At 69.2% G+C, this 45,380-nt stretch carries 41 protein-coding genes and 1 pseudogene; 32 read left to right on the top strand and 10 right to left on the bottom strand.

The annotated features are described in order from the left end of the window. Positions 1-322: 322 nt before the first annotated feature. From ACFV0T_RS36965 to ACFV0T_RS36945, 5 genes are all read left to right on the top strand, one after another. Positions 323-2,176: a diacylglycerol kinase family protein gene (locus ACFV0T_RS36965; RefSeq protein WP_385789111.1), complete on the top strand. Its 1,854-nt coding sequence runs from the start codon at positions 323-325 to the stop codon at positions 2,174-2,176. After that, a complete protein-coding gene (locus tag ACFV0T_RS36960; protein ID WP_385789109.1) occupies positions 2,177-3,130 on the top strand; it encodes a YihY/virulence factor BrkB family protein in 954 nt (317 codons plus the stop codon). Then, positions 3,131-3,943, top strand: coding sequence for a phosphatase PAP2 family protein (locus tag ACFV0T_RS36955; RefSeq protein WP_385789107.1), 813 nt, complete (start codon positions 3,131-3,133; stop codon positions 3,941-3,943). It abuts the gene before it with no gap. Positions 3,944-4,172: 229 nt separating this feature from the next. Continuing rightward, positions 4,173-4,718, top strand: a complete 546-nt coding sequence (locus ACFV0T_RS36950) for a TetR/AcrR family transcriptional regulator (protein ID WP_385789106.1) — start codon at positions 4,173-4,175, stop codon at positions 4,716-4,718. A gap of 196 nt (positions 4,719-4,914) precedes the next feature. Beyond that, entirely contained in the window at positions 4,915-6,126 is a 1,212-nt protein-coding gene (locus ACFV0T_RS36945) for an AI-2E family transporter (protein WP_385789104.1), read from the top strand. A 53-nt stretch (positions 6,127-6,179) separates the two neighbouring features. On the opposite strand, the gene ACFV0T_RS36940 is transcribed toward ACFV0T_RS36945, so the two are convergent. Both ACFV0T_RS36940 and ACFV0T_RS36935 read right to left on the bottom strand, forming a co-directional pair. Further along, complete coding sequence (locus ACFV0T_RS36940; protein WP_385789102.1) at positions 6,180-6,581, bottom strand: hypothetical protein; 402 nt, start codon at positions 6,579-6,581, stop codon at positions 6,180-6,182. Positions 6,582-6,718: 137 nt separating this feature from the next. Next, positions 6,719-7,807 (bottom strand): glutamate--cysteine ligase, encoded by a 1,089-nt coding sequence (locus ACFV0T_RS36935; protein ID WP_385789100.1) that lies wholly within the window; start codon positions 7,805-7,807, stop codon positions 6,719-6,721. A gap of 415 nt (positions 7,808-8,222) precedes the next feature. On the opposite strand from ACFV0T_RS36935, the gene ACFV0T_RS36930 reads away from it, so the two are divergent. Beyond that, the gene (locus ACFV0T_RS36930) at positions 8,223-8,939 is read left to right on the top strand and encodes a hypothetical protein (protein WP_385789098.1); all 717 of its coding nucleotides are present in this window, start codon (positions 8,223-8,225) and stop codon (positions 8,937-8,939) included. A 230-nt stretch (positions 8,940-9,169) separates the two neighbouring features. Further along, complete coding sequence (locus ACFV0T_RS36925) at positions 9,170-11,287, top strand: FUSC family protein (RefSeq protein ID WP_385789096.1); 2,118 nt, start codon at positions 9,170-9,172, stop codon at positions 11,285-11,287. A gap of 33 nt (positions 11,288-11,320) precedes the next feature. On the opposite strand, the gene ACFV0T_RS36920 is transcribed toward ACFV0T_RS36925, so the two are convergent. Then, positions 11,321-13,273: a glycoside hydrolase family 15 protein gene (locus ACFV0T_RS36920; protein ID WP_385789094.1), complete on the bottom strand. Its 1,953-nt coding sequence runs from the start codon at positions 13,271-13,273 to the stop codon at positions 11,321-11,323. A gap of 497 nt (positions 13,274-13,770) precedes the next feature. Between ACFV0T_RS36920 and ACFV0T_RS36915 the strand changes: the two genes are divergently transcribed. Next, positions 13,771-14,346 (top strand): CGNR zinc finger domain-containing protein, encoded by a 576-nt coding sequence (locus tag ACFV0T_RS36915; RefSeq protein WP_385789092.1) that lies wholly within the window; start codon positions 13,771-13,773, stop codon positions 14,344-14,346. A 170-nt stretch (positions 14,347-14,516) separates the two neighbouring features. Here ACFV0T_RS36915 and ACFV0T_RS36910 read toward each other — a convergent pair whose 3' ends face one another. Next, positions 14,517-15,272: a hypothetical protein gene (locus ACFV0T_RS36910; protein ID WP_385789090.1), complete on the bottom strand. Its 756-nt coding sequence runs from the start codon at positions 15,270-15,272 to the stop codon at positions 14,517-14,519. A 285-nt stretch (positions 15,273-15,557) separates the two neighbouring features. On the opposite strand from ACFV0T_RS36910, the gene ACFV0T_RS36905 reads away from it, so the two are divergent. Then, positions 15,558-16,301: a hypothetical protein gene (locus ACFV0T_RS36905; protein WP_385789088.1), complete on the top strand. Its 744-nt coding sequence runs from the start codon at positions 15,558-15,560 to the stop codon at positions 16,299-16,301. A 217-nt stretch (positions 16,302-16,518) separates the two neighbouring features. Then, positions 16,519-17,259, top strand: a complete 741-nt coding sequence (locus tag ACFV0T_RS36900; RefSeq protein WP_385789086.1) for a VOC family protein — start codon at positions 16,519-16,521, stop codon at positions 17,257-17,259. A gap of 186 nt (positions 17,260-17,445) precedes the next feature. Here ACFV0T_RS36900 and ACFV0T_RS36895 read toward each other — a convergent pair whose 3' ends face one another. Beyond that, positions 17,446-19,128 (bottom strand): FAD-binding oxidoreductase, encoded by a 1,683-nt coding sequence (locus ACFV0T_RS36895; protein ID WP_385789084.1) that lies wholly within the window; start codon positions 19,126-19,128, stop codon positions 17,446-17,448. Here ACFV0T_RS36895 and ACFV0T_RS36890 point away from each other — a divergent pair. The 4 genes from ACFV0T_RS36890 (at position 19,127) to ACFV0T_RS36875 (ending at position 23,048) form a co-directional block, all read left to right on the top strand. After that, on the top strand, positions 19,127-19,753 hold the full coding sequence (locus tag ACFV0T_RS36890; RefSeq protein WP_385789082.1) for a TetR/AcrR family transcriptional regulator: 627 nt from the start codon (positions 19,127-19,129) through the stop codon (positions 19,751-19,753). The genes ACFV0T_RS36895 and ACFV0T_RS36890 overlap by 2 nt on opposite strands. Positions 19,754-20,374: 621 nt before the next feature. Then, positions 20,375-21,451: a fatty acid desaturase family protein gene (locus ACFV0T_RS36885; protein WP_385789081.1), complete on the top strand. Its 1,077-nt coding sequence runs from the start codon at positions 20,375-20,377 to the stop codon at positions 21,449-21,451. A 665-nt stretch (positions 21,452-22,116) separates the two neighbouring features. Beyond that, positions 22,117-22,455: an SCO0607 family lipoprotein gene (locus ACFV0T_RS36880; RefSeq protein WP_385789079.1), complete on the top strand. Its 339-nt coding sequence runs from the start codon at positions 22,117-22,119 to the stop codon at positions 22,453-22,455. Positions 22,456-22,541: 86 nt separating this feature from the next. Further along, the gene (locus ACFV0T_RS36875) at positions 22,542-23,048 is read left to right on the top strand and encodes a DUF6193 family natural product biosynthesis protein (RefSeq protein ID WP_385789078.1); all 507 of its coding nucleotides are present in this window, start codon (positions 22,542-22,544) and stop codon (positions 23,046-23,048) included. A gap of 281 nt (positions 23,049-23,329) precedes the next feature. Here ACFV0T_RS36875 and ACFV0T_RS36870 read toward each other — a convergent pair. Beyond that, positions 23,330-23,479, bottom strand: a pseudogene (locus ACFV0T_RS36870) (sodium-independent anion transporter); the annotation flags it as partial. Between the two features lie 375 nt (positions 23,480-23,854). Between ACFV0T_RS36870 and ACFV0T_RS36865 the strand changes: the two are divergent. The 5 genes from ACFV0T_RS36865 (at position 23,855) to ACFV0T_RS36845 (ending at position 29,254) form a co-directional block, all read left to right on the top strand. Next, positions 23,855-24,247, top strand: coding sequence for a MerR family transcriptional regulator (locus ACFV0T_RS36865; protein WP_385789076.1), 393 nt, complete (start codon positions 23,855-23,857; stop codon positions 24,245-24,247). A gap of 254 nt (positions 24,248-24,501) precedes the next feature. Beyond that, positions 24,502-25,161 carry a 3,4-dihydroxy-2-butanone-4-phosphate synthase gene (ribB, locus tag ACFV0T_RS36860; RefSeq protein ID WP_385789074.1) on the top strand — a complete coding sequence of 220 codons (660 nt, stop codon included), beginning with the start codon at positions 24,502-24,504 and terminating at the stop codon, positions 25,159-25,161. Positions 25,162-25,166: 5 nt separating this feature from the next. Next, positions 25,167-25,895, top strand: a complete 729-nt coding sequence (locus ACFV0T_RS36855; RefSeq protein ID WP_385789073.1) for an HAD family hydrolase — start codon at positions 25,167-25,169, stop codon at positions 25,893-25,895. Between the two features lie 267 nt (positions 25,896-26,162). Beyond that, entirely contained in the window at positions 26,163-28,709 is a 2,547-nt protein-coding gene (locus tag ACFV0T_RS36850) for an amino acid permease (protein WP_385789071.1), read from the top strand. Between the two features lie 128 nt (positions 28,710-28,837). Further along, a complete protein-coding gene (locus tag ACFV0T_RS36845) occupies positions 28,838-29,254 on the top strand; it encodes an ester cyclase (protein ID WP_385789069.1) in 417 nt (138 codons plus the stop codon). 146 nt (positions 29,255-29,400) lie between these two features. On the opposite strand, the gene ACFV0T_RS36840 is transcribed toward ACFV0T_RS36845, so the two are convergent. Further along, positions 29,401-29,712, bottom strand: a complete 312-nt coding sequence (locus tag ACFV0T_RS36840; protein ID WP_385789068.1) for a helix-turn-helix transcriptional regulator — start codon at positions 29,710-29,712, stop codon at positions 29,401-29,403. A gap of 128 nt (positions 29,713-29,840) precedes the next feature. Between ACFV0T_RS36840 and ACFV0T_RS36835 the strand changes: the two genes are divergently transcribed. Further along, on the top strand, positions 29,841-30,623 hold the full coding sequence (locus ACFV0T_RS36835; RefSeq protein WP_385789067.1) for an ANTAR domain-containing protein: 783 nt from the start codon (positions 29,841-29,843) through the stop codon (positions 30,621-30,623). A 50-nt stretch (positions 30,624-30,673) separates the two neighbouring features. Here the strand turns inward: ACFV0T_RS36835 and ACFV0T_RS36830 are convergent, their stop codons facing one another. The 3 genes from ACFV0T_RS36830 to ACFV0T_RS36820 form a co-directional block, all read right to left on the bottom strand. Then, a complete protein-coding gene (locus ACFV0T_RS36830; RefSeq protein WP_385789065.1) occupies positions 30,674-30,937 on the bottom strand; it encodes a hypothetical protein in 264 nt (87 codons plus the stop codon). A gap of 397 nt (positions 30,938-31,334) precedes the next feature. Beyond that, positions 31,335-32,009, bottom strand: coding sequence for an endonuclease (locus ACFV0T_RS36825; protein ID WP_385789063.1), 675 nt, complete (start codon positions 32,007-32,009; stop codon positions 31,335-31,337). Positions 32,010-32,124: 115 nt separating this feature from the next. Beyond that, positions 32,125-32,526 (bottom strand): PPOX class F420-dependent oxidoreductase, encoded by a 402-nt coding sequence (locus tag ACFV0T_RS36820; protein ID WP_385789061.1) that lies wholly within the window; start codon positions 32,524-32,526, stop codon positions 32,125-32,127. A gap of 569 nt (positions 32,527-33,095) precedes the next feature. On the opposite strand from ACFV0T_RS36820, the gene ACFV0T_RS36815 reads away from it, so the two are divergent. From ACFV0T_RS36815 to ACFV0T_RS36760, 12 genes are all read left to right on the top strand, one after another. Then, a complete protein-coding gene (locus tag ACFV0T_RS36815) occupies positions 33,096-33,365 on the top strand; it encodes a hypothetical protein (RefSeq protein WP_385789059.1) in 270 nt (89 codons plus the stop codon). 38 nt (positions 33,366-33,403) lie between these two features. Then, positions 33,404-34,171, top strand: coding sequence for a crotonase/enoyl-CoA hydratase family protein (locus tag ACFV0T_RS36810; RefSeq protein ID WP_385789058.1), 768 nt, complete (start codon positions 33,404-33,406; stop codon positions 34,169-34,171). Position 34,172: 1 nt separating this feature from the next. After that, positions 34,173-34,919: an acetoacetate decarboxylase gene (locus ACFV0T_RS36805; protein ID WP_385789056.1), complete on the top strand. Its 747-nt coding sequence runs from the start codon at positions 34,173-34,175 to the stop codon at positions 34,917-34,919. Continuing rightward, positions 34,916-35,866, top strand: coding sequence for a 3-hydroxyacyl-CoA dehydrogenase NAD-binding domain-containing protein (locus ACFV0T_RS36800; RefSeq protein ID WP_385789054.1), 951 nt, complete (start codon positions 34,916-34,918; stop codon positions 35,864-35,866). The genes ACFV0T_RS36805 and ACFV0T_RS36800 overlap by 4 nt, the downstream gene beginning before the upstream one ends. Before the next feature lies 1 nt (position 35,867). Continuing rightward, positions 35,868-37,082 (top strand): acyl-CoA dehydrogenase family protein, encoded by a 1,215-nt coding sequence (locus ACFV0T_RS36795; protein WP_385789052.1) that lies wholly within the window; start codon positions 35,868-35,870, stop codon positions 37,080-37,082. 4 nt (positions 37,083-37,086) lie between these two features. Continuing rightward, positions 37,087-38,316: a CaiB/BaiF CoA transferase family protein gene (locus ACFV0T_RS36790; protein WP_385789050.1), complete on the top strand. Its 1,230-nt coding sequence runs from the start codon at positions 37,087-37,089 to the stop codon at positions 38,314-38,316. A 449-nt stretch (positions 38,317-38,765) separates the two neighbouring features. Further along, complete coding sequence (locus tag ACFV0T_RS36785; RefSeq protein WP_385789048.1) at positions 38,766-39,437, top strand: enoyl-CoA hydratase-related protein; 672 nt, start codon at positions 38,766-38,768, stop codon at positions 39,435-39,437. Between the two features lie 203 nt (positions 39,438-39,640). Continuing rightward, positions 39,641-40,249: a DJ-1/PfpI family protein gene (locus ACFV0T_RS36780; protein WP_385789046.1), complete on the top strand. Its 609-nt coding sequence runs from the start codon at positions 39,641-39,643 to the stop codon at positions 40,247-40,249. A 123-nt stretch (positions 40,250-40,372) separates the two neighbouring features. Next, a complete protein-coding gene (locus ACFV0T_RS36775) occupies positions 40,373-41,275 on the top strand; it encodes a LysR family transcriptional regulator (RefSeq protein WP_385789113.1) in 903 nt (300 codons plus the stop codon). Between the two features lie 268 nt (positions 41,276-41,543). Next, the gene (locus ACFV0T_RS36770) at positions 41,544-42,704 is read left to right on the top strand and encodes a CaiB/BaiF CoA transferase family protein (RefSeq protein ID WP_385789045.1); all 1,161 of its coding nucleotides are present in this window, start codon (positions 41,544-41,546) and stop codon (positions 42,702-42,704) included. A gap of 25 nt (positions 42,705-42,729) precedes the next feature. After that, on the top strand, positions 42,730-43,497 hold the full coding sequence (locus ACFV0T_RS36765; protein WP_385789043.1) for a crotonase/enoyl-CoA hydratase family protein: 768 nt from the start codon (positions 42,730-42,732) through the stop codon (positions 43,495-43,497). Positions 43,498-43,627: 130 nt separating this feature from the next. Continuing rightward, positions 43,628-45,301 (top strand): esterase-like activity of phytase family protein, encoded by a 1,674-nt coding sequence (locus ACFV0T_RS36760; protein ID WP_385789042.1) that lies wholly within the window; start codon positions 43,628-43,630, stop codon positions 45,299-45,301. Positions 45,302-45,380: the final 79 nt, after the last annotated feature.

Here is a 45,380-nt window from a genome sequence, read left to right as displayed (position 1 = left end):
GATCCGGGATCCGGGATCCGGGATCCGGGATCCGGGATCCGGGATCCGGGATCCGGGATCCGGGATCCGGGATCCGGGATCCGGGATCCGGGATCGCAGCCGCGCCTCGATCGACCCCGAAGTCGCCGCGCCTTCGTCCTCGTCCTCGTCCTCGTCCCGCGGGCAACGTCCACCGGCGCCGCCGTTCTCCGGACGGCTCCGGACACGCCCGAACGCCCAGCCCTGGCAGGACTGAGAGTGCGCAGTCGGGGCAAACGTCGGTCGACATGGAGGAAGAATCCGGCCGAGACGCGTAGGCGATGCGCTGACTGTGGGAGCCACGATGCCGACCGCCGTACCCGAACCAACCGCTCAGCAGTCCGGCCGATCTACCGGCGCGCCTCGTGAAGGACGTTCGTACGCGCTGCCCCTGGGTCTGGGACGGACATCGGCGCGCATCGGTGCACTGACGTTGTGTCAGGCCGCGCTCATGGTCGGGGCGGGGCTGCTCATCACCGGTCCGGCACACCGGATGTGGCCACTGACCGTGGAGGACCGGGTCAACGAGGGTTTCGAACATGTCCGCACGCCCGCCCTCACCGCACTGTCCTCCGTCGGGTCGGAGGCCGGCAACACGCTGACGGTGGTCGTCCTGGCCCTGCTGGCGTGCGGGGGCCTGGTGCTGATACCCCGGCTGCCGATGTGGCGGCAGGCTTCCTTCCTCGCCCTCGCCGTCTCCCTTCAGGCACTCGTCTTCCTCGTCATCACCACCGCAGTCGACCGACATCGCCCTGACGTCGACCGGCTGGACGCCTCGCCTCCCACCTCCAGCTACACATCCGGTCACGTCGGGGCGGCCACAGCGTTGTACGCCGGGCTGGCCGTCGTCCTGCTTCCTCGGCTGAGCGGAGCGTGGCGCAAGGGTGTCGGCGTAGTGCTGCTCATCATCCCGCTCCTGGTGGGTGTCTCCCGGCTGTACCGCGGCATGCACCACCCGACCGACGTGTTGGGCGGCCTGGCCAACGGCAGCCTCTCCCTGCTGATCGTGGGCCGTGCCCTGCTCGTCGAGAAGACAGTGACCGCGCCCCCGTCCTCCGGCGTCGCCCAGCGTGTCACGGACTCCTCTGGGCGCACCTCGTACGTCCCGGGCGCCACCACAGTGATCCTCAACCCCACGGTCACGGCGGAGCACGAGCGCGAAGCGCTGCGGCAGGTCCTCGAGCTCCACGGCCATGACGGGGCCGAGTTCATCGAGACGACGGCGGACGACCCCGGCGCCGGACAGGCCGCCCGCGCAGTGGCCGAGGGTGCCCGGCTGGTCGTGGTCTGCGGCGGAGACGGCACCGTACGGAATGTCGCCGCCACCCTGGCCGCGAGCGGGATCCCGCTCGCGATCGTGCCCTGCGGGACAGGGAATCTGCTCGCCCGCAACCTCGGCCTGCCGCTGGTACCGGCCGACGCGCTGGACGCGGCGCTCCGCGGCAGCCCGCGCCCCGTCGACCTTGGACGCGTCGTGGGCGACAACCTCGCCCCCACGTACTTCACGGCCATGGCGGGGGCCGGACTGGACGCCGCGATGATGGAACACACCGACGACCGGGCCAAGTCGGCCCTGGGCTGGCCTGCGTACGTACTGGCCGGCATCGGCGTCCTGCGCACGCCCCGGGTACAGGTGACGATCCGCCTCGACGACGGACCGCTCCTGCGCCGAACCGCGCGCATGGTGCTCGTGGGCAATGTCGGCACGGTTCAGGGCGGCGTGACACTCCTGCCGGCCGCACGCCCCGACGACGGGGTTCTCGACCTGATGGTCCTCGACCCGCGCGGCCCCGCCGGATGGATCCGAGCCCTGGGCGCGGTACTGAGGGGCGGGCGAAAGGCGGCGCGGGCAAAGACCGTCGGCCGGACCGTCGCCGCCACCACCGCCGCCAACTCCGCCAGCACGACAGCCGCCGCGAGTAGCGGCGACCCCAACGCCAACCGCAACCGCAACGGCAACGGCAACGGCAACGGCAACGGCAACGGCAACAAAGCGAGTGGGCCGGTGGAGTCCTTCGTCTTCCGGCGAGCCGAAGTGACCTTCGACGCTCCGCAGCCCCGGGAACTCGACGGCGACACTGTGTCGCGCGGCCTGCGGCTGACCGCCGAGGTCGCACCCGGCGCGCTGACCGTCATGCTTCCCGACCGGGAGCGCTGAATGGGAACCGCCACCAACGTGCCCGTGACCCGTGACATGCTGGGCGACGAGTTGTCCGCGGACGAGGCACTGGCATCACTGCGTCGCTACGGCCGCTGGCCGCTTGTGCGCGACTCCTTCATTCGCTTCCGGTACGCCGACGGCTTCAGTCACTCCCGCGCTCTCGCCCTGCAAACGGTGCTTTCGGTCATCCCCATGGCCATCGCGTTCGTGGGACTGTCCGCCTCCCTGCACACCGAGGACATCGGCAGACTCGCGGAACTGACGATCCATCGGATCGTCGCGGGACCCAGCGCCGACGTGGTCGACGACGCGTTGCGCCGCAGCCGTCACGGCGGGGGCGACGGAGCCCAGGTCGCCCTCTGGTTCGGTCTGGGCTTCTCCCTGGTCAACATCACCACCGCCATGTGCCAGATCGAGCGGGGCGCCAATCGCATCTACGGCAACGAACGCGACCGGCCCTTCCACCGGAAGTACCTTCGCGGCCTCGTCATGTCTGTCAGCGCCGGGCTGCCACTCGGTCTCGGCTTCGTCGTGATGGTCGCGGGCAAGGATCTCGCCGCCGCGGCCGGCGTCGTCTATCACCTCCACGGGGTACCGCAGACCGCCTGGAGCATTCTGCGCTGGCCCTTCGGATTCCTGCTGGCGCTCATCTCGGCCAGCGCCATTTTCCGCAGGTCACCGCGCCGCAAACAGCCCGGTTACACCTGGCTCGCCTTCGGCGCGGCGGTCTATCTGGTGCTGTGGACCCTGCTGACCTGGCTGTTCAGCCTCTACCTCGACATCAGCGGGTCGTTCGACACGGTGTACGGGCCGCTCAGCGCCTTCATGTCACTGCTGCTGTGGGCCTACCTGACCTCTATCGCCCTGTTCCTCGGGCTTTCCTTCGCCGCCCAGTTGGAGGCCTCCCGGGCGCTGCGCCCCGGCCCGGTCCACGACGACCCGGGAGTGTGAATGCCTGTGCCTGACTCCGCTCGGCGTCTGCGCGCCAGGCGGCCCGGCGCCGACCGCCGTTACGGAGTCCACCTCCTGGGCGCGGCCGCGGCCGCCGCGGCCGGCGCCGTACCCTTCGGGCTGCTGCTCGTCCTGGTCAAGAGCCGGTGGGAACCGCTGCGACGCCTGGACTCTGGTGCCGCGGGACGGCTGCACGCCATCGCCGTCGATCACCCGAGTTGGACCGAGACCCTGCGCTTCCTGTCCGACCGGGTGTGGGACCCGGTCACGCTGCGCACCGCGGTCGCACTGCTCACGGTCTGGTTGCTGTACCGCCGGGCCTGGCGCCTGGCGGCCTGGTCGGCTGTCACCGCCGTGGCCGGTGGACTGATCGGTTGGCTGGTCAAGGCAGTGACGGAGCGTGCCAGGCCGTCCCTGGAGGACCCGGTGGCGCACGCCCCTGGCTATTCCTTTCCGTCGGGGCACGCGATGACGGCCACCACGTCGTTCGCCATCCTGCTCCTGGTCCTGCTGCCACTGGTCCCGCGTGTCTGGCGTCCGCTGTGCTGGGCAGGCGCTGTCGTCTCGGTGGCGGGTGTCGGCTTCACCCGTGTCGCGCTGGGCGTTCATTGGTTCAGCGACGTCGTGGGCGGCTGGCTCCTCGGATGCGCCGTGGTCGCCCTGACCACCTGGGCGTTCGAGGCGTGGCGTGCGGACGCCGGACGGCGTCCGACCGGCGTCGGAGGCGGGCTGGAGCCTGAACTCGGCACGCGGCGGCCCGAAGCCGAGCTGTTCGCTCCGCGATCGCCCACCGGCCGTCGATCGCGCAGGTGATGGCGAGGTCACGGCGGGAGTGCGGAGCGTCAGGCAGCTGCGCGTGCGCCGAGGGGGCGGCGACGCAGGCTTGCGGCTTCCCGGGCGGGCGCCCCCTCCTGGGGTTGTGGAGGAGCACCCGTGGATGCCTTACCCTGCCGCTAAGCAGAATGGCTTTCCGGAACTATGTGGAGAGGCTTTCCGGTTACGCAACCGGAGGGACCATGAGGCAGGGCCGCCGCCTCGCCGTATGCGCGCGGACGCACAGCGCAACGTGGACGCGCTGATCGAGGCCGCAAGGACCGTCTTCGACACATCCGGCGTCGACGCACCGGCCAAGGAGATCGCCGACCTGGCCTCGGTCGGCGTCGGGACCCTCTACCGGCACTTCCCGCTGCGCTCAGACCTGGTCAAGGCGGTGGTGGCGGACGGGATCGAGGCCTGCGCCGCGGCCGGGCCGCGGCTCAGCGCCGTCCACGAGCCGAGCGAGGCGCTCGTGGAGTGGCTGCGCCGGTACACCGAGTTCCTGGGGACCAGACGAGGACTGGCCCCGGCCCTCCATTCGGGCGATCCCGCCTACGCGGCGCTGCCCGGTTACTTCCTGGAGAAGGTCGGTCCCGCTCTCACCTCGCTGCTCGACACCGCGGCAGCCGGCGGAGCCGTCCGCGACGACGTCAGCGCTCATGACCTGCTGTACGCCATCGCCAACCTGTGCATGCCCGTACCCGGCGAAGGACCCGAGTACAACCAGCGCATGGTCGCCCTACTCATCGACGGGCTGCGCACCCCGCATTGATGCGGTCGCTCACAGCGCTACTGATGTGTGGCCCATCAAGGTGATCCAGCGGCCTCGCCGTCCCGGCAGCGGACATGTCCGGCAGCGGCTGTTGTTGAATCTCACCCTGTGCTCGCAGGCGATGGCCGCGATGCCCACCCTTCCGGGCGGTGCACCCGTAGCGATAGTCCTTCCCTTCTGAGAAACAGGTGCGGCCGTGAGGTTCTGGAAATGGTGGGAGCACCTTCGCGCCAAGGTCGAGGAGGCGGACGCGCGTCACCGGTCGGCGACGGCGCACGACGACGACGCCCCGGAGACGGCATCGCCTTCAGAACGTGGCTATTCCGTCGCTAACAGACCCGAGCCCGCTGCGGCCGTCCCGTGGGGCGTGCGGGTCGCCGCGGAAGCCGGCTGGCGCCTCCTGGTCATCGCGGCCTCCCTGTGGGTGCTGGGACGGGCCATCAGCACGGTGCGTCTGGTCGTGCTGGCGTTCGTGGCCGCCCTCCTCATCACCGCGCTCCTGCAGCCCACCGTGGCCCGTCTGCACAAGCACCGGGTGCCGCTGGGACTGGCGACCGCCTCGACCGCGCTCTGCGGATTCGTCCTCCTCGGGCTCGTCGGGTGGTTCGTCGTCTGGCAGGTGATGGACAACCTGGACGACCTCTCCGGCCGACTGCAGGGCGGCGTCGAGGGGCTCAAACGATGGCTGCTGAACAGCCCCTTCCACATCACGGAAGCGCAGATCAACGACTTCACCCAGAAACTGAGCGACGGCATCGGCTTCAGCAGCGAACGGCTCACGTCCGTCGGCATCCATGGCGTCACCTTGCTCGTGGAGCTCGTCACCGGCGTTTTGCTGACCGTGTTCTGCACGCTGTTCCTGCTCTATGACGGATCCCGGGTCTGGAAATGGACCCTCAAATTCGTTCCGGCTCCCGCCCGCCCCGCACTCGCGGGCGCCGGTCCCGTGGCATGGCGCACCCTCACCTCGTATGTACACGGCACCGTCATCGTCGCCTTCATCGACGCCGTCTGCATCGGCCTGGGCATCTACCTCCTGGACGTGCCCCTCGCCCTCCCCCTCGCCGTCGTCATCTTCGCCGCCGCCTTCGTGCCCCTGGTCGGCGCGGTGGTCTCCGGAGCACTGGCCGTCGTCGTCGCCTTGCTGGCCCAAGGCGTGTTCACCGCGCTTCTGGTGCTGCTCGTCGTGCTAGCCGTACAGCAGCTCGAGGGCCACATCCTGCAGCCCTTCATCCTCGGACGTGCGGTACGGGTGCACCCGCTGGCGGTGATCCTCTCGGTGGCCGCGGGAGGCCTGGTGGCCGGCATCGGCGGCGCCGTCGTCGCGGTACCCCTGGTAGCGGTGGCCAACGCGGTGGTGAGCTATCTGCTCAGGCGGCATGGCCCTCAGCCGGGCGAGCCCGCGTAGGGCGTCCGCCGGGAACGGATCCCGATCACGGCCACCGCGACGTGAAAGAGCGCTCAGCCGGCGAGGGCGACGAGCCTTCGGTAGTCCAAGTGCTCTCTCCGCCTGGCCGTGACATGCACATGGACGTCTGTCAGGAACTCCTTGAGCGCCGTGTATCCGGCGGTGTAGGCCTCCTCCTGCCCTCCGGCGAGAGCGGGGATCCAGAAGATCACGAGCCGCACGTTCCTGCGTGTGCCTTCCGCGCTGGCGAAGGACAGTTCGTGGACGACCAGGCGCGGCTCGTCGGCGGGCAACGCCTGGATCAGCTCGTCATGGGTCAGATTGCCCTCGACCTCTAGGGCCAGGTCATCCGCGGTATCCCGATAACTGAGGATCACCGTGTTGATCCCCCGCGTCTCCTTCAGATGTTGGAGGGCACCAACGCCGTCTTCCGAAAGGCCGGTCGGAGTGTTCACGCAGACCTCGCTTTGCTCATGGCCGGGACCCGGTGTTCAACGACGCGGTCCCTGCCGAAGGCACGGCGGGTGCGTGCCTGTCGTGCGTGCCGCATCGAGCCGCTCGAACCCGCGTCGCCACGGTCGGCTCGCCGGGTTCAGCTCTGGGTGCGGCGCACACACTCGGTGACGACGCGCCGCAGGCTGCCGGTGCGCTCCAGCAGCCGCCGCTGCTCGCCGGCGCCGTTGCCACCGCGCAGCAGCTCCGCCACACCTTCCTCGACCCATGCCGCCTCCCCACTCCCGGTCAACGCCGCCCCGACGTGCTCCACCAGTGAGCGCAGCACGTCCGCGGCCGGCCTGGGCCGCATGGTCGCGGGGTCCAGCAGATCCTGCTCCAGGCCGGAACGGGCGGCCTGCCAGGCCGCGAGCCTGAGCAGGGACACGCTGTGGTCGGGCGGCGGCAGCCCGGCCCGCCAGTCCCGCGCGGCCGTCTCGACCAGCGCGCGGGCCAGCGAGGCGACGAGCACGGCGGTGTCCGCCCGTAGGCACACGTCCGCCACCCGGACCTCCACCGTCGGGTATCGCGCGGAAAGGCGTGCGTCGAAGTACACCATCGCCTCGTCCAGGATCACCCCGGTGGCCACCATGTCCGCCACCAGTCGGCGGTACCGCTCTTCCGAGCCGAACAGCTCTGTCGGCCCCGCCGACGGCCAGCGCCCCCACACCCGATTGCGGTAGCTGGCGTAACCGGTGTCCCGCCCCTGCCAGAAGGGCGAGTTGGCACTGAGCGCGCACAGCACCGCGAGCCACGGACGCAGCCGGTCGACCACGGCCACGCCCTCCTCGGGGGACTCCACCGACACATGTACGTGGCAGCCGCACACCAGCTGCTCCCGGGTTGCGATCCCGTAGTGTTCGGCCATCCACCGGTAGCGCTCGTTCACGCTGAGCGAGGGGCTCACCGGGAGGGGCGAGCTGGCGAGCGCCGCGACCGTGCACCCGATCTCACCGGCGTGTCGCGCCGCCTTCCTCCGGCAGCGCACGATCTCGGCCCCGAGGTCCGCCATCTCCGACTGCGGATGTGTGGCGAACTCCAGCATCTGCCCGAACAGCTCCTTCTCGAACACGTCCTGTCCGGGGTCCTCCTGGGCGGCCCGGGCGAGGACCGCGGACGCCAGGGCCTTCGGCCGCCCGGTCTCCGGGTCGACGAGAAGGAGTTCCTCCTCCACTCCGACGGTGCGCACCCGATGCCACTCTCCTGTCCGGTCCGCTCATCGCCGTCCCGGGGGTGTTCGTGGGCTCGCGCCCCTGGGTGCCGCCCGGGTACCCACGTCTGCGCAGCGGACACGGTGGGTCTGATGGCCACCAGGTCCTCGGGCCGCCGGGAGACGCTCCGCGGACGGAACCGCGTCGTGCGCGACACGCACCGCACCAGCGGTGCCCAGCGGGATGGCAGCAGCCCGAGGAAGAGCCGAACCCGCGTTGTCGCCCGACGAACCGGTGATTCGGTGATTTTGATCAAGCGGTGCGTGATGGTGGATCAAGCGGTGCGTGATGGTGGATGCGGAATGGTCCGGGTACGCACGCAGCCGGCGCCCTCATGCGATCACGTTACAATCCGTTGCCCCTCTACGCGCAGCACACGCAAGGACAACTCCCATGGCGAAGAGCCGCGTCGAAGCTCGAACGAGGCACCCCAGGCACGAGCGCCGCGGTGAAGCGCGGCTGCCTGGCGTGGTCGCCACAGTCATCGCCATCGCCTTGTACGTAGGCCTGCCGCAGCAACTCTTGGTCGCACCCCGCTATGTGATGCCCGCATTGGAACTACTGCTTCTGGTGCCGCTCGTCGCGATCAATCCCAAGCGGCTCACCCGGCAGACCACGGCCTTCCGGTTCCTCTCCTTGACTCTCGTCCTCATCATCGCGGCCAGCAACCTCACCGCCCTGGGCATCCTCGTTCACGAGCTGATCTACGCCGACGTGAAGGACGGCCGCTCCTTGCTCGTCGCCGCACTGCAGGTCTGGCTCACCAACATCATCGCCTTCGGCCTCGCCTACTGGGAACTGGACCGGGGCGGGCCCGTCGCCCGCACCCAAGCCCCCCGCGACGCTCTGCCCTTGGCGGACTTCCGCTTTTCGCAGGACGAGAACGACGACGCGGTGCAGGAAGTCGCCGACGGGTCCAGCGGCACCTCCGACTGGGTTCCGACCCTCGCGGACTACCTGTACATCTCCGTGACCAACTCGACAGCCTTCAGCCCGACCGACACCATGCCCCTGTCGACGCGTGCGAAGTTGTTGATGAGTGTCCAAAGCGTCGCCGCCCTCCTGACATCCCTTCTGGTGATCGCTCGCGCGGTGAGCATTCTTCACTGACCGACTGATCGACAGGCCGAATCGGGTGATGGCCAGTGAACTCCGCGCCCTGGCAAGGTCTCTTCCTCGACCAAGCCGCGACCATCGGCCCTGCGCTGGAACTCCACCCCTTTCCGGCGGTGCATCCGCTACGCGCATCGGACCCTGCACGGCACGAGTGGCAGTCGAGCCGGGGCTGGCAGACGATAAGAGTGCTGGTTCCGCGCCCTGCCGCCTAAGGAGTCCCGGACATGCGCTGGTGGTCGTCGCTGATCACGATCGGGCGGGACGGGCTGCGCATCCAACGGGCATTCGCCGCCCCGTCGGCGATCGTACGGGCCGTACTGGCCGTGCTGCTCGCCACGATCCTCGGCCTGCTGCTGGACGACCCCGTCGCCGGGGCCATGGCCAGCGTCGGTGCCTTCATCTGCGGAATCGGTACGCTGCTGAGCCCGCTGCGGCACCCTGTGGTGAACGCGCTCGGGATGGCCGCGGCCTTCAGCGCGATGGCGGTGCTGGGAGCCCTGGTGCACGGCACCACCTGGCTGTTCCTGCTGCTGCTCGCGGTCGCGGCGTTCGCCGCCGGGCTGTGGCGGACGCTGGGCGTCGCGCCCGGTATTCGGGCGTGCCTCGCGGTCATCGGGCTGATGATCACGGCTGATCTCGCTCCCGACGTGCACGGCGGCCTGGTGATCGCCGGATGGATCGCGGTCGGGAGCGGGCTCGTCGTGGTGGTGCACCTGCTCCCGCCGTACGGTCCGAGGTTCGCCTCCCAGCGCCGCACCCTGGCGGCCCTGTACCAGTCGCTCGCCAAGGCTGCGGACGCGGCCGGTCCCGCCACCCTGGGCGGGTCCGCTCCGTTCACCGCGGCCCGGCAGGCCCTGGACGTACTGCCGCAGTTCAGCCGACCGGCGGCGGCGGCCATGTTCGGACTGCTGGGCGAGGCCGAGCGCATCCGCCGCGCGCTGCACACCGTGCGGCTGACGGTACCCGCGACGTCGGCGGCCGGGGACCAGGAGGCACTGGCCGCCGCCGCTCAGGCGCTGGGCAGCATCTCCCGCACGGTGGCCTCCGGCCGAGAGCACCGCGCTCCCGACGAGGTCCGCGCCCTCCTGGAGTCGTGGGCGGCCGCCTCGCCCGTACGCGGCCCGCGCGACCTGGTCGCGCGGCTGCAATCCGCCGAGCAGCTGGCCCTGCGCTCGACCGACGACCGCCTCGGCGACGTACTGGAACCCCACACCGAGGTGCCGGGCCTGTACGCGGGCACCCCCTCCGTGGCACGCACCGCCCGGCGGATCCGGGCGCAACTGCATCCCCAGTCGCCCATCTTCCGTCATGCGGTGCGGCTCGCGGCGGGCGTGGTGGTCGGTGAGATCATCGGACGGTCGATCGGCGGGTGGGGCGGGCTGGGCATCTCCGCGCACGGCTTCTGGGTGGCCCTGACCACGCTGCTGGTGCTCTTCCCCGAGTACGGACACACCATCGCCCGGGGCTGGGGACGGGCGGCCGGAGCCGTACTGGGCGGCCTCGTCGCCTGGGCGCTGTCCCTGCCGCACTGGTCGCCCGGCGGCCTCGCGGTCCTGGCGGTGGTGCTGGCCGCGGCATCGTTCGTGACCCTGCGGACCGGGCAACTGATGCTCAACCTGTGGCTGACCACCTGGATCGTCTTCCTGATCCACCACGTCGGCGGGCTGCCCGGGCCCACTGCGTGGGCGCGCGCCGCCGACACGGTGGTCGGCGCCGCGCTCGCCGTGTTCATCTTCCTGGTCTGGCCTACCTGGTCCACCCGGCGGGTGCCGGGATTGCTCGCGGAGTGGCTGCGGGTGCAGGACCGACTGCTGCCCGAGCTGCTGACCGGCTACGCCGACGTCGGGGCCACCGACACGGTGGCCGTCGACGCGCTACGGGCGCGGTCACGGCAGGTCAGGGAGCACCTGGAGGCCGCGGTGGAGCAGTCGCACGCCGAGCCGGCCGAACACCGCAGCCCCTGGTCGGGCGCGCAGCTGGAACAGATCAGGACTCAGGTGTCCACGGTCGCCGGATGCGCCACCCTGCTGGGCGAACATTTGCCGCGTACCCCGCAGGACACCGTGCCGGAACTGACCGAACTGGTCGATCCGCTGCACGAACACCTCTCCGCGCTGGCCCGTGCCGCCGCCGGAGCCGAGACCGTGACCCCAGGGGCACTGCGGTCCGTCTTCAACTCCTTCACCACCCGCTCCGGCCTGCTGGCCGAGGCGTCCGACGGCGCCGCCAGCGTCACGACCAGCCGCGCCGTCGGCCTGAGCACCGCAACCGTCGACGCCGTCGAGGCCCTGACCGCCACCATCGCCTCCCGCTACCGACCTCGTCGCCACGCGGCGGCCTGACAGTCGTGCCTGCCACTCCGCGCAGTCGCGCGCTCACCTGCGGGTGACGTGGCCCGACGGGGAGGAGGTACTCAGGGTGACAAGCGGACCTCCGTCCACACCTGCCATCGGTTGCCCGTAGAGAACCGGAACCGGGGAGGTGGGAGGGAAGCCCGGCGTGGCGGCGTCGAGATGGGCGTCCAGGCTGAGGGCGGCCGTGACGAGGGCGAGGTGGGTCAACGCTTGGGGGAAGTTGCCGAGTTGCTCGCCGGTCAGCCCGATCTCCTCGGAGTACAGGCCGAGATGGTTGGCGTAGGTGAGCATCTTCTCGAAGACGAGTCGCCCCTCACTCAGATGGCCGGCGCGAGCGAGGGCTTCGACATACCAGAACGTACATGCCGAGAAGGTGCCTTCGGAGCCGAGCAGTCCGTCGGGAGAGGCAGCGGGGTCGTACCGATACACGAGGCCGTCGGACACGAGATCCTTCTTGATCGCGTCCAAGGTCGAGAGCCACCGTGGATCCTGCGGGGGGATGAACCCCACCGCGGGCATCCGCAGAAGCGCGGAGTCCAGGACGTCGCTGCCCAGGTCCTGCGTGAACGCGGCACGCCCCGGACTCCACCCCCGCCCCAGGATCTGCCAATAGACGGCGTCGCGTTCCCTCGTCCAGCGCTGCACCTCGGCGGGGCGGCCGCTTCGAGTGGCCATGCGGATGGCCCGATCCATCGCGATCCAGCTCATGAGCCGTCCATAGGTGAAGTCCTTGTCACCGCCCCGCGTCTCCCAGATGCCGGCTTCGGGACGGTCCCAGTTCTCGCACACCCAGTCCACCGTGTTGATCAGCGCCTGCCAGATACGGCAGGTCGTCGGCAGACCCTGCTGGTCGGCGAAATGGAGGCACTCCAGTGCCGATCCGAAGATGTCGAGCTGCAACTGGTCAGCGGCACCGTTGCCGACCCGCACCGGCGCCGAGCTCCGGTAGCCCTCCCAGTGGTCCAGGGTCTGCTCCGCCAGGTCGGAGGAGCCGTCGACGCGGTACATGACCTTCAGAGGGCGCTCGCCCGGACCGGTGTATTCCTGAACACGGTCGCCCAGCCACTCGGTGAACGCCACGGCCTCCTCGGTGAATCCGAGCCCGAGCAGCGCGTGAAGGGACAAAGAGGCATCGCGTACCCAGGTGTAGCGGTAGTCCCAGTTGCGCTCGCCTCCGACCTGTTCCGGCAGGCTGGTGGTCGGAGCCGCGACCATGGCCCCGGACGGGGCGTACGTCATGAGTTTGAGCGTCATGGCGGAGCGGTTGACCGTCTCCCGCCACCGTCCGGTGTAGCGCGAACGCGCCAGCCAGTTGTGCCAGAAGGCGATGGTGTCCTCCAGAAGCCGCTCGCATTCCGCCGGCGGAACGATGCGTGGCGGACCGTCAGCGAACGTCTCCAGGACCAGGCCGCGGGTCATACCGGCCCGCAGCCCAACCGTCATACACACATCACCGGAGTGAATCCTCCGGCCGCTCGCGCACTCGCCGTCGACCGCGTCCACCACATGTACGGTCATGTTCGTGTCCCGGCCGGCGAAATGCCAGCCGCCCCGGTGCGAGGTGACCTCGTGCGGTTGCCGCGCGTAGTCGAACCGAGGCGCGATCTCGATGTCGAACGAGATCTCACCGCGTGTGCACCGCAGCATGCGCACCAGCCGGTGTTTGCTTGTCGGATTGCGGGGCGAGGCCGGCGGCATGAAATCCACGACCGATCCGACGCCTTGCTCGGTCAGGAATCTGGTGAGCAGCACACAGGTGTCCGGATAGTAGAGCTGCTTCGTCGCGTACGTGGGTGCCTGGGGAACGATCGTCCAGTGACCGCCGTTGTCGCTGCCGAGCAGCGCTCCGAAGATGCTCGGCGAGTCGAACCGCGGGCTGCAGAACCAGTCGATCGTGCCCTCGGTGGAGACCAACGCGGCCGTCTGCAGGTCACCGATGAGTCCGTGGTCTTCGATCAGCGGGTGTTCGCTCATGGGGGCCTCTTCCCATTCCGTCCGGCGCCGGCGATGACGTCGCTGCTACCGACCACGCCGCTCGTGCACACGACGCGCCCCACTTCCAGACTGCATGGCACGCGCGGGCTTCGCATCACTCCCGGCGGTGGCCCGGCGGGGCGCGACTGTCGGTGACTCGGTGTTCCACAGTCCGGAAGGCACGCATGACGGCATGACGGCCTATGTGTACTGGCCGTTTCCGAATCGCCCGGTGGTTGCGGCAGCCACCGGCACGCCCGCCAACCGGGCGAGGGACCGGGCGGAACGGCATGGTGCGAGGGCCGGACGGGGCGTGCGGCCGGAGACTGGTGGCCGGAGCCAGGCAGGAGAGAGTATGGACGATCGCAGCCGCCCCGGCGCCGCGGCCTCCGCCACCACCGCGAGGCGGTGTACTCGTCGGCGGAGAGCAGGTCGGCCGCCAGCCACCACCCTACGTAAGCCTCTTCCGCAAATAGACCATGTGTTAGAGTGTCGAGGTGCCCAGGAACGAAGGATCAAACTCCGCGCGACAGGCCCCCGCGGCTGTCGCGGCGATCGTGAACCTGCTCAACTCCCGACCGCACAGCACTGCTCCCACGTTCCCGGACACGCTCCAGACCGCTCGGACGGCGAGCGACATCCTGCGCCCCTTCGGGCAGCCCGAGGGTCTGGAGCCCTCACCGGAGCGCATCGACGCCGTCCGTGATCTGCGCACGACCCTCATGGACATCGTCTCCGCGCCGGACAGCGCGCAGGCGGCAGTCGGCTGGACAAAGCTCGACGAGCGCGCCTCTTCGGTCACACTGCGCCAGGACTTTTCGACGCCCGGAACGGTGCGGCTGCTGCAGGTGGACGGCGACCCCGTTGTCGGTGCCATCACCCTCACGGTGGCGCGGCTCATGACCGAGGGCACATGGCCTCGAATCCGTGTCTGCGCCAACGATGCGTGCACCCGCGCGTTCTACGACACCACCCGCAGCCGCACTCAGCGTTGGCACTCGTACGAGATGTGCGGCAACAAGACCAATGTGGCCGCGTACCGCGCCCGGAAGAAGGCCGCCCCCGAAGGATGATGCCGGAGAGACAGGTCGCGTCCCGCCCGTAAGCGGCTAGGGAGGAGGACCTTCCGACCCGGGATACTCTCGGTCGCGACAACCTCCTGCCGAGGCATCCGAATCGACTTGCCACTGCACGCGGTGGCTGACCCCCGCGACCACCAGAACTGACCACCCGGGCCGTCGTTCTACGCGCCTGGCCAGGTGCCGAGTGCGTGGGCCAGTCGGTCGCTCTGTTCTCGGGTGATGCCCTGGGCAAGGCGAACCTCACACCGCGGACTGATGGACCCGTCGCAGTGCAGGATTCCACGGAAGGGCTCCGGGCTGCCCGAGAGCGGGGAGGCGGCAGGAAACGTCCATTCAGCCGGCTCCCACAAGGGGTGGTCCTCGATGAACGCTCGCGCGAGGGGCGGTGCCAACGTCTCAGGGACGCCCGCACGCACCAGTGCGTCGCCGAGTATGTCCACGGCTTCCTCGGGTGTGTCCCGGTCGCCGAGCGTGGGCAACAGGAGGAGCAGGCGGGCGTATTCGGCGTGGACTCCCGGGGCGTCGAGGTCGGGCGTGCGCGCTATGTGGTGGAGCTCCCGCCAGGAGAGTCCCGGGCCGGCCCGGTGGCCGCCGACGCCGGCCAGGTGGCCGTGCCGCCCCCACTCGGGGTGGGTGACGAAATACTCCGTTCCCGGATCATCGGGAATGTTGCAGCCCACGACCATCGCGGTGTGGCCGCCCGCGAACGGGATCCGGAAGACAGGCCACTGGTCCTCGTCGCTCAGCGCTTCCAAGGCCGCGTCGGCATCGGCCCCGTCGACACCGAACCATGAAGGAACGGCGTCATACTCCTCCGTCTCGCTCAGCCACATCAGGCAGGCCGCCCAGAACCCCGGCAGCGCCAGCAGTCCCTCCCCCGCGACAAGGGGGGCCTTCTCGAATCCCTTGATCAGCACCGGTCCAGCCTCCCACCCGCCTACGACAGTCCGCACACCGCTCGTTGACTCCACAAGGCCTGACCCACATCAGTTTCCTGCGCACGCGTGAGAGTTCGCGACCGAGGGAGTGCGGGACGGCGACCTCCCCAACCTCGCGAACAAGCCCCTCACCGGATCACTACGGTCACTACCCGGGAGCCTCAAGGACGGTGGACGATAGTTCGGGATCACCTTCCAGGGAAGGACGCAGCGAGTGGCCATCAGCGTGGGTGACGACGGATTCGTGATCGGAGCACATCCCGTATGACCTCGCAGGAACCGCGGGACCTGCTCGTGCAGGTCCGGGGTGGGCCCTCTCCGCTGTACGAGCTGGAGGATCCGCAGGCTTACGCCGATCTCGGCGCCTTCACCCGCAACGTTGCCCTGGACGACGAGCGTCTGGGCCTCCCGACGCACTTGGCGGACGCATTGCGCTCCTGGTCGCGGTCGCGCCCGTCGGCGGGTTTCACCTCACGTCCGGAGCTGCGTAAGCACGTCGAGCAGGGCCTGGTGCTCGCCCGGCGACTGGCCGAGCAGCTCGGGCCGTTGCGGCCTGTGCGCTACTGGGACGAGCGCCACCGGACGGCGAAGTGGGTGTGCTGGACCTGCGACCGCCTGCACTGGGAACGCTGCGGCCACGGCACACCGGCGTATCCGGTCGACCTCACGGTCGAAGGCGAGTTCGCGTACGGACCGCTGCGCTCCGACGGATTCGGGGACTTCTTCCCCGACGATCCCGCCGCCGGACTGGACCTCTCCGACAGCCTCGTTGCCGATCTGTACACGTGGGCGCGGAGTATCGACACCACACTCAACCTGGACCTGCGCGACCGGGAGGACGGCAAGTACGACGACGAACGAGGCCGGTTGTTCGGCGAGGGGATGGAGCTGGCGAGACGCGTCGCCCAAGAGGTCGGCCCCGACCGGACGGTGACCTACAAGGGTCTGGCCAACGGAGGTCTCGACAAGCTGACGGTGATCAGATGGCAGGGAGTCCGACAGTTGTAGTCACCAGATGAACGTGGCCGGTGGAGCGAGCGGAGAGAGTGATCGAGGACGCGCGTACGCGGCCCACCCACATGAGGCTGACTGTGACTCAGCGGTTCACCTGGCGGGGCCGAGCACTCTGGTCGGCGAGCTGAGCATCGCGGCACGGTGGGCGAGTTGATCTCTGTTTGGCGACGGTGCCTGCCTCGGTGTGGAGCGGGTGCCTAGGATCACCTCTATGGCACTGAGACCTGTTCAGGTGAACATCAAGGCTCTGGACGACTCGGCGGTGGGCCGGTTCTGGGCGGAGGCGCTCGGCTGGAGTGTTTCCAGCGAGGGACCCGGCGTGACCAACGTCGAACCCGGCGGCGGCTTCGTCTGGCCGGACCCGGTCGCCGTCTGCATCGATGTCGTTGTTGTCCAGGAACCCAAGACCGCCACAAAGAACCGTGTGCATCTCGACCTCGCCACCACCTCTACGGCCCATCAGGCGGAGTTGGTCGCGCGCCTCCAGGCTCTCGGGGCGACGCCCGCCCACGTGGGCCAGGGCGACGTGCCGTGGACCGTTCTCGCCGACCCGGAGGGCAACGAGTTCTGCGTGCTGGAGCCCCGGGAGAACTACCGGGACACCGGTCCGATCGCCCGCGTGGTGGTCGACTGCGTGGATCCGCGGGCCATGGCGCGGTTCTGGGACGAGGCGACGGACTGGACCCTGCACGAGGTGACCGACGAGCACGCGGTGTTGCGCTCCGCCAAGGGCGTCGGCCCCTGTCTCGAGTTCCGCCGCTCCGGCGTCAAGACCGTGCCCGACCGCGTCCACCTCGACCTGCTGCCGTACCCCGGTGACGACAAGGCGGCGGAGGTGGCCCGGCTGCGGGCCCTCGGCGCCACCGACCTCGACCTCGGCCAGGGCGACGTCCCGTGGACGTGCCTGGCCGACCCGGAGGGCCACGAGTTCTGCGTACTCGGCCGGTCCTGACGCGGAGCCTTCACGACATCCCGCACGCGAGCCCTGTGTGCTCATGCGCCATGACCCCAGGCCGGGTGAGCACCGACGAACTCGACGGCCTGACCGTCGCCGCGGCCACCAACGTCCGACCGTCGCCGCGGCCACTGGCGTCCGACCGTCGGTGGCCCTGTCCACGGCGAGAACGGACGTACTCGATCAGGCCCTGCGGAGGGGATCGATCACCGCGCCGGGGTTGAGGATCCCGGCCGGGTCCAGCGTCGCCTTGCCGGCTTGGAGGGCCGAGGCGAACAGGTCGGGGCGCTGCTGGTCGTACCACGGCCGATGGTCACGGCCCACCGCATGATGGTGCGTGATGGTGGCCCCGCCGGCGATGAGTGCCTGGGAGACCGCTGCTTTGATGTCGTCCCACTGCTCCACAGTCCTGCCCCACGCACCCGTGGCGTAGATCCCGAAGTACGGTGCGGGACCGTCGGGATAGACGTGAGTGAACCGGCATGTCACCACGCCGGTGGCACCGACCTCACGCATGGCGTCCTGGGCCGCGTCGTCGACTGCCGCGCGAAGAGCGTCGAACCGGTCCCAAGTGCAGGCGGTCTCGAAGGTCTCCACGATCATGCTCTGCGCGGCCAGTGCGTCGCGTTGGTACGGCATCCGCAGGAACGAGGATCGCCAGGTGTCCGCGGCTCCGCTGCGCGCGGTCTGCTCGGCGGCGTCGGTGTGACGCGGCGGCTCGGACAGGGTACCGCCGTGGTCACGGCAGAGCTCCAGGGCGCGTTCCATCCGGGCGGTGACGGGGTGATCCGCGGATTCGAACCCGAGCACCAGGACGGCCGTTGCTGAGCCCGCGTTGATGAATGCCTCCACCGGGTCCAGGAGCCGGCAATTCGCCGGGTGCAGGCCGGATTGGGACAAGGCGCGAACGGCTTTCACGCCCGCGTCGTGATCCACGAAGTTCACCGACGCGCCTGCCCTCCATCGGGGGCGCTCCTGAAGCCGGACCCACGCTTGAGTGATGACGCCGAGGGCTCCCTCGGAACCGAGGAACAGCCGGTCGGGGGAAGGGCCTGCACCAGAGGCCGGCAGCCGGCGGGACTCGATGACACCAGCGGGGGTGACCACCCGGAGCGACTCGGTGAGGTCGTCCATGTGGGTGAGCAGCGTCGCGAAATGGCCTCCCGCCCGGGTGGCCAGCCAGCCGCCGAGGGTGGAGAACTCGAACGACTGAGGGAAGAACCGAAGCGTGTAGCCATGCGGCCTCAGTTGTCCTTCCAGATGGGGGCCGAGCACCCCGGCCTGGACGAGCGCGGCCCGGCTGGTGCGGTCGACCTCCAGAACCCGGTCCATCGAGGTGAGGTCCAGGCTGACCACGCCGGAATACCCGCCGTCGACACGGGGCTCGACACCGCCGACCACCGAAGTGCCGCCCCCGAAGGGGATCACCGCGACGTCGGCATCGCTGCACCAGTCCAGAACCTGGATGACCTCGGCCTCCGAGGTCGGACGAACGACGAGGTCGGGCACGTGAGGCAGCTTGCCCAGCAGCGCCCGGACCACGTCGCGAAACGCCTGTCCGTGGCTGTGCGCCAGCCGGTCACGAGCACCCTCGGAAACGATCGACGCCAGGGAGGGTGGCGCCTGGACCCTGCTCTCACCCACATCGAAGGACTCGATCGGCGGGGCCGCGTGATCGGTCAGGTCCGCGCCGGGCAGCAGTTCCGAGACCCGTCGGCTCAGCGCCGCACGTTCTGCGCCGACCACCGCGTCCTCGACGTTTCCCCATCCCCACCACGAACGCGTCTTGCGTAGCACTGGCCACACCACCGATCTGAACGAAGGGTAAGTTACCGCTGGGTCACCGTGGCATAGGATGGCGGTCATGGGCAAGCAGGCGAGCGTCACACGCGGGGTGGGCACCAAAGGCATGCCGCGCAAGGACCGGGAACGGCTGATCCTGGACGCGGCGGCAGCGGAGTTCGGCACCAAGGGCTATGCACGCGGGGCGATCGCGACCGTGGCGGCCTGTGCGGGAATCACCAAGCCCATGATCTACGAGTACTTCGGATCCAGAGACGGCCTCTACCTCGCCTGCCTCGACCGGGCGGGCTCCCGCCTCGTCGCAGCGGTGGAAGGCGCACAAGCGGGACCAGTCGGCATCACGCGCGCACCACGCACCCTGGAAGCCATCTTCCGTGCCCTGGAATCGCACCTGGAGGACTGGGAACTCGTCTACGACTCGACCCTGACAGCGGACAGCGGACTCTACGCCGCAGCCACCGTGTACCGGCGGGAACTCAACCGCATGGGAGCGGCCGGTGTGGCCGGCTTCCTCAGCAGCTCGCCGGCCACCGATCCGCTCGATGTCGACCTCGTCACGCACTTCTGGTACGGGACCGTGAGCGCTTCGGTCACCTGGTGGCGGTATCACCCCGATCAGACGGCCGACGACATGACCGCGCGATGCCAGCGGATCTTCGCAGCGCTCTTCACACAGGTCGCCGACTGACTCACCACTCCGCCCAGCACGCAGTCGATCACCGTGCATGGCGCCAACCGCCGGGAACCGTCGTCCTGTTCGTCGCGGAGACGCGCAAGTGGGCGACTGCGTGAAGCTGCGCGGCCGGACGGGGGGCGGCCGTTTCCCCAGCCCGCCGAACAGCATTGACCCCGCCCCGGATCTCCGGGACGGGGTCTGCTCGAGCGCCGGGCAGGCCTTGCACCTGCACCTCCCCGCAGGAAGCGGGGCGTCTTTCCTTGGACCACCGACGCACAACACGTGCAGCGCGTTTCCGCGGCACGCTCAAGATCCAGTGTAACGCGCCTCGGTCAGGCACATCGTCAGGTGTCACCGTATCGCGGGCGCGAGTGGGTTGTCGGCACTCGTCACGCCGACCGAGCCGGCCGGACCACGACCGTGCTCATGGAGCCTGACGTTGTGCGGCCCCCCGGCTTCCGGCGGTCAAGGCACGTCCCGGCGCTTCGGCGGCATGCGTCATCGCCGGAGAAAGCCCAGCTCAGGGCTGTCATGGTGGTGGCATCCCCCTGGGGCGGTGGGGGGCAGGCCCCCCAGGAGGCCTGTGCCTGGCAGGCTTGTCCGGGTCGGACGGCCATCAGCAGACTCGGCTTCATGACGACTTCCCCTGACGCCACGGTCGCGGCCGCAACGCCCGCCGTCCGTCCCCGTAGTTCCGACCCCGAGGCCGGCAGCGACTTCGCCCGGCTGTCCCAGCGCATCACCGAGGCGGGGCTGTTGCAGCGGCGCCCCGGCTACTACACGGTGCGGCTCGGGCTGGTGACCGGACTGCTGGGAGCGGGTTGGGCGGCGTTCGTCGCGCTGGGCGACACCTGGTGGCAGTTGGCGGTCGCCGCGTTCATGGCCCTGCTCTTCGGCCAAGTCGCGCTGGCGGCGCACGACCTGGCGCACCGGCAGGTGTTCCGCCGGCGGCGCCCGAGCGAGGTCTGGGGCCGCCTCTTCGGCAACCTCGGCATCGGCATGAGCTACGGCTGGTGGATGAACAAGCACACCCGTCACCACGCCAACCCCAATCACGAGGAACTGGACCCCGATGTCTCGCCGGACATCCTCGTGTGGTCCACCGCGCAGGCCCGCGACAGCAGCGGTCTGGCCCGCATCGTCGGAGGCCACCAGGCGTTCTTGTTCTTTCCGCTGCTGACGCTGGAGGGCTTCAACCTGCACGTGGCGAGCGTGCGGGCACTGCGGTCGCCGTCCATGAAGAGTCGCCTGATGGAAGGCGGTCTGCTCTTCCTGCACCTGGCGGCCTATCTGTCCGCGCTGTTCCTGGTGCTCTCCCCCGGCAAGGCGGTGGCGTTCCTCGCCGTGCACCAGTGCCTTTTCGGTGTCTATCTCGGCTGTACCTTCGCCCCGAACCACAAGGGCATGCCCACCTTCACCGGCGACGAGCGGCCCGACTTCCTGCGCCGCCAGGTACTCACCTCCCGCAACGTGCGAGGCGGCCCGCTCACCGACCTGATGCTCGGCGGGCTCAACTACCAGATCGAGCACCATCTGTTCCCGAGCATGCCCACTCCCCATCTGCGGCGGGCCCAGGTCGTCGTGCGCGCGTACTGCGCGGAGATCGGCGTGCCGTATCACGAGACCGGGCTGATCCAGTCCTACCGCGAGGCCCTCGCGCACCTGCACCGGGTGGGGGAGCCGATCAGGCGGCAGCGCAAGGCGTCCTGACAGCGGGACGAGTGCCGCAGCACGCACGGACAAGTCGGAGCCACCGCCCTGCCGTCCGCCCGAGAAGATCGAGCAGGCGGCGGCCGGTCTCCGAGGCGAAGAGGGAGACGCGCTCGGGCGCCGGCAGGCCGCGGACGACGGCTACGTCGGACGCCGGCTCAACGCCGCCGAACTCATGCTCACCGAAGGCTTCGTCCCGGCCCCCGGCGCGATCGAGGCCCGAGCCCGCAACCTGCGCGGCGAACAGGTAGAGGAGCCGTCCATCCCGGAGCCGGACAGACCGCACTACGCGCCCACGCCCGAGGGCACTCTGCGCTCCGTGGACGCCGACCCGGCCTTCCGCGTCGGCGAGCACGTGCGCGCCGGGAGGACATCGAAGACCCGGCCGCACCGCACCGCTCGGGCGGTGAGCGTTCGCGGCGCAGGCGATGCCACACATCAGCGGGCCCAGGTGCGGCATCCCGGCCCGGGGCGCAGACCCGTGCCGGGGTTTGGCACCTTGGCGCACTCCCTATCCGCCACCGGGTCGCGACGTGACGCTCCGCCCCCTGGATCGCGGCGAGTTGAGCATCCGCGCGCGAGCTTCTGGGTACGCGTACTCAGGGCTCGGTGATTGCCTGCGGCGAGAGTGGGAGCAGCCCCGATGACAGGAGACGATCGTGTTCATGCCCCGCAGAGCCGGCCGACCCACCACCGCCTTCCGCCCCCGCGGGTTGAAGGCAGTCGGTGCTGCTCTTGTCGGCGCGGCAGCAGTCGTGGCACTCACCGGATGTTCCGGCCTGGAGTACCAGGAGGCCATCTGCAGCAGTGGCGAGTACCCCGTCCTGACAGTGAACGGCACCGGTTCGGCGTGCACCGCGAACGATGAGAAGCCCCCGTCGGGCTACACCCGATACCCGAAGGGCAAGGTGCCACAGCAGGTCGGCGACAAGTGGGACGTCTACTGGGACACTCACACACTCGACGAGGACGGCAACATCATCGACGCGCCGGACGGCGGCTGACCGACGGCCCACACTCGCGCCGAGACGGCCGGGGTCCTGGACCTGAAGGGCTTTCCGTGGCGGCTGCGTGACGCCAGACTGTGGATATGAGCTCGAACCACTCCATCTCCGCGGGACGCTCGTGGCCGACCAAGGCGAACAAGCCTGATATGGCCGTAGTACCCGGGCGCGGACCCGTCGACGCTGTCGAGACAAAGTGGCGGCAACTACCGCTCACCTGGCAGTGGATCCGCGCAAGGCACGGGATCACCAGCCCGGGATCCGCGTTCCCGGGCATTCTTCCCCTCGTGGCTGCGGCCGGCGCACAGCCGAGACTGCGGCAGCTCTACCCGTTCACCAGCCACTTCACCCTGGCCTTCAGCAGCTGTACCCGATATCCGTACCTGGTGGAGGCGCCGGTCGTTGAACCACTCCACGACGGACGGTTCCGCGTCCACAGCCCCCGCGGCGGTGCGGTGATCGGCGAGACCGAAACAGCGGAGGAGGCCGTTGCCCTCGTCATGACCCACCTCCCCGATGGCCTCGGCCCGGCTGTCGCCGGTACGGCTGACGCTCTCGACCGACAGCCCGCCGCTCCACCGGCATCTCCGTAGTTCTACGCCCACCCTCCTACTCCAGGGCTCGGCGCCCCAGTCGGCTACGGGAGCGCGTGATCGGGGCCGCCGGCAGCGGCGCCCCCGTCCGGCTCGCCGGACCCCTGTCCGCCCGGTGAGTGAGGAGAGCACGCTCCGCCGGACGTGCCGGCGATCGCCTCCGTTGGCGCCGGCCGGTCCGAGTTGGCGCCGCGACCGCCGAGCGCCGACAGCGTTTTCGTGAACGGACTGTCACCCCGCGGGTGTTGGCACGCTGCACCATGTCCCAGGGGTGATCGAATGACGACGACGCCGATGGCGAGATGGTGAGTGGCCACCACGCACGCCACGGTGATCACCATGACGGTGATCTTCCCGGCCGGCATCCGTCGAAGCGTCTTCGGGGCGATGGAGTGCCAGTCGAAGGTCGCGACCGACACCATGGTGGGAACGTGTCGTGCTCAGGCACGCCCGGCATCGGTGTGGGCGCACAAGGAGGTATGTGTGCGGCGGCGAATGGCGAGGTCCGCGAGCACCGGTCCGTAGTCCGTGGGCAACGCGGCGACTACGGGGAAATCGTGCGTCGGTCAGGGGGCGAAAAGGTCACGTCGGACAGACAGTGGCGCCGGACGTCACGGACCTGCGCTCGCTCACTCCTGCGGACGACGCTTCGCCGGGGGCTTCTTCAGTCCCGACACGGCTGACCGTCATGAAAACGGCCACACCAGCGAGCCGACCGAAAACCAGGGTGACTCTACCCTAACGTTAGGGTAGAGATCGGCTCGGGCCGTCCGAGGCCCCGGCGAGAGGCGAGGGAGGCAGCGCGTGTGAGCGGTGAACACATGCAGATCGGTGAGGTCGCGGCACGGACCGAGCTGTCACTGCGCACCATCCGCCATTACGAGGATTCCGGCCTCGTGATGCCCTCCGCCCGCTCCCAGGGTGGCTTCCGCCTCTACACCGAGGCCGACGTCGCGCGTCTGATGGTCATCCGCCGGATGAAGCCACTCGGCTTCTCCCTCGATGAGATGCGCGCCCTGCTCGACGCCACCGACCGCCTGGACTCCGGCGACGAACTGTCCAGCAAGGATCGCGAGGAACTGCTGCACCGCGTCCGCGGCTGTGAACAGGCTGCGCAGCAGCGGGTCGGCGACCTTCGCGCACAGCTGGCCCGGGCAGAGGAGTTCGCGGCGGCGCTGGCGGCGCGCCTCACACGGTAGAAGTGCGGCGTACCCCTCGTAGCGCGACCGCGCACGGTACGGGCGGTAAGCGGTGTCGGCGTTGCCGTAGACCTCGACGCGGTCACCCAGCGCCGGGCACCCGCCGAAACAATTCCCGGGCCGCGTCGGCACCAGTGGCCGCATACAGCGGCTCACCTGCGGTGCGACCGTGAACGAGCCGGTTCTGGCGCCTCCTCGTCCACTTGGCGTACGGGTCGCTCAAGGATCTTCGTCCAGCCACCGATGCACTCCCCGTGAATGGTGATTTCGAGGTATCGGTGCTGCGGTCGGACACGGTCCTGGACACGGTGGCGGGCGCTGTCAAGGAGTTGCGGGCCGGTCGGCCCGTGATCGTGGTGGACGACGCGGACCGCGAGAACGAGGGCGACCTCGTCATGGCGGCCGAGTTCGCGACCGCCGAGACTCTGGGCTTCTTCGTCCGCTGGACCAGCGGACTGATCTGCGCGCCGATGGCGCCGGAAGCAGCCGACCAGCTGGACCTGCCCCTCATGGTCCCGGCCGCTACCGGCACCGACACGACCGCGTACACCGTCTCGGTGGACGCGGTCGGTGTCGGCTCCGGCATCTCCGCCGCGGACCGGGCGCTGACCCTGCGGACACTGGCCGATCCCGGCGCCCGTCCGGACCGCCTCGTCCGTCCCGGGCATGTGTTCCCGCTGCGCGCCAGCCCCGGCGGGATCGCGGAGCGTCGTGGGCACACCGAAGCGACCGTCGACCTGCTGCGCCATGCCGGACTGTCCCCGGTCGGCGTGATCAGCGAGGTCTGCGAGGACGACGGCTCCGTCGCTCGCGCTGCCCGGTTGCGGGCCTTCGCCGACGAACACGATCTGTCGCTGATCTCGATCGAGCAGCTGTCGGGCGAGCTGCGTCTCGCCTCTCCGGCCACGGTGTGACGTCGATGCCCCAGGCGACGATCTTCGACCTGGACGACACCCTGGTCGACAGCGGTGAAGCCTGGGCGCGGGTGTGCGCCGCCTTCGCCGCCGTCCACGGGCACCGTTGGCGGGCCGAGGACGATGCCGCGCTGCACGGCAACGGCGGCTGGGCGCCCTACGTCGCCGGACTGTGCGACGGCGGGGCGAGTACCGCCGACGTGCTCGAGACATGCACCGCCGCGATCGCTGACGAATGCGCCGCCGGCCGGGTCCCGGCACTGCCCGGGGCACTCCGTCTCGTGCTCGAAGCAGAACGCCACGGACCCGTGGCGGTGGCCACAGCCAGCCCGCGCCGCTATGTCGAGGCGATCCTGCAGGAGCTGGGCCTGACAGCGCGGATCTCCGCCGTCGTCTGCGGCGAGGACGTAGCCCACGGCAAACCCGCCCCCGATGCCTATCTGAGCGCCGCCGCCGCGATCGGCGTCGCGCCCGCGCGCTGCGTGGCCGTCGAGGACTCCCCGAACGGCATCCGCTCGGCTGCCGCCGCAGGCATGCGCATCCTCGCCATCCCCCGCGCGGGCATGACCCTTCCCCCCGGCGTGGCCCACCTGCCCACGGCACAGGCCCACACCGCGACCGACGCCCTCCCCCTCCTCACCCGACTGCACACAGCCCTACGACCACGTCATCGACTCACCCCGGTCGGTCGTCCTGCGGAAATCGGACTCCGAAGTGACCCTCGGCCTGTGTGATCACATCGTTGATCGCTCATGAGGCCGTTCCACCGATGCTGATCAGGCGACACTGCGGCAGCCGCGCGGATACGAAGGCAGGCGGGCGTCATCGGGGCTGCCCGTTCGTGTGACCGACGGCCTTCCCGCCGGGCCCTGAGCTGTTGCGACGGGAGTGGCCCGGCGTTGGAATCAAGTGTGAGGCTCTTTGGCAGCGCCATGTCCGCCGGCCGCCCCGCCCCCGGGACAGGGGCCGGCCGCAAAGGGCTCAAGAACGATGCCCTGGGCATGTTCTCCTCGGTCGTCATGAGCCTGTCCTCCACCGGCCCGGCGTACAGCCTCGCGGCCACGCTCGGCATCATCGTGGCAGGCGTCGGACTGCAGGCCCCGATCGTCACCATGCTGGCCTTCGTCCCGATGCTGCTGGTCGCGTACGCCTTCCGGGAGCTCAACGCGAGCAATGCCGACTGCGGAACCACCTTCACCTGGGCCACCCGCGCGTTCGGACCGCGCACCGGCTGGATGGGCGGCTGGGGCCTCATCGTGGCCAACATCCTGGTGATGGCGAATCTCGCCGCGATCGCCGCTTCCTACAGCTTCCGGTTGGTGGGCTTGAACGAACTGGGGGAGAACCGGCTGTGGACCACCGTGGCGGGAATCGTCTGGATCACCGTGCTGACCGCGATCTGCTACGTCGGCATCGAGGTCTCGGCTGCTGTCCAGCGTTGGTTGCTGTGCCTGGAAGTGGCGATGCTGATGCTCTTCGCCGTTGCCGCGCTGGTCAAGGTCTACACCGATCCCTCCCCGATGACGATCCGCATCTCCGCCTCCTGGTTCAATCCCTTCGAGGTGCCCTCGATAGAGGCCCTGACCTCGGGCATCCTCGCGGGGGTCTTCATCTACTGGGGCTGGGACACCGCGTTCTCGGTCAACGAGGAGACCGTCGACAGCACCCGCGTCCCGGGGCGCGCCGCGGTCATGTCCACCGTGCTGCTCCTGATCATGTACGGGCTGGTGTCCACCTCGGCGCAGGCCTTCGCCGGAATCGGCACCTCGGGCATCGGGCTCGGTAACGCGAGCAACTCGGACGATGTGTTCTCCGGGCTGGGCGAGGCCGTGTTCGGGAGCCAGGACATGGGCCTGCTCCTGTCGAGACTGCTGATCCTGATGGTCCTGACCTCAGCGTTGGCCTCGGCCCAGACCACCATCCTGCCGCTGGCCAGGACCGTCTTCTCGATGGCGGTCCACAAGGTCGTCCCGCCCCGGTTCGCCCGGGTCCACCGCAGGTTTCTCACCCCGACCTGGGGGACCGTCGGCATGGGAGCGGCCTCGATCGCCTTGTTGGTCCTGCTGACGTCGTTCAGCACGAACGTCCTGGCCGACTCGATCGACTCGATCGGCCTCGCGATCGCGTTCCAGTACGGACTGACCGGCTTCGCCTGCCTCTGGTATCACCGCAAGGTCCTCACCCGCAGCGTCAAAGACATGGTTTTCAAGGGTGTGTTGCCGGGGCTCGGCGGCCTGATCATGCTCTTGCTGTTCCTCTACGCCGCCTTCGTCGTCTACGCGGACCCCGGGTACGGCGCGACCACCGTCGACCTGCCGCTGATCGGCAGGACCGGCGGTGTCACCGTTCTGGGCCTGGGCGCCTTGCTGATCGGACTCCTGCTGATGCCGGTGGTCACCCGCGGCCACACCGTCGCCCTCAAAGTCCAGCGAGGCCTGCTTCCGCGCCGTCTGCCGACGCACGTCGCGGTCGACTCGGCGAGCCGCTACCTGCCGGCCGACAGCGGATCCGGGGTGGGCGGCGACTGGTACGACGTCATCCCCCTGTCGGGCACCCGTGTCGGCCTCGTCGTCGGGGACGTGCTCGGGCACGGACTGCGCGCCGCGGCCACCATGGGACGCCTGAGTACGGGTGTGCGTGTCCTGGCCCGGCTGGACCTGAGTCCGGACGAGCTCCTGTCCCGCCTGGACGACCTGGTCGAGCAGACCGCGCGCGAACGCGGGGCCGGCCATGGTCCGGCCCGCCTGAGGCCGCAGGCGGACCAGGCCCTGGCCGTGTCCTGTCTGTACGCGGTGTACGACCCCGTCTCGGGGAAGTGCAGCCTGGCACGGGCCGGGGAGACGGTGCTGGCGGCCGTCCGACTGCAGACGGGCGTCGTCCACTGTCCGAAGCTGCCTCCCGGACCGCCGCTGGGAATGGCCGGGCTGCCTTACGAGAGCACGGAACTGGAGCTCCCGCCGGGCAGTCTCGTCGCCCTCTTCACAGGCGGCCTCCTCCAGGCGGCCGACGACCGTGACGCCGGGCTCACGCAACTGTCCCATGTCCTCGCCGAGGACCGGGCGGCCCTGGGAGAACTGTGCGACCGAGCGGTCACCACCTTGCTGCCCGGGCCGGTGGACGAGGACGCCACGCTGCTCCTGGCCCGCACACGCCTGCTCGACCGGAGCCAGTTCACCCAGTGGGAGGTGTCCCCGGACCCGGCGGCGGTGGCGACCATCCGCACCGCCGTGAGCAAGCAGCTCCGCGACTGGGGGCTGGACGACCTGACTTTTGCCAGCGAGGTCATCGTCAGTGAACTGGTCACCAACGCCATCCGCTACGTCGGCGGCCCGATCCAGGTACGGCTGATCCGTGACCGGACCCTGATCTGCGAAGTCTCCGACATCGGCCACACCACTCCCAATCTCCGCCACGCCGCGAACGACGACGAGGGGGGCCGGGGTCTGTTCATCATCGCCCAGATGACCCATCACTGGGGCACGCGTTACACCCCCACCGGCAAGACGCTCTGGACCGAGCAGGATCTCCCGCCGGCGGACGACGAGTGACACTGGGGTCCGGCGGTCCGGACATGCCGGGGTCACGGGGCCGGTGTAGCGTCGAAACACGGCACGTTTGCGCGAACTTCGCGACCGAGTGGCGGGGCCGATGGTCGACACGTCCCCGAGGAGCAACCATGTCTCAGCAGACGAACATCGCCGCACAGACCGCTTTCGGTGAGGCCGTCGCCACCGGCGACCTCGATGTCCTCGAAGGGATCGTCGCGCCCGGCTCGATCGACCACGATCCAGCCCCCGGACAGGGGCCGGGGCCGGAAGGGTACAAGGCGATGTTCGGCGAGTTGCGGGCCGCGTTTCCCGATCTGCACGTCGATGTGGAACATCTGGTGGCCACCGACGACGAGTTGGCCTTCGCCTACACCATCACCGGGACGCACCTCGGAGAGCTGATGGGGCATCCGGCGACCGGCAGGACAGTGAGCTATCGGGGCATGCAGATCAGCCGCTTCGACAGCGACGGCAAGCTCGTCGAACGCTGGGGCAGCAGCGACGAACTCGGCATGCTGCGGCAACTGGGCCTCGTCGAGACGTGACCCCCGCGCGGCCGGCTGGCGGGTGGCACCGGTATCTGCCCGCACCGAGGCCGCAGGACCCCTGACCCCGGAGCTGGGGAACGTCGGCACCGTGGCCGCCCTCCGACAGGTTCAGTTGCTTCCCCACCAACGCGGCGTCTCTGGAACTACTGAGGCGTACTGTCGTGCTGGGCAAGCAGGCGGAGAAGATCCGCCACCGTCGAGCCGCTGTCCGCCGGATGCCGCAGGACGGTGCCGGGCTGGATGTGGTAGGCATTCGAACGCCCCTGCCGGATATGCGTGAGATACCCGTCCTGTTCCAGATCGGCGATGATCTTCTGGACGGCGCGCTCGGTGAGTCTGCAGCGCGCGGCGATGTCCCGGATCCGTACGTTCTGGTCGTCGGCGATCGAGACCAGTACGCGGGCGTGGTTGGTGAGAAACGTCCAGCCGGTGTGCGACTCAGGTACTTCACCCATCCCCACAGCATAGGACCCGGGATTCAGGCAATCAAAAGGGTGAAAGCTTTTTCATGTATCTCTTGACGTATGTGTGGCGAGAGGGTGAACCTGGTGGCGGAAGCCGGTGGAACCCCGGGAGAGGCCCCATGCCGGATCGCGAGCTTTCCCCACAGCGCGTAGACGGAGACGTCATCGCCTGGAGCCCGTGGCTCCAGACGGTGACGTACGCCGCCGGCGACCGGATCGTGGCCGAGACGTGCGGCGAGATCGACATCGACACGGAACAGGTCCTCCGTCAGGCACTGGGCGATGCCCTGGACCGCTCCGTCACCGGTGTGGACCTCGACCTGACCGCTGTCGCCTTCTGCGACTGCTCCGGCCTCAATGCCCTGCTGCGCATACGGCGGCTGGCCCTGGCGGAGGGGAAGACACTCGCCCTTCAGGCCACCAGCCCCGCTGTCGAAAGGCTGCTCACCATGACGGGCACCCGGTGTCTGTTCTCCACCCTCCACCCCGCGGGTCCTCAAGATGAGACCCGCACCCCGCACTCCCTCGCGACCCGTCGCCCCGCCGCACGCAGCGGCAACGACGGCACCGCGCACGATCTGCGCGCCGAGGTCGAGCAGCTCAGGCGGGCCATGCTGACCCGGCCCGTGATCGACCTGGCCCGCGGTGTACTGATGGCGACCTTCCGGCTGAGTCCCGAGGACGCGTGGGGCGTTCTCGTCAGGGTGTCCCAGCGCACCAACACCAAACTGCACCTGGTGGCCGAGGACGTGCTCGGCTCGATCGACGGACACTCGCTCTCCGAACACATGCAACAGCAACTGGCCGCGGCGGTGCGGAACCCCGCCGCGTCACCGGCGGCTGCGCACCAGCAGTTGTCCACCACGAACTCCGTCGAGCCTACAGCTGAGACACCGCAATGAGAGGGCTTCGACGGCGGACCGCCGGGTGACGGGCGGTCCCGCACGGTGCTTCACGCCGTAGGTTCGTCCGGGACAGGGTGCTCGGGGCGTGAGCTCGCGGAGTGCGGGGCGCCTCGACGGCCGGTACCGGCTTCGTCCGTGTCGGGGATGTCCGGGTCGGCCCGGTCGTCGTCCGCGGGCTTCACGACGGCCTTCTCATCAGGCTCCCAAGGATCGTCGGGGGCACCTGCCTGCTGGTCCGGGCGATCCCGGGGAATGGGGTGCGGTGCAGGGGCTTCCTCGCTCTCCGGGCCCTCGGCTCGCCGGTCGCTCACGACGTGCCTCCTCTCGCTTCTGCGTGCACACGGGCTGTGCGGGGCAAGTACCCCTGGGCGCGGCCGAGATGCATGCTGCTGCCGCGACCGGTGCACGACGCCCGGCCACTCGCACCGGCCGGGCCTGGGTCACCGTAGCCCTCATACGGCGGCGCCCGGTGCCGCACCGGTGGCGACTCAGGTCTGTCTTCGACGGGTGGTGCGTTCGTCGGTGTGTGGCTCGCCGGACGAGTTCGACTCCTTGCGGTGCGTTGGCGTTCGATGCCGAAGCGAAGCGTCCGTGCTCGCACAGACGAGTGCGATGGCGGGATGGCGCAGGAGCAGCCGGATGCGCGGGTGGTCAAAGATGAGGAGTCGGCAGGTCATCGGGGCAACTCCCCTGGTTCGTGGTGAGTGTTCAGCCGACATCGGCAAGCACCTCGTCCGCGAGCGGCTTGTCGAGGGCCGCGTGGACCAAGCCGTCGGCCAGGCGGGGCAGTTCGCGACCGACGACGAAGCCGCCCAGCTTCTCGGGCGAGTCCGGCAGACCGAGCCGCCGCGCTCCGTCCAGAGCCTTGCGGTCGATGTACGGCGCGAACTCCGGCCAGATGCCCTGCACGTCCCTCAAGAAGATGTCGGCTCCCGTCGGCCCGATCCCGGGCAGGTCCAACAGGGCCTTCTTCGGGTCCGGTTCGGCACGTAGACGGCGCAGGTCGCCGCCGTAGCGTTCCAGCAGCAGTTCGGCCCCCTTGCCGAGCAAGGTGGAAGTGCGCTCGTCGTAACGGCGATAGCCGCCCGCACCGAGTGTGTCGACGCGTTCTTGCCAGGACGCGTTCGCCATGGCCCGCGCGTCACGCAGACCTGCCTCGAACAGCGCTTTGGCCGCCGCCACCGCGATGTCCCCCCTGATCCGAGCACTGAGCAGTACGGCGAGTACGAGCGTCTGGTACAGCGGAGCGGGGGTGTTGCGCAACCGGATGCCGGCCTGCGCCGCACAGGTGCGCTCCTGTCGCGCGAGCAGGGCGCGAACGACCGCCTTGTCCGTCGCGTCGGACGGCTTCTTCCGGGACTTCGACACCGTCTTCGTCTTCATGGTCATGTGCCTTGTCACCGATTCAACGCTCCGGGGGTTTCCTCCCTGCGCCTTCCCTGCAGGCTCCGGGTACCCAGCCCCGGCCTGGGCGATGCGCGGCAGGGACCCGTCGCACTCAGCCGCGCGGGCTGCTGATCCGTTCGGGCTGGATCACGTAGATCACCCGGACCTGGTCGCGGCCGCCGAACCATGGGTAGGGCCCGCCGAGATACTTCTTCGCGAGCGCCTCGATGTGGTCGACCGCCCCTTCCGTGGTCACACTCACCACACGGCCCCGGATCTGGACGTAGGAGGCCGGTTCCGACGGGTCGGCGACCACGACCGCCACCCGCGGGTCGCGAGCGATGTTCCGGGTCTTTTGATGCGACTCGACACTGTTGATCAGAACGTGCTCACCGTCGGTGTCGACCCATGTCTGGGTGAGCTGGGGCGAGCCGTCGGGCATCGTCGTAGCGATGTAGCAGGTGCTGGGGCGACGCAACAGCGCCACCACGTCCTCGCCGAGGGGGACGGGCACGGGTTTCTCCAGATGTCGGTGCGGTGCGTTGTCGAGGCAACGGTAGCCACTGGAGGAAATCCGGCCCTCCCCCGCCCCGCCTGAACATCGACGCCAGGTCGGCGAGGACGCGCCCGCGGGGCCAGAGGTGCACTCGCCTCGACGCGGTTGCGTGTCCGCGTCGCCCTCGGCGTTCTTCCGGACCTGCGTATGTCGCCCCGTTCCAGGCGTACTTCGGCGTCCGCGATCGCGCGTTGGCGAGGGCCAGTGTCCGGAATCGCCTGGCTCACACCGACGCCGGTCGTGCCGGGCATTCGCAGTGATTTCCGTCGGAATTCATTCCCGCATTTCCGTCTCCGTCTCGGGAAGTTGATCCCCTGATATTCGCCTGGAGATCACAGCTCGGGTAGGGTCTCGACGATTTCGCGATCATTTGACAAAACATCGAAGAAATCGGCGGAGAATGCTCCGGGAATCGGTGTGACTCGTGCGGTCACACCGCCTTTCCTGTTTTGATAATTCCATCTCCTATCGCATTCATTTAGGTTCGATGCCAGGAACAACGAGGCACGGCGCGAAAGGAAGAGGCGATGACGGACTCCTTCGTCACCGGGACGCTCGACAGGGCGCGGGTGATCGACCCGTCGACCGCGGTGATGCGGTCGTACGCGGCACAGATCCCCGGCGACCTCGGCGCCGTGATCGAGATCCCGTCGCCCTCCGGCACCGTGCGGGTGGGCCGGCTTCCGCCCGATCGGGATCCCGGCACGGATCTCCGCCACGCCCGGTCGGATCCGCCGTGCGGTTCCGGCTCCGGCCAGGACGCCACGGACGTCCTCGCCGAGCGGTCCGACCACTGAACCCCGATTTCCCGCACCTCCCCCGAGAGAAGCGAGCCATGAGCACCACCGACGTGCGCACCCACCGCGCGGGCACGACCCTGCTGATCACGATCGACCGCCCACAAGCACGCAACTCCGTCAACGCCTCGGTCGCCGCCCTCCTGGCGAGTGCCCTGGACGAACTGGAGGCAGACCCCGAACTCCGGGCCGGCGTGCTGACCGGCGCCGAAGGCACCTTCAGCGCCGGCATGGACCTGAAGGCCGCCCTGCGCGGCGAGTCCCCCGACATCCCGGGGCGCGGATTCGGCGGCGTGACCGAGGTCGCTCGGACCAAGCCGCTGATCGCCGCTGTGGAGGGCTGGGCCATGGGGGGCGGCTTCGAACTGGCCCTTGCCTGCGACCTGATCGTGGCCGCGCAGGACGCGCACTTCGGTCTGCCGGAGGTCAAGCGGGGTCTGATCGCCGCCGGCGGCGGAGTGATCCGGCTGCCCCGACGCATCCCGTACCACCTCGCGATGGAGTTTCTGCTGACCGGCGAACCGGTGAGCGGCCGTCGGGCCGGCGAGCTGGGCCTGGCCAACCAGGTCGTCCCCGCAGGTCAGGCCGTGGCCGAGGCCCTCCTCCTCGCCGAACGGCTGGCCGCGAACGCGCCCCTGGCACTGGCCGCCGTGAAGGCGGTCACACGGGCCGCGGACGGCGCCCCCGAGACCGACGCCTTCGCCGCGCAGCGCACGGTGATGAGCAAGCTGATGGCCACGGCCGACGTCCGGGAGGGCATGACCGCCTTCGCCGAGCGCCGGGCCCCGCAGTGGACGGGGAAGTGACATGCGGATCGAAGACGTCCGGAAGCACCTGACCACCCCGCTGACCAGCCCGGCGTACACGCCGACAGTCCATCGCTTCACCGACCGCGAGTACCTCAACATCCTGTACCGCACGGACCCCGACGCACTGCGTGCCGTCGTTCCCGAACCCCTTCGGATCGACGAACCGCTGGTCCGCTTCGAGGTCATGAAGATGGGCGACGTCAGCGGGTTCGGCCCCTACACCGAGGCCGGTCAGGCGATCCAGGTCAGCTTCGAGGGCGAGCAGGGCGAATACCTGCACGCGATGTACCTCGACAACTTCCCGGCGACCGCCGCGGGCCGCGAGGCCAGCGCGTATCCGAAGGTCATCGGCGCACCCCGGCTGTACGTCGACAGCGGGGCGCTCGTCGGGACCCTCGACTACGGAACCCTCCGCGTCGCCACCGCGACCATGGGCTACAAGCAGCGGCCGCTCGACCAGGCCGCGGCCCGGGACGAGATCACTGTGCCGACCTTCATGCTCAAGTCCGTCCCGGGCTACCGCGGTGACCTGCGCGTCCAGGAGCTGGTACGCACCGAGATCACCGACGTGGTGGTCAAGGCGGCGTACACCGGCCCCGCGCGGCTCCAGTTCTTCGCCCATGTCCTCGCCCCGCTGGCGGACCTGCCCGTCCTGGAGGTCGTCTCCGCCAGTCACATCCTCACCGACCTGACCCTCGCCCCCGTCGAGCCGGTCTTCGACTACCTGAAGGGAGACGCGCAGTGACGCGCCCATTCCGTACCGCCGCCGTGATCGGCGCGGGCACCATCGGACTGTCCTGGACAGCACTGTTCGCCGCACACGGACTCACCGTCCACGTCAGCGATCCCCGCCCCGACCTGGCGGAGGCGATCGCCGAGGCGCTCGCCGAATTCACCCCGCACCTGGCCGCCCAGGGTCTGGACACCGACGGTCTCGCCGACCGCGTACACATCGCGGCCGACGTCACCGAGGCCGTTCGGGACGCGGACATCGTCCAGGAGAACGGCCCCGAGCGCGTCGAGTTCAAGAAGCAGCTCTTCGACCAGCTGGTCCGGGAGACCCCTGGACACGCACTCCTGCTGAGCTCGTCGTCGGCGATCCCGGCGACCGCTTTCACCAAGGAGCTCGAAGACGCCGGCCGCATCCTCATCGGGCACCCCTTCAACCCGCCCCACCTGCTGCCGCTCGTCGAGGTCGTACCCGGCGAACGCACCACCGAGGAAGCCGTACAGGCAGCCGTCGACTTCTACACCGCGGTCGGTCGCGAGCCCGTCGTCGAACGCCAGGAGATCCCCGGCTTCGTGGGCAACCGGCTCCAGAGCGCGCTCAGCCGCGAGGCCGTCTATCTCGTCCAGCAGGGCGTGGTGACGCCCGAGGACCTGGACACCGTCGTCACCCACTCTCTCGGCATCCGCTGGTCCACGGTCGGGCCTTTCCTCGGCTCCCACCTGGGCGGCGGCCCCGGAGGTTACCGCCACATGAGCGCGCACATCGGCCAGTCCATGCAGCAGTTGGCCCTCGGACAGCCCTCGCAAGACCCCAAGGACCGCGAGCAACTCATCCAGGCGGTGGAGAAGGCATACGCCTCCGCGCCGTTCACCGAACTCGCCGAGGCCCGCGACCGCAGGCAACTCGCCGTCCTGGCCGCCCTGGAAGACGTCCGCCGTACCGAGCACAGCAAGGAGAACTGAGATGACCACCGACACCACCCCCGTCGCACCCCTGGACGACCACCTGGCAGCCGACTTCTACGGCTACGAGGCACTGCTGTCGGAGGAGGAGCACGAGATCCTCCTCAAGGCCCGCACTTTCCTGGGCAAGGAGATCAAGCCGCTGGTCAACGAGTACTGGGGCAAGGGCGAGTTCCCCTTCGAGTACATCGAGAAGTTCCGCAGCAGTGGACTGTCCGCCCTGGCCTACGAGGGCTACGGCGAGTACAAGCCGGCCATCAGCCACCTGCTCAGCGGGATACTCGCCGCGGAGCTCGGCCGCGTCGACGCCTCGACCGCCACGTTCTTCGGCGTCCACAACGGGCTCGGGTTCTACTCCATCTATTACGGCGGCGACCAGGAGCAGCGCGACAGGTTCCTGCCCGCCATGGCCACCATGGAGAAGATCGGCGCGTTCGCCCTGACCGAGCCGCTCGGCGGCTCCGACGTCTCAGGCGGCATGCGCACCACCGCCAAGCGGGAGGGCGACACCTGGGTCCTCAACGGCGCCAAGAAGTGGATCGGCAACGCCACCTTCGCCGACTACGTCGTGGTCTTCGCCCGGGACGTCGAGGACAACAAGGTCAAGGCCTTCGTCGTCGAGAAGGGCACCCCTGGCTTCAAGCCCGAGAAGATCGAGGGCAAGATCGCGCTGCGGATCGTGCAGAACGCCGAGATCACCCTGACCGACGTCCATGTGCCGGAGGCGAACCGGCTCCAGAACATCAAGGGCTTCCGGGACGTCGGCGAGGTCCTGCGGCAGACGCGCAGCGGAGTGGCCTGGCAGTCGCTGGGCGTCATGATCGGCGCCTACGAACTCGCGCTCGACTACGCCAAGGAGCGCGTAGCCTTCGGCCGTCCGATCGCCGGGTTCCAGCTGGTGCAGGACCTCCTGGTGAAGAGCCTGGGCAACATCACCGCCTCGTGGGGCATGCTGGTCCAGCTCGCCCGGCTTCAGGACCAGGGCATCTTCCGCGACGAGCAGTCCGCACTCGCCAAGGAGTACGTCGCGGCCCGTATGCGTGAAGTCGTCGCCTGGAGTCGCGAGATCTTCGGCGGCAACGGCATCATCCTCGAGTACGACATCGCCCGGTTCTTCTCCGACGCCGAGGCCTTGTACTCCTACGAGGGCACCCACCAGATGCAGACCCTCATCGTCGGCAAGTCCATCACCGGCCACAGCGCCTTCGTGGGGTGACGCAATGACCACCGAATCCGTCTTCACCGGCCTGAAGGTCCTCGACGCGGCGACCTACATCGCGGGACCGGCCGCGGCCACCGTACTCTCCGACTTCGGAGCGGACGTCATCAAGATCGAGCCGCCGGGACGGGGTGACCCTCAGCGACTGCTGAGCTTCGTCCCGCCCAGCCCCCGGGCACAGGCCAACTACGGCTGGCACCTCGCCAACCGCAACAAGCGCGGCATGGTGCTCGACCTGAAGTCCCCCGCGACCACCGAGGTTCTCAAGCGCCTCGTCGAGTGGGCCGACGTGGTGATCACCAACTTCCCGCACGGCACCCGCGAGAAGCTGCACCTGGGTTACGACGAGGTCTCGAGCTGGAACCCGCGCGTCATCTACGCCGACCTCACCGGCTTCGGGGACGCCGGCCCCGACGCCAGGCAGCCGGGCTTCGACCTGACGGCCTTCTGGTCACGCAGCGGGCTCCTGGCGTCCACCCGAGACGCCGGAGGTGCGCCGACGGTACCGGTCTGGGGCAGTGGCGACTACACGTCGGCGATCGCCATCTACGCGGCGATCGTGACCGCCCTGTACCGCCGCGAGCGGACGGGCCAAGGGGCCGACGTCGGGACTTCACTGCTCGCCACGGGCGTCTGGGCCACGGGAACACTGGTGGCCGGCGCCCTCGCCGACGGCACACCGTTCGAGCTGCACGACCGTACCGCCCCGGTGAACGCGCTGACCAACCCCTACCGGACGGCGGACGGCCGATGGCTCATGCTGGCCACCTCATCCGTGCACTGGCCGGCACTGTCGCGGGCCGTCGGACGCCCCGAGCTGGCCGAGGATCCCCGTTTCGGGGACTTCGAGAGCTTCTCCAAGAACGCCGCCGCGCTGAGCGGACTCCTCGACGTCGCGTTCCGCTCGCAGCCCTTCGCGCACTGGAAGGAAGTCCTGGAGCGGGCACGCATCAACTACAGCCTCATCCAGACGCCCGAGGAGGCCGCGCAGGACCCGCAACTGCGCGCGAACGACATCGTCGTACCGCTGGAAGGGGTCAACGGGCTGGAGTACACGGTCAACAGCCCCGTCAACATCCGCGGGGTGCCGAAGGTCCCGGCGAAGCGGGCCCCTGACCTGGGCGAGCACAACGACGAGATCCTCGCCGAGCTGGGTTTCCGTCCCGCCGACGTCGCCCGGCTGCGTGCCCAGGGAGCCATCCCCGGCACGACGGAGGCGCAAGCGGCCTGATGAGCACGGCACACAGCGGCCGACATGCTGCTCCACGAGCATCGCCGCGGCGTACCGCCCGTCATCATCAGCCGCCTTCGCGGGGAAACGCCGCCGACCGCGTGGGACTCGGGGAACTCCCCCGCGGTGGGTAGGCTGACAGGCCGCGACGATCTCCCATGTCCCCTCGGCCAGGTAGCGCACGAGACGCGGCGGTGACGAAAGGAACCGACATGACGAGCCAACGGCACCTTCCCGCGCGATGAGGCGGCGTGGTGCCGTTGCCCGTCCTCGCCTCTCGCCCACCACGCCGGACCGGGCAGGAGGGGCTCGCCGGGTACACATCCCCGCACCGCATCCCGATGCGGCATCCCGACGGCTCCCGCGCTGTCGGTGAAGCACGTTCACTGCAGCCCGCCGTCCGAAACGCACCCTTCCCTCAACACCACGCAACCCAGACAGGAGCGCACATGCCCACCCTCGACCGCCAGGACAACGTCTTCGTGCTCAACTTCGGAGACGGTGAGAACCGCTTCCACCCCGACTGGGTCGCATCCGTCAAGGCCTCCCTGGACGAGGTGGAGAAGGCCACGGGACCGCGAGCCCTGGTGACCGCCGCGACGGGCAAGTTCTACTCCAACGGGCTGGATCTGGATTGGCTGTCCGCCCACTCCGACCAGCACGAGGACTACATCGTCTCCGTCCACGAGCTCTTCGCTCGCGTGCTGTCCCTGCCGATGATCACCGTGGCGGCTCTCCAGGGGCACACCTTCGCCGCCGGCGCGATGCTGTCCCTCGCGCACGACTTCCGCGTCATGCGCTCCGATCGCGGCTACTGGTGTCTGCCCGAGGCCGACATCAACATCCCCTTCTCGCCCGGCATGTCCGCCCTGATCCAGTCCCGGTTGGCGCCCCAGACCGCGCACGAGGCCATGGTCACCGGTCGCCGCTACGGCGGGTCGGATGCCGCGGCCGTGGGCATCGTCGACCGGGCGGTCGCCGAGGACGCCGTGCTCTCCACGGCTGTGGAGATCGCACAGGCGCAACTGGGCAAGGCCGGCGACACACTCGGCACCATCAAGGCACGGATGTACGGCTCGGTTCTGGCGTCCCTGCGCGACACGGACAACCCACGCGGCTGACGCCAAGGGGAGAGTCGGGCGGCCGTGGCGGCGGTGGCACCGCCGGAGGGCACGAACCGGCCGGGGTCCCGCCGCAGCCGCGACACCCCTGATGTTCGAAACCCGTGGCAGCGGCAGGCATGCCACCGACCACTGATTGGCCCTCGATCCGGGACATCGTGCCAGGGAGACTGGGCATCTGACGCCATCTTGGAGGAGTTGTGATGCAGGTAGCCGTTGTCACCTTCGACGGGTTCAACGAGCTCGACAGTTTCATCGCTTCCGCGCTGATCAACCGGTGCCGCAAGGACGGTCTGGAGGCTTTCATCACGACGCCGACACCGGTGGTGACGTCGATGAACGGCGTCGAGGTGACAGGGCAGCGCCCGATGGAGTTCGTGACCGAGGCCGACGTCGTGCTGATCGGCAGTGGTGTGAAGGCGCGAGACGTGGTCGCCGACGACCGGCTGGTCTCCAGGCTCCGGCTCGACCCGTCGCGACAGCTGATCGGTTCGCAGTGCTCCGGCGCGCTGGTGCTCGCCCGGCTGGGGCTGCTGGGCTCCATGCCGGTCTGCACGGACACCAAGAGCCGGCCCTTCGTCGAAGCCGCCGGCGTCACCGTGCTGGACGCGGCGTTCCACTCCGAGGGGAACATCGCGACAGCGGGCGGTTGCCTGGCGTCCCAGTATCTCGCCACCTGGGTGATCACCCGCATGGTCGGAGAAGACGCCGCGCGCGACATCATCGGCTACGTGGCTCCGGTCGGCGAGAGCCAGGAAACGGTGGAGCGTGCCCTGCGTGCCGTCCAGGCAGGCGAGGCCGCACTGCGCTGACGCCCGCGATCAGCGTTGTGCGGCCACCCACCGTTACGCCGCACCGACCGCCGACCGACCGCGACACTGACGTGCGACCCCTCGGAACCGACTCGTGGTTGGGGTTAACGTGTCAGTGTGGAGATGCTGCATTTGCGCTACTTCGTCGCGGTCGCCGAGGAGCTGAACTTTTCGGCGGCGGCCCGCCGACTGCACATGGCCACTTCACCCCTGAGCCAGCGGATCAAGGATCTGGAGCGGGAGCTCGACCATCGGCTGTTCGAGCGTGACACCCACAGTGTCACGCTCACGCCGGCCGGGGAGGCGCTGCTCCCGATCGCGCGGGACGTACTGGAGCAGATCAACTGCATTCCGTGGCGGCTGCGCGAAGCGACCCGGTCGGGGCACAGCACCATGTTCATGGGCATCCCCACCGGACTCCACCCGAGAATGAGGGAACTCGTCAGCACCCTCGCCGAGCGCGCCTGCGAGTGGTGCGAACTCCTACGCTGGCCCGGCACCTCCAAGGCTCTGGTCACCGGCGTGCACGAGGGCAGGCTCGCGCTCGCGCTGGCCCGGCTGCCGATCAGCGACCCCGTACTGGACATGTTGCCCGTCATGTCCGAACGGCTGGGAGCGGTGGTACCGGCCGACCAGTTCGACGGGCGGGACTCCCTGGCAGTGGCCGACCTCGCCGACCTCTGCTTCGTCGTCGCACCACAGGAAATGAGAGCCGCCTACTTCGAGCAGCTTGACCGGGAATTGTCCGAGCGGGGGATCAAGAAACGTATCAAGCTGACCGATTCAGGCTATGGCGGAATCGCCGAAGTGATTTCCAGTGGGATGGCTTTCTATCTTTCCATGCTCGACCCGGAAAACCCCATGCACGGCTACACGCTGGAGAACGTGAGAGTCCTGCCGTTCACGGATTTCAAGCCCAGCCTGGACACCGTCCTGATCTGGCGGCGTGACCGAGCCTCGGGCGGTGACCTGGATGAACTCATCGCAGCGGCCCGTGAGGTGTTCGCCGAACCCCTTCACATCTGAGCCGAGCGACTGCACCCATGGGGCACCACGCCCGCCTATTACGGCCTGAAATGGAACGGACGTGACGGCAGCAACCTCGCACCCCATCGCGACCAATTCCAGCCCCTTTCGCAACCCCGTCCGCCCTTGTTCGTAATATCGGACTTCGGGGTCGACGTCGGCGTGACCGGCACGGTCACACCGATGTTAGCAATACGATAATTCCATTCTCCGGGTATTTCCATTAGCGTTCCTGGCATAGCCAACCACGGCATGAAGGGACGCGACAATGGCGGACACACACAGTCCTGGGCCGCTCGACGGCGTGCGGGTCATCGACCTCTCGACCGTGGTCATGGGCCCGTACGCGGCCCAGATCCTGGGAGATCTGGGCGCCGATGTCATCAAGATCGAGTCCCCCGCGGACTCCCTGCATGTGGGGGCGTACCGCAACACGCCGGGTATGACCCCGATGCACCTCAACGTCAACCGCAACAAGCGCAGCGTGGCCCTCGACCTCAAGGACGAGGCCGAACACGCCCAGGCCCTGCAGCTCATCCACACCGCCGATGTACTGATCACCAACATGCGTCCCGGCGCGCTCGCCCGCCTGAGCCTGACCTACGAAGACCTCGCCGCCGCCAACCCCGGCCTCGTCTACGCACACGCCGCGGGCTTCCGCGGCGACTCCGACCGCTCCGACGCCGCCGCCTACGACGAGACCGTGCAGGCCGCCTCCGGGCTCGTCGACATCGCCAACCGCGCGCTGGGGACGCCGCTCTACCTGCCGAGCATCCTCGCCGACAAGGTCTCCGGTCTGACCATCGCCTACAGCGTGCTCGCCGCCCTGCTGTACCGGGACAGGACCGGGCACGGCCAGCAGATCGAGGTCCCGATGGCCGACACACTGATCGCGTTCAACCTGATCGAGCATCTCGCGGGGCACACGTTCGAGCCCCCGACAGGCCCCACCGGCTACCCACGGTCGTTGTCCAAGCAGCACAAGGCGCGGCGCACCAAGGACGGCCTGGCCGCCGTGATCCCGTACAACCCGCCCAACTACCGCGACTTCTTCGCCGCGGCCGACCGCCCCGACCTGGCCGCGGACCCGCGCGTGAACGGCCCCACCCTCGACACGGCCGACTTCGACGACCTGTCCGACCTGGTCGGCGAATGCGCCCGCGCGCTGACCACGGCCGAGTGGGCCGAGGTGTGCGCGAAGCACAGCATCCCGATGGCACCCGTGTTGGAGCTGGACCACGCACACGAGGACTCCTACGTCCGCGAAGGCCACCTCCTCGAAACATTCGTGCACCCCACCGAGGGCCCGGTCCGCACCATCGGGATCCCGGTGAAGTTCTCCGCCACGCCCGGCTCGATCCGCCGCCTGGCCCCGGTTCCCGGACAGGACACCGAGGAGGTCCTCGCCGAACTGGCGGCCCTCCGTTGAGCCGCAGAAAGCCGTAGGTGAAGCCATGCGCACCAACGACGTACGTGTCCAGCGGGTCGACTCGACCCTGCTGATCACGATCGACCGCCCCCAGGCACGCAACTCGGTCAACGCCACCGTCGCCGCCGCCCTGGCCGCCTCGCTGCACGAACTGGAGACGGACCCTGAGCTGCGCGCCGGTGTCCTGACCGGAGCGAAGGGCACCTTCAGCGCCGGCATGGACCTCAAGGCCGCCCTCAGGGGCGAGTCACCCGCGATCCCGGGCCGCGGGTTCGGCGGCCTGACCGAGGCCGAACGCACGAAGCCGCTGATCGCCGCCGTGGAGGGGTTCGCCCTGGGCGGCGGACTCGAACTGGCCCTGGGCTGTGACCTGATCGTCGCCGCCGAGAACGCGACGTTCGGCCTGCCCGAAGTCACACGCGGCCTGATCGCCGCCGGTGGCGGCGTGATCCGGCTGCCCAAGCGCGTCCCGTACCACCTGGCGATGGAATTCCTGCTCACCGGCGAGCCGGTCAGCGGTGCCCGCGCCGGCCGGCTGAGCCTGGTCAACCGGGTCACCGAGCCCGGCGAAGCGGTGGCCGTCGCCGTCGGGCTCGCCGAGCAGCTCGCACACAACGCCCCGCTCGCGCTGGCCGCGGTGAAGAACCTCGTACGGGCCGCCGACGGCGTGCCGGAGGCTGACGCATTCGCCGTGCAGCGCAAGGTACTGGGCACCTTGACGGCCTCGGCCGACGCACGCGAGGGCATGACCGCCTTCGCCGAGCGCCGCGCCCCGCAGTGGACAGGAAGATGACGTGAGCATCCGCGCGGCCGCCTGAGGCCGGCCCTCCCCAGGCCCTGGCGCCGGGGTACCGGTTCTTTGGGGATCGAGGATTCACCAAAGATCCTCGCGGAATTCATCATCGCCCGAGAGGTTCTGCCCTGTGACTCCAAGAGCCTTCTCCCACAAGCGCACCCGGATATCCATCGCCATCGGCGCCACCGTGGCGGTGGTGGGCGCAGGCACAGTCGCGGCTCAGGCCGGTGGCTGGCTCTGGGCCCCGTCCCACGACTTCGGCGCGGTCGCCGACTCCTTCTCCGGTCATGGCACGGTGACCGGCGACGTTCTGCGGAACGATCACAACGCGACCGCGGTCGTGCGGCACACCGCGCCGTCCAACGGACAGGTGACGGTCGACGCCGACGGCACGTTCTCGTACACCCCGAAGTCCGGTTTCACGGGCACGGACACCTTCACCTACACCACGACCGACGCGGTACAGCTGTTCAAGGACGCTCAGGCGAACGGGACTCCCATTCCGCCGCTCAAGCAGGTCGCCGGTCCGGGCGGCACCACCACCAAGATCTCCGGTGCGGGCTTCGGCTCGTCGCTCACCCCGGTGCCGGGCAAGTCGGGTCACTTCTACGGTCTCACCGACCGCGGCCCGAACGCCGACGGCCCGGACGGCAACAAGTCCGAGATGGTCCTCGACTTCACGCCCATGATCGGTGAGTTCAAGCTCGTCGACGGCAAGGCCGAGCTCATCAAGAAGGTCACTCTGAAGGGGCCGAAGAGCCTCGGCGGCGTGAAGTACAGCGGCCGTCCGCCCCACGACACGAGTGAGACGATCAACGACGTCGATGCGACGAACGCCAATGGCGGTACCCCCACGCCCGTGACCAAGGACCCGTACGGTTACGACTCCGAGGGCCTGGTGGCGCTGCCGGACGGCACGTTCTGGGTGTCGGACGAGTACGGCCCGTACATCACGCACTTCGACGCGCACGGCTACGAGCTGGGCCGGCTGACCCCGTACAGGAACAGCCCGGACAACGCCTTCCACAAGATCGTCGGATACCTTCCGGCCGAGCTCGCCGGCCGAGCGAAGAACAAGGGCATGGAAGGCCTGACGGTCACGCCGGACGGCTCGACCCTGGTGGGCGTCATGCAGGCCGCGCTGCAGCAGCCGGATCTCGGCAGCACCAAGGCCGCCAACGTCCCGGCCGCCCGTATCGTCACGATCGACCTGCGCACGTACGAGTCCAAGCAGTACCTGTACCTGCTCGACAACCCGGCGACCACGGGCGACGCCAACAGCGAGATCACCGCGCTGTCCGGCACCAGGTTTCTCATCGACGAGCGTGACGGCAACTTCGAGCCGTTCGCCCAGAAGACCCTGTACGAGGTCGACATCAATGGCGCCACCGACGTCAGTGGCCTGACGATCGGCGGCAAGTCGCCCGAGGCCCTCGTCGGGACGGCCGGCACCAACGCGGCGTTGACCGCGCTCACCGGTGCCGACGTCCACGTCGCGCAGAAGCAGCCGTACCTCAACGTCGGCATGCTGGTGAGCCAACTCGATCCCAGCGGTGCGTTCTTCGGCCACGACAAGGTCGAGGGCGTCGCCACCACGAACGGCGGCAAGACGCTGTACCTGTCCAACGACGACGACTTCGGCATCGACACCATCGCCGTGGACCCGGACGGCAAGTGGACCGTGCACCAGAAGGTGCTGCCCCCCACGGGCCAGGAGGACAACGGCGAGATCCTGAAGGTCGACACCACCAAGCTGCCCGCGGTCCTCAAGACCGTCACGGTGACGATCCACGTGCGCTGACACACTCCGCAGCCGTCGGGCCCGTCCACTCCGGGGGGGGGGGCCGACCACATTACAGGGGGGCTCAACAGCGCCCACG

Origin of the sequence: Streptomyces sp. NPDC059582, from assembly GCF_042735715.1 — a bacterium.
Lineage (GTDB): Bacteria > Actinomycetota > Actinomycetes > Streptomycetales > Streptomycetaceae > Streptomyces.
This window is presented reverse-complemented; position numbering and strand designations above follow the sequence as displayed.

What these genes read in the sequence shown, in the direction of transcription:
- ACFV0T_RS36815 (WP_385789059.1), top strand. Translation starts at nt 33,096, where the DNA reads ATGACGGACTCCTTCGTCACCGGGACGCTCGACAGGGCGCGGGTGATC.
- ACFV0T_RS36920 (WP_385789094.1), bottom strand. Translation starts at nt 13,273, where the DNA reads ATGAGCGAACACCCGCTGATCGAAGACCACGGACTCATCGGTGACCTG.
- ACFV0T_RS36810 (WP_385789058.1), top strand. Translation starts at nt 33,404, where the DNA reads ATGAGCACCACCGACGTGCGCACCCACCGCGCGGGCACGACCCTGCTG.
- ACFV0T_RS36785 (WP_385789048.1), top strand. Translation starts at nt 38,766, where the DNA reads ATGCCCACCCTCGACCGCCAGGACAACGTCTTCGTGCTCAACTTCGGA.
- ACFV0T_RS36955 (WP_385789107.1), top strand. Translation starts at nt 3,131, where the DNA reads ATGCCTGTGCCTGACTCCGCTCGGCGTCTGCGCGCCAGGCGGCCCGGC.
- ACFV0T_RS36880 (WP_385789079.1), top strand. Translation starts at nt 22,117, where the DNA reads ATGCCCCGCAGAGCCGGCCGACCCACCACCGCCTTCCGCCCCCGCGGG.
- ACFV0T_RS36930 (WP_385789098.1), top strand. Translation starts at nt 8,223, where the DNA reads ATGGCGAAGAGCCGCGTCGAAGCTCGAACGAGGCACCCCAGGCACGAG.
- ACFV0T_RS36850 (WP_385789071.1), top strand. Translation starts at nt 26,163, where the DNA reads ATGTTCTCCTCGGTCGTCATGAGCCTGTCCTCCACCGGCCCGGCGTAC.
- ACFV0T_RS36855 (WP_385789073.1), top strand. Translation starts at nt 25,167, where the DNA reads ATGCCCCAGGCGACGATCTTCGACCTGGACGACACCCTGGTCGACAGC.
- ACFV0T_RS36775 (WP_385789113.1), top strand. Translation starts at nt 40,373, where the DNA reads ATGCTGCATTTGCGCTACTTCGTCGCGGTCGCCGAGGAGCTGAACTTT.
- ACFV0T_RS36835 (WP_385789067.1), top strand. Translation starts at nt 29,841, where the DNA reads ATGCCGGATCGCGAGCTTTCCCCACAGCGCGTAGACGGAGACGTCATC.
- ACFV0T_RS36840 (WP_385789068.1), bottom strand. Translation starts at nt 29,712, where the DNA reads ATGGGTGAAGTACCTGAGTCGCACACCGGCTGGACGTTTCTCACCAAC.
- ACFV0T_RS36780 (WP_385789046.1), top strand. Translation starts at nt 39,641, where the DNA reads ATGCAGGTAGCCGTTGTCACCTTCGACGGGTTCAACGAGCTCGACAGT.
- ACFV0T_RS36770 (WP_385789045.1), top strand. Translation starts at nt 41,544, where the DNA reads ATGGCGGACACACACAGTCCTGGGCCGCTCGACGGCGTGCGGGTCATC.
- ACFV0T_RS36890 (WP_385789082.1), top strand. Translation starts at nt 19,127, where the DNA reads ATGGGCAAGCAGGCGAGCGTCACACGCGGGGTGGGCACCAAAGGCATG.
- ACFV0T_RS36885 (WP_385789081.1), top strand. Translation starts at nt 20,375, where the DNA reads ATGACGACTTCCCCTGACGCCACGGTCGCGGCCGCAACGCCCGCCGTC.
- ACFV0T_RS36765 (WP_385789043.1), top strand. Translation starts at nt 42,730, where the DNA reads ATGCGCACCAACGACGTACGTGTCCAGCGGGTCGACTCGACCCTGCTG.
- ACFV0T_RS36900 (WP_385789086.1), top strand. Translation starts at nt 16,519, where the DNA reads ATGGCACTGAGACCTGTTCAGGTGAACATCAAGGCTCTGGACGACTCG.
- ACFV0T_RS36960 (WP_385789109.1), top strand. Translation starts at nt 2,177, where the DNA reads ATGGGAACCGCCACCAACGTGCCCGTGACCCGTGACATGCTGGGCGAC.
- ACFV0T_RS36905 (WP_385789088.1), top strand. Translation starts at nt 15,558, where the DNA reads ATGACCTCGCAGGAACCGCGGGACCTGCTCGTGCAGGTCCGGGGTGGG.
- ACFV0T_RS36805 (WP_385789056.1), top strand. Translation starts at nt 34,173, where the DNA reads ATGCGGATCGAAGACGTCCGGAAGCACCTGACCACCCCGCTGACCAGC.
- ACFV0T_RS36790 (WP_385789050.1), top strand. Translation starts at nt 37,087, where the DNA reads ATGACCACCGAATCCGTCTTCACCGGCCTGAAGGTCCTCGACGCGGCG.
- ACFV0T_RS36845 (WP_385789069.1), top strand. Translation starts at nt 28,838, where the DNA reads ATGTCTCAGCAGACGAACATCGCCGCACAGACCGCTTTCGGTGAGGCC.
- ACFV0T_RS36950 (WP_385789106.1), top strand. Translation starts at nt 4,173, where the DNA reads ATGCGCGCGGACGCACAGCGCAACGTGGACGCGCTGATCGAGGCCGCA.
- ACFV0T_RS36895 (WP_385789084.1), bottom strand. Translation starts at nt 19,128, where the DNA reads ATGACCGCCATCCTATGCCACGGTGACCCAGCGGTAACTTACCCTTCG.
- ACFV0T_RS36925 (WP_385789096.1), top strand. Translation starts at nt 9,170, where the DNA reads ATGCGCTGGTGGTCGTCGCTGATCACGATCGGGCGGGACGGGCTGCGC.
- ACFV0T_RS36965 (WP_385789111.1), top strand. Translation starts at nt 323, where the DNA reads ATGCCGACCGCCGTACCCGAACCAACCGCTCAGCAGTCCGGCCGATCT.
- ACFV0T_RS36795 (WP_385789052.1), top strand. Translation starts at nt 35,868, where the DNA reads ATGACCACCGACACCACCCCCGTCGCACCCCTGGACGACCACCTGGCA.
- ACFV0T_RS36875 (WP_385789078.1), top strand. Translation starts at nt 22,542, where the DNA reads ATGAGCTCGAACCACTCCATCTCCGCGGGACGCTCGTGGCCGACCAAG.
- ACFV0T_RS36825 (WP_385789063.1), bottom strand. Translation starts at nt 32,009, where the DNA reads ATGAAGACGAAGACGGTGTCGAAGTCCCGGAAGAAGCCGTCCGACGCG.